Source organism: Streptomyces sp. NPDC058685 (assembly GCF_042714725.1).
Lineage (GTDB): Bacteria > Actinomycetota > Actinomycetes > Streptomycetales > Streptomycetaceae > Streptomyces.
The window spans coordinates 1-45,232 of record NZ_JBHXSL010000058.1; the positions used below are offsets into that span (position 1 = coordinate 1).

Annotated in this window: 36 protein-coding genes and 1 pseudogene; 16 read left to right on the forward strand and 21 right to left on the reverse strand. The window is 71.6% G+C overall.

Going from position 1 to position 45,232, the window contains the following annotated elements; translation table 11 throughout:
* Nucleotides 1-40: 40 nt before the first annotated feature.
* From ACFWU3_RS31150 to ACFWU3_RS31195, 10 genes are all read right to left on the reverse strand, one after another.
* Nucleotides 41-1,843 carry an IucA/IucC family protein gene (locus ACFWU3_RS31150; protein WP_384444405.1) on the reverse strand — a complete coding sequence of 601 codons (1,803 nt, stop codon included), beginning with the start codon at nt 1,841-1,843 and terminating at the stop codon, nt 41-43.
* A complete protein-coding gene (locus ACFWU3_RS31155; RefSeq protein WP_384444406.1) occupies nt 1,840-2,370 on the reverse strand; it encodes a GNAT family N-acetyltransferase in 531 nt (176 codons plus the stop codon). Before ACFWU3_RS31155 ends, ACFWU3_RS31150 begins: the two co-directional genes overlap by 4 nt.
* Nucleotides 2,367-3,644, reverse strand: coding sequence for a lysine N(6)-hydroxylase/L-ornithine N(5)-oxygenase family protein (locus ACFWU3_RS31160; RefSeq protein WP_384444437.1), 1,278 nt, complete (start codon nt 3,642-3,644; stop codon nt 2,367-2,369). Before ACFWU3_RS31160 ends, ACFWU3_RS31155 begins: the two co-directional genes overlap by 4 nt.
* Nucleotides 3,634-5,076, reverse strand: a complete 1,443-nt coding sequence (locus ACFWU3_RS31165) for a pyridoxal phosphate-dependent decarboxylase family protein (protein ID WP_384444407.1) — start codon at nt 5,074-5,076, stop codon at nt 3,634-3,636. The genes ACFWU3_RS31160 and ACFWU3_RS31165 overlap by 11 nt, the downstream gene beginning before the upstream one ends.
* 148 nt (nt 5,077-5,224) lie before the next feature.
* A complete protein-coding gene (locus ACFWU3_RS31170) occupies nt 5,225-6,082 on the reverse strand; it encodes a siderophore-interacting protein (protein ID WP_384444408.1) in 858 nt (285 codons plus the stop codon).
* Nucleotides 6,083-6,084: 2 nt separating this feature from the next.
* Nucleotides 6,085-7,110, reverse strand: a complete 1,026-nt coding sequence (locus ACFWU3_RS31175) for an ABC transporter substrate-binding protein (protein ID WP_384444409.1) — start codon at nt 7,108-7,110, stop codon at nt 6,085-6,087.
* Between the two features lie 193 nt (nt 7,111-7,303).
* The gene (locus ACFWU3_RS31180) at nt 7,304-8,464 is read right to left on the reverse strand and encodes an acyl-CoA dehydrogenase family protein (RefSeq protein WP_384444410.1); all 1,161 of its coding nucleotides are present in this window, start codon (nt 8,462-8,464) and stop codon (nt 7,304-7,306) included.
* Between the two features lie 5 nt (nt 8,465-8,469).
* Entirely contained in the window at nt 8,470-9,414 is a 945-nt protein-coding gene (locus tag ACFWU3_RS31185) for a hydroxymethylglutaryl-CoA lyase (RefSeq protein ID WP_384444411.1), read from the reverse strand.
* Nucleotides 9,407-11,440 (reverse strand): acetyl-CoA carboxylase biotin carboxylase subunit, encoded by a 2,034-nt coding sequence (locus ACFWU3_RS31190; RefSeq protein WP_384444412.1) that lies wholly within the window; start codon nt 11,438-11,440, stop codon nt 9,407-9,409. The genes ACFWU3_RS31185 and ACFWU3_RS31190 overlap by 8 nt, the downstream gene beginning before the upstream one ends.
* Nucleotides 11,441-11,454: 14 nt before the next feature.
* Nucleotides 11,455-13,086 carry a carboxyl transferase domain-containing protein gene (locus ACFWU3_RS31195; protein WP_384444413.1) on the reverse strand — a complete coding sequence of 544 codons (1,632 nt, stop codon included), beginning with the start codon at nt 13,084-13,086 and terminating at the stop codon, nt 11,455-11,457.
* Nucleotides 13,087-13,185: 99 nt separating this feature from the next.
* Between ACFWU3_RS31195 and ACFWU3_RS31200 the strand changes: the two genes are divergently transcribed.
* A complete protein-coding gene (locus ACFWU3_RS31200) occupies nt 13,186-13,779 on the forward strand; it encodes a TetR/AcrR family transcriptional regulator (RefSeq protein WP_384444414.1) in 594 nt (197 codons plus the stop codon).
* Nucleotides 13,780-13,854: 75 nt separating this feature from the next.
* The gene (locus tag ACFWU3_RS31205) at nt 13,855-14,640 is read left to right on the forward strand and encodes a phosphatase (RefSeq protein WP_384444415.1); all 786 of its coding nucleotides are present in this window, start codon (nt 13,855-13,857) and stop codon (nt 14,638-14,640) included.
* 31 nt (nt 14,641-14,671) lie between these two features.
* Here the strand turns inward: ACFWU3_RS31205 and ACFWU3_RS31210 are convergent, their stop codons facing one another.
* Entirely contained in the window at nt 14,672-15,280 is a 609-nt protein-coding gene (locus ACFWU3_RS31210; protein ID WP_384444416.1) for an O-methyltransferase, read from the reverse strand.
* 101 nt (nt 15,281-15,381) lie between these two features.
* Between ACFWU3_RS31210 and ACFWU3_RS31215 the strand changes: the two genes are divergently transcribed.
* Nucleotides 15,382-15,849 carry a MerR family transcriptional regulator gene (locus ACFWU3_RS31215; protein WP_384444417.1) on the forward strand — a complete coding sequence of 156 codons (468 nt, stop codon included), beginning with the start codon at nt 15,382-15,384 and terminating at the stop codon, nt 15,847-15,849.
* Here ACFWU3_RS31215 and tesB read toward each other — a convergent pair.
* The 3 genes from tesB to ACFWU3_RS31230 form a co-directional block, all read right to left on the reverse strand.
* Nucleotides 15,815-16,687 carry an acyl-CoA thioesterase II gene (gene tesB / locus ACFWU3_RS31220; RefSeq protein ID WP_340473210.1) on the reverse strand — a complete coding sequence of 291 codons (873 nt, stop codon included), beginning with the start codon at nt 16,685-16,687 and terminating at the stop codon, nt 15,815-15,817. The genes ACFWU3_RS31215 and tesB overlap by 35 nt on opposite strands.
* Before the next feature lie 19 nt (nt 16,688-16,706).
* Complete coding sequence (locus ACFWU3_RS31225) at nt 16,707-17,864, reverse strand: acyl-CoA dehydrogenase family protein (protein WP_384444418.1); 1,158 nt, start codon at nt 17,862-17,864, stop codon at nt 16,707-16,709.
* A gap of 127 nt (nt 17,865-17,991) precedes the next feature.
* Nucleotides 17,992-19,464 carry a PucR family transcriptional regulator ligand-binding domain-containing protein gene (locus ACFWU3_RS31230; protein WP_384444419.1) on the reverse strand — a complete coding sequence of 491 codons (1,473 nt, stop codon included), beginning with the start codon at nt 19,462-19,464 and terminating at the stop codon, nt 17,992-17,994.
* A 126-nt stretch (nt 19,465-19,590) separates the two neighbouring features.
* Here ACFWU3_RS31230 and ACFWU3_RS31235 point away from each other — a divergent pair, with 126 nt between their 5' ends.
* The 3 genes from ACFWU3_RS31235 to ACFWU3_RS31245 all read left to right on the forward strand — a co-directional run bounded on the left by ACFWU3_RS31235 (nt 19,591) and on the right by ACFWU3_RS31245 (nt 23,846).
* Complete coding sequence (locus tag ACFWU3_RS31235) at nt 19,591-21,066, forward strand: sodium:solute symporter (protein WP_384444420.1); 1,476 nt, start codon at nt 19,591-19,593, stop codon at nt 21,064-21,066.
* Nucleotides 21,067-21,186: 120 nt separating this feature from the next.
* Nucleotides 21,187-22,167: an agmatinase gene (gene speB / locus ACFWU3_RS31240; protein ID WP_313946212.1), complete on the forward strand. Its 981-nt coding sequence runs from the start codon at nt 21,187-21,189 to the stop codon at nt 22,165-22,167.
* Nucleotides 22,164-23,846, forward strand: a complete 1,683-nt coding sequence (locus tag ACFWU3_RS31245) for a thiamine pyrophosphate-binding protein (protein ID WP_384444421.1) — start codon at nt 22,164-22,166, stop codon at nt 23,844-23,846. Before speB ends, ACFWU3_RS31245 begins: the two co-directional genes overlap by 4 nt.
* Before the next feature lie 106 nt (nt 23,847-23,952).
* On the opposite strand, the gene ACFWU3_RS31250 is transcribed toward ACFWU3_RS31245, so the two are convergent.
* Both ACFWU3_RS31250 and ACFWU3_RS31255 read right to left on the reverse strand, forming a co-directional pair.
* Nucleotides 23,953-24,603 carry a response regulator gene (locus tag ACFWU3_RS31250; protein WP_384444422.1) on the reverse strand — a complete coding sequence of 217 codons (651 nt, stop codon included), beginning with the start codon at nt 24,601-24,603 and terminating at the stop codon, nt 23,953-23,955.
* Nucleotides 24,604-24,607: 4 nt separating this feature from the next.
* Nucleotides 24,608-25,783, reverse strand: coding sequence for a sensor histidine kinase (locus tag ACFWU3_RS31255; RefSeq protein WP_384444423.1), 1,176 nt, complete (start codon nt 25,781-25,783; stop codon nt 24,608-24,610).
* A 107-nt stretch (nt 25,784-25,890) separates the two neighbouring features.
* Between ACFWU3_RS31255 and ACFWU3_RS31260 the strand changes: the two genes are divergently transcribed.
* Both ACFWU3_RS31260 and ACFWU3_RS31265 read left to right on the forward strand, forming a co-directional pair.
* Nucleotides 25,891-26,826, forward strand: a complete 936-nt coding sequence (locus tag ACFWU3_RS31260) for an ABC transporter ATP-binding protein (protein ID WP_384444424.1) — start codon at nt 25,891-25,893, stop codon at nt 26,824-26,826.
* Nucleotides 26,823-27,566: an ABC transporter permease gene (locus tag ACFWU3_RS31265; RefSeq protein WP_384444425.1), complete on the forward strand. Its 744-nt coding sequence runs from the start codon at nt 26,823-26,825 to the stop codon at nt 27,564-27,566. Before ACFWU3_RS31260 ends, ACFWU3_RS31265 begins: the two co-directional genes overlap by 4 nt.
* A gap of 18 nt (nt 27,567-27,584) precedes the next feature.
* On the opposite strand, the gene ACFWU3_RS31270 is transcribed toward ACFWU3_RS31265, so the two are convergent.
* Together ACFWU3_RS31270 and ACFWU3_RS31275 are read right to left on the reverse strand one after the other, a co-directional pair.
* Nucleotides 27,585-27,926, reverse strand: a complete 342-nt coding sequence (locus ACFWU3_RS31270) for a hypothetical protein (RefSeq protein WP_384444426.1) — start codon at nt 27,924-27,926, stop codon at nt 27,585-27,587.
* 272 nt (nt 27,927-28,198) lie between these two features.
* Nucleotides 28,199-30,268 (reverse strand): TerD family protein, encoded by a 2,070-nt coding sequence (locus ACFWU3_RS31275; protein ID WP_384444427.1) that lies wholly within the window; start codon nt 30,266-30,268, stop codon nt 28,199-28,201.
* Between the two features lie 195 nt (nt 30,269-30,463).
* Here ACFWU3_RS31275 and ACFWU3_RS31280 point away from each other — a divergent pair, with 195 nt between their 5' ends.
* From ACFWU3_RS31280 to ACFWU3_RS31300, 5 genes are all read left to right on the forward strand, one after another.
* Complete coding sequence (locus tag ACFWU3_RS31280; protein ID WP_384444428.1) at nt 30,464-31,501, forward strand: esterase-like activity of phytase family protein; 1,038 nt, start codon at nt 30,464-30,466, stop codon at nt 31,499-31,501.
* A gap of 111 nt (nt 31,502-31,612) precedes the next feature.
* Nucleotides 31,613-32,590: a serine hydrolase gene (locus tag ACFWU3_RS31285; protein ID WP_384444429.1), complete on the forward strand. Its 978-nt coding sequence runs from the start codon at nt 31,613-31,615 to the stop codon at nt 32,588-32,590.
* Between the two features lie 119 nt (nt 32,591-32,709).
* Nucleotides 32,710-36,426 carry an ABC transporter ATP-binding protein gene (locus ACFWU3_RS31290; protein ID WP_384444430.1) on the forward strand — a complete coding sequence of 1,239 codons (3,717 nt, stop codon included), beginning with the start codon at nt 32,710-32,712 and terminating at the stop codon, nt 36,424-36,426.
* Between the two features lie 118 nt (nt 36,427-36,544).
* Nucleotides 36,545-36,916: a hypothetical protein gene (locus ACFWU3_RS31295; protein WP_384444438.1), complete on the forward strand. Its 372-nt coding sequence runs from the start codon at nt 36,545-36,547 to the stop codon at nt 36,914-36,916.
* A 131-nt stretch (nt 36,917-37,047) separates the two neighbouring features.
* Nucleotides 37,048-38,481: a S28 family serine protease gene (locus ACFWU3_RS31300; RefSeq protein WP_384444431.1), complete on the forward strand. Its 1,434-nt coding sequence runs from the start codon at nt 37,048-37,050 to the stop codon at nt 38,479-38,481.
* 32 nt (nt 38,482-38,513) lie between these two features.
* Here the strand turns inward: ACFWU3_RS31300 and ACFWU3_RS31305 are convergent, their stop codons facing one another.
* Nucleotides 38,514-39,143: a hypothetical protein gene (locus ACFWU3_RS31305; protein ID WP_384444432.1), complete on the reverse strand. Its 630-nt coding sequence runs from the start codon at nt 39,141-39,143 to the stop codon at nt 38,514-38,516.
* 134 nt (nt 39,144-39,277) lie between these two features.
* Nucleotides 39,278-41,101, reverse strand: coding sequence for a glycoside hydrolase family 3 protein (locus ACFWU3_RS31310; RefSeq protein ID WP_384444433.1), 1,824 nt, complete (start codon nt 41,099-41,101; stop codon nt 39,278-39,280).
* A gap of 468 nt (nt 41,102-41,569) precedes the next feature.
* Between ACFWU3_RS31310 and ACFWU3_RS31315 the strand changes: the two genes are divergently transcribed.
* Both ACFWU3_RS31315 and ACFWU3_RS31320 read left to right on the forward strand, forming a co-directional pair.
* Nucleotides 41,570-42,505: a GNAT family N-acetyltransferase gene (locus ACFWU3_RS31315; protein ID WP_384444434.1), complete on the forward strand. Its 936-nt coding sequence runs from the start codon at nt 41,570-41,572 to the stop codon at nt 42,503-42,505.
* A pseudogene (locus ACFWU3_RS31320) lies at nt 42,502-43,275 on the forward strand (sugar phosphate isomerase/epimerase family protein); the annotation flags it as partial. The gene ACFWU3_RS31315 and the pseudogene ACFWU3_RS31320, both read left to right, overlap by 4 nt.
* On the opposite strand, the gene ACFWU3_RS31325 reads toward ACFWU3_RS31320, so the two are convergent.
* The gene (locus tag ACFWU3_RS31325) at nt 43,166-44,122 is read right to left on the reverse strand and encodes an EamA family transporter (protein WP_384444435.1); all 957 of its coding nucleotides are present in this window, start codon (nt 44,120-44,122) and stop codon (nt 43,166-43,168) included. The pseudogene ACFWU3_RS31320 and the gene ACFWU3_RS31325 overlap by 110 nt on opposite strands.
* 89 nt (nt 44,123-44,211) lie before the next feature.
* Between ACFWU3_RS31325 and ACFWU3_RS31330 the strand changes: the two genes are divergently transcribed.
* The gene (locus ACFWU3_RS31330) at nt 44,212-45,102 is read left to right on the forward strand and encodes a LysR family transcriptional regulator (protein ID WP_384444436.1); all 891 of its coding nucleotides are present in this window, start codon (nt 44,212-44,214) and stop codon (nt 45,100-45,102) included.
* Nucleotides 45,103-45,232: the final 130 nt, after the last annotated feature.

Here is a 45,232-nt window from a genome sequence, read left to right on the forward strand (position 1 = left end):
GTCCCCGGGGGGACCCCCCCCACACCGGCGCCCGCCCGGTTCAGCGGGAGAAGCGCGCGATCGGGTTCTCCAGGGTGCCGATCAGCTGGAGCGCCCCCGCCGGGTCGGCGAGGTCGACCATCTCCTTGTTGTTGCGCAGCTGGAGGCGGTTGAGGCAGGAGAGCGCGAACTCGTCGGTGAACATGTCGTACTCGCGGAACTTGTCCGCGAGGTGCGGCACCGACTCCTGGTAGGCGCGCACACAGTCCGCGACCGCCCGCCAGAACGTCTCCTCGTCCAGCCGCCCCTCCGACACCAGCGCCGGCGCCAGGAAGCGCAGGAAGCAGTCGAAGACGTCCGTGAAGATGGAGAGCAGCTTCATGTCGTCCGGGACGTCCGCGCGGATGCGCTCGACCGCCGGCGGCAGCACCGCGTCCGGGTCCATCACCGCGATCTCCTCGGCGATGTCCTTGAAGACCGCGCGCTGCACGGCGCCCTTCTCGTCGAGGACGAGGATGACGTTCTCGCCGTGCGGCATGTAGACCAGGTCGTAGGCGTAGAAGCTGTGCAGCACGGGCGTGAGGTACGCGTGCAGATAGCCGCGCAGCCACTCCGCGGGCGCGAGGCCCGACTCGTCCATCAGCGTGCCCGCGAAGCTCGCGCCGTCGTGGTCGACATGGAGCAGGGAGGCCATGGTGGCCACCCGCTCGCCGTCCCGCAGCGTCGGCACCGGGCTCTCGCGCCACAGCGCGGCGAGCATCTTGCGGTACGGGGAGTACCGGTTCGTCGCCCGCTCGTACTGGCGGTGGTGGTACCCGATCGCCGCCCGCTCCCTGATGATCGAGAAGCGCGCCGCCTTGAGGACGTCGTCGCTGTCGACCAGGTGCGCGAGCCAGTCGTTGATCGCCGGGGTCGCCTCCATGTACGCCGCCGAAAGGCCGCGCATGAAGCCCATGTTGAGCACGGAGAGCGAGGTTTTCACATAGTGCTTGGCCGGCGAGGTCACGTTGAAGAACGTGCGGATCGACTGCTGGGCCAGATACGCGTCGTCGCCGTTGCCGAGGCACACCAGCCGCTGCTGGGCGATCTCGGCGGCGAAGGTGACGGAGAGCTTGTTCCACCACTGCCACGGGTGCACGGGCAGCAGGAGGTAGTCGGCCATGTCGAGACCGAGGGAGTCCAGCCGCGCGGCGAAACGGGCGAGCTGGGCCTCACCGAGTTCGTCGCGCACCAGGGTCTCGTAGTCGAGCCCGGCGCCGGCCGTGAAGGTGGCGTGGTCGCGGCGGGCCGCGAGCCAGACCAGACGGACCTCGCTCGCGGTCTCCGGGGCGTACGAGAGGTACTCGTGCACACCGAAGCCGAGCCGGCCGTTGTTGGCCACGAAGCAGGGGTGGCCCTCGGTCATGCCCGTCTCGATCGCCTGGAACCCGGCGCCCGTCAGCTCGGCGGAGGTCATCGGCTTCTTGGCGAGCTTGTACGCGGTCCCGGAGAGCGTGGAGGAGATCTCCTCCAGATACACCGGGAGGATCTCGTCGCTGAGCCCCAGCGAGGCGCGCAGCTCGATGAAGAACTCCAGCGCGTCCAGCGGCTGTTCGGTCCCGTCGCGGTGGCGGGTGATCGAGTCGGCGCGGACCTGCCAGTGGTCGAGGGCGAACCGGCGTGCGGCGAAGCGGTACTCGGTCGCGGAGTCGTCGCTCAGGACCCGGTAGCGGCGCTCGCCCGCGCCCTCGGCCCCGCCGTCGAGCGCCTCGGGCGTCAGCAGCCGCTCGTGCGAGAACTCCGCGAGCGCCTTGCGGACGAGCTGCCGGTTCGCCTCTTCCCACAGTTCGGGCGTCAGATGTGCCACGGCGTCGGACAGGGTCATACCGTCACTCCTCGTGCAGCCAGGAACTGGTCGCGGGTGCAGAAACTCAGCAGCGCGTCCTTCTCCGGCTTCTTGATCTCTCGTACGGGTACGAAACCGACGGCTTCGTTGAGCGCGTGCACGGCCGTGTTGCGCACGTCCGGTTCGACGACCACGCGCCGGGTCGACGGGTCCGCGAACAGCGTCTCCATCACCGCGGTGATCACGGCGCGGGTGAAGCCGTGCACCGGTGTGTCGGTCGGCGCGACCAGGAAGTGCATGCCCACATCGCCCGGCTCGGCCTCGTACAGGCCCTGGAGCTCCACGTACCGCGGGTCGTAGCGCTCCATCAGGAAGACGGGTTCGCCGTCGCTCAGCCCGATGAAGGCGTCGTGGTGCTCATGGGCGGCTATCGCCATGTACTCGCGCTCGACGTCCTGAAGTCTGGCGTCCTGCATCATCCAGTAGGCGGCCTTGGGATGGGTCACCCAGCCGTGCACCAGTTCGGCGTCGGCGAAAGGATCGAGCGGGCGGACGGTGAACGTCATACGGAGAACTCCTGGAACGCGATGGACTTTTCGACGGGGTAGTACTCGGACCCGAGCATCTCGCCGATGATGTAGGCGTTGCGGTACGCGCCCATGCCCAGGTCGGGCGAGGTGATCGAGTGCGTGTGCACGGCGGCGTTCTGGAGGAAGATCTCGCGGCCGGCGGTGTCGACCGAGTAGTTGCGGGCCACGTCGAAGCGGCCCTGCCCGTCCCTGCGGATGCGGTCGGAGACCGGGCCGAGGAACGCGGGCTGGACGTACTGGTAGCCCGTGGCCAGGACCAGGCCCTCGGTGTGCAGGTCGTAGTCCTTGCCCTGCTCCTCCTGACGCAGTCCCAGGGTGTAGACGCCGTTCTCGTAGGAGGCACGGTGCAGGGCCGAGTTGGTCAGCAGTCGCGTCTGGACCGGGCCCGCCAGGTTCTTCTGGTAGAGCAGGTCGAAGATCGCGTCGATCAGCTCGCCGTCGATGCCCTTGAACAGCCCCTTCTGCTGGGACTCCAGGCGGTAGCGGGTGGCCTCGGGCAGCGCGTGGAAGTAGTCGATGTACTCCGGGGAGGTCATCTCCAGCGTCAGCTTGGTGTACTCCAGCGGGAAGAACCGCGGGGAGCGCGTGACCCAGTTGAGCCGGTAGCCGTGCACGTCGATCTCGGAGAGCAGGTCGTAGTAGATCTCCGCGGCGCTCTGGCCGCTGCCGACCAGCGTGATCGACTCCTTGCGCTGGAGCGCTTCCTTGTGGTCGAGATAGCGCGAGTTGTGCAGCAGGTCGCCGTCCAGGCCCTGGCAGGGCTCGGGGATGTACGGCGGGGTGCCGGTGCCCAGCACGATGCGGCGGGTGTACAGCCGCTCACCGGCGTCGGTGTGGACGACGTACAGCCCGTCCTCGTGCTCCACACGGGTCACGGTGGTGCTGAAGCGGATGCTGCTCAGCTGGGCCGCGGCCCAGCGGCAGTAGTCGTTGTACTCGGTGCGCAGCGGATAGAAGTTCTCGCGGATGTAGAAGGAGTACAGCCGTCCCTTGTCCTTCAGGTAGTTCAGGAAGGAGTAGCGGGAGGTCGGGTCCGCGAGGGTCACCAGGTCCGACATGAACGGCGTCTGGAGGTGGGCGCCTTCGAGGAACATCCCCGAGTGCCACTCGAAGTCCGGCTTGGACTCCAGGAACAGGCCGTTGAGCTCGTCGATCGGCTCGGTCAGGCAGGCGAGGCCGAGGTTGAAGGGCCCGAGCCCGATGCCGATGAAATCGTGGGGCTCACGGGACTCATGGGGCTCACGAGACACGGACAAGGTTTTCTCCCAGGTACTGCTCGGCGTGGCCGGCGATCAGGTCGAGTACGGCGGCGATGTCGTCGGCCGTCGTCTCGGGGTTGAGCAGGGTGAACTTGAGGTACTGGCGGCCGTTGACCTTCGTGCCCGCGACCACGGCCTCGCCGGAGGCGAACAGCGCCTTGCGGGCGTAGAGGTTGGCGCGGTCGATCTCGGTGGGGCTGGTGACGGCCTCGGGGATGTAGCGGTAGACCAGGGTCGAGAGCTGCGGCTGGACGACGACGTCGTAGCGCGGGTCGGCGGCGAGGATCTCCCAGCCGGTCGCGGCGAGGTCGCAGACCTCGTCGAAGAGCGAGCCCACGCCGTCGGCGCCCATCACGCGCAGGGTCATCCACAGCTTGAGCGCGTCGAAACGGCGCGTGGTCTGGAGGGACTTGTCGACCTGGTTCGGGATCCTCTCCTCGACGGTGCGCCGGGGGTTGAGGTAGTCCGCGTGGTACGTGGCGTGGCTGAGCGTGGCCGCGTCCCGGACCAGCACCGCGGACGAACTCACGGGCTGGAAGAAGGACTTGTGGTAGTCGACGGTGACGGAGTCGGCGTGCTCGATGCCGTCCAGCAGGTGGCGCCGGGTGGGGGAGGCCAGCAGGCCGCAGCCGTACGCCGCGTCCACATGCATCCAGGTGCTGTACTGCTGGGCCAGCTCGGCGATCTCGGGCAGCGGGTCGATGGAGCCGAAGTCGGTGGTGCCGGCGGTGGCGACGATCGCCATGGGGACCAGTCCCTCGCGGGCGCAGCGCTCCAGTTCGGCGGCGAGGAAGAACGTCTGCATGCGCTTGTCGCGGTCGACGGGGACCGAGACGACGGCCTCGGGGCCGAGCCCGAGGAGCGTCGCGGACTTCTGCACGCTGAAGTGGCTGCACTCGGAGGCGAAGATGCGCAGCCGCTCCAGGTCCGTGGTCTTGGCCTCCTGGCGGGCGAGCAGCAGTGCCTGGAGGTTGGACTGGGTACCGCCGCTGGTGAAGACGCCGTCGGCGGCCTCACCGAGGCCTATGCGCTGGGCGGTCCAGTCGATGAGACGGCGCTCGATCAGCGTGCCGCCCGCGCTCTGGTCCCAGGTGTCCAGCGAGGAGTTGACGGCCGAGAGCACGGCCTCGCCGAGGACGGCCGGGATGACGACGGGGCAGTTGAGGTGTCCGAGGTAGCGCGGGTGGTGGAAGTACACCGCGTCCCGCAGGTAGACCTGCTCCAGCTCGTCCAGGGCCGCGGAGGTGTCGCCGAGCGGCCGGTCGAGGTCGACGGCCGCGATCACCGGGGCGAGTTCGTCGGGTGAGACTCCGCTGAACGGCTGCCGGGTTCTTGCCAGTCGGCTCGCAACCCGGTCGACTCCTTCGGTGACCGAGAGCCGGTAGCTCTCGGCTGTCGCGTCGTTGAGCAGGTGCGAGCGCATGCAATGTCCTTCTGGATGCGGGGACTTGGTCACCCCTCGGAACGGGCGAGGGGGGCGAGTGGGCGACGTCGAAGTAAGGTTAGCCTAACCTAACTTCAGACACCAACCGACCCGCCCCCCTCAGGGGCCCCGCCCGTTATGGCGTTGCTCACGCCTCGTCGGCTGCCTCGGCGGGCTCCTCGCGCAGCCCGTCCTCGCTCACGCCGCGGCGCCAGTAGCCGACGAACGTCACCCGGCGGCGGTCCATCCCGCGCTCGCCCACCAGGTGGCGGCGCAGCGCCTTGACGCTGCCCGACTCCCCGGCGATCCATGCGTAGCCGGCGCCGTCGGGGAGTTCGGCCGCGCGGACCGCCTCCACGGCGGTCGGAGCGTTCTCCTCCCGCACCAGCCAGGTGATCTCGGCGTCCGCCGCGGTGGTGAGGTCCAAGCGGTCGCCCGCGTGCGGAACCTCCAGCCAGACGTGCGCCCGGGTGCCGGCAGGCAGCCATTCGAGGATCGCCGCCGCGGCCGGCAGGGCCGTCTCGTCGCCCCAGATCAGCACCCAGTCGGTGTCCTGCGGCGGACGGCAGCGCACCGAGGTGTTGTCGGCGACCGCCGGGCCCAGCACCATCACCTTCTGTCCGGGCGTGGCCTGTTCGGCCCACCGGCAGGCCGGGCCGCCGTCCTCGTGGACGGCGAAGTCGATGTCGACCTCGCTGCTGCCGTCGCCCGCCCGGCGCTGCTCGCGCACCGTGTACGAGCGCATCACCGCGCGCACGTCGTCCGGCAGGGCGCGCCAGGCCGCGAACACCGCACTGCCGTCCCCCGCGTCGACCGGTACGACCGGGGCGTCCTGCCCCGGGTGCGGAAGGAAGAGGGACAGCGACTGGTCGCGGCCCCCGGCGGCGAAGTCCCTGAGTTCCTCGCCGCCGAAGGTGACGCGGACCAGGGACGGGCCGAGCCGCCTCGTTCCGGTCACCTCCATCGGGAAGAAGCGGAACGGGGCGGTCTCGGCCGTCGTCGTCATGGTCAGGCGACCTTCTTCGCGTTCTCGATGGCCTTGGCGAGTTCTTCCAGGACCGGCGCGCACTTGTCGTAGGAGTAGATCGGCTCCGTGACGCGCGGGATCACCTGGTTCGCCTTGACGGCGGGCAGCTTGGCCCAGGTCGGCTTCGCGGCGAGCGCGGCCGGCTGGAGGGCGGAGGAACGGTTGTCCAGCATGATGATGTCGGCGCCGTACTTGTCGGCGTTCTCCCAGCTGAGCTCCTCGAAGAAGCCCTGGGCGTTCGCCTTGGGCTCGATGAACTTCACGCCCAGCTCCTGGAAGTACAGGGTGTCCGCGCTCGTCTTCGGGACCGAGACGTAGAACAGCTCGGCGCTGCCGGAGCCGATCAGGACCTTGATGCCGGGCTTCGACTTGGCGGCGGCGCGCAGCCGGGCCGCGGCCTTCTCGAAGCGGGTCTTGGCGGCGGCGGCCTTCGGGCCGGTGGTGTCACCGCCGAGGGACTTCGCGAGCTCCGCGTGCCGCTCCAGCGCCTTCTGCATGGTGGTCTCGGCCGCCCACAGCAGCACGCTGGGGGCCACCTTCATGATCTTGTCCTTGGACTGCGGCGGCACGTACCACGGGTCGTCCTTGGCCCACATGTTGGTGATGAGCACCTCGGGCGCGAGGGCCGCGTACTGCTCGATGTTGAACTCGCCGTAGACGTTGCCGATGACCTTGACCTTGTTCACATCGAGGTCGCCGGCCTGGACGTCGGCCTTGCCGTCCTTGGTCTTCGTCGGGCCGAACACGCCCTTGACCTCGACGCCGTAGTCGTGGAGCGCGGCGGCGGTGCCGGTGAAGGCGACGATGTTCTTCGGAACGGCCTTCAGCTCCACCTTGGTGCCGCGGTCGTCCGTGAAGGTCCAGGGGCCGGACTTCTCGGCGGCCTTGCCCGACGCGTCCGACGAGTCGTCGCCGCCACAGGCGACGAGCGCGGCGCCGAGCCCGATGGCGCCACCCGCGGCGAGGACTCCACGACGGGAGAGGTGAGAAGCTCGGGCGTTGGGCATGATGGTGTCGCTTTCGTATGTGCCGATCCGGCCTTGGTCAGTTCGAGGGTAGGTTAGCCTAACCTCACAAGCTGTCCAGAGGCGGGTCCGGCCGACGACGGCGAACAGCCCTGCGGCGGGCCGACTCCTCGGCCCGGGCATGGAGCGGCCTCCTCGCCCCGGAGGAACGGGGGAGGAGGCCGGAGTCCGTGCGTCAGCCCGTCAGGCCCAACTCCCGTGCGATCAGCATCCGCTGGACCTCGCTCGTGCCCTCGCCGATCTCCAGGATCTTCGAGTCACGCCACATCCTGGCCACCGGGTACTCGTTCATGAAGCCGTAGCCGCCGTGGATCTGCGTCGCCTCGCGGGCGTTGTCCACCGCGACCGTCGAGGAGTACAGCTTCGCCAGCGCCGCCTCCTTCTTGAACGGCTCGCCCAGCACCAGCCGGGAGGCCGCGTCGCGCCAGCCGACGCGGGCCATGTGCGCCCGCATCTCCATGTCGGCGATCTTGAACTGGATCGCCTGGTTGGCGCCGATCGGGCGGCCGAAGGCGTGCCGCTCCCTGGCGTACTTCACCGACTCGTCCACACAGCCCTGGGCAAGGCCCGTCGCCAGCGCGGAGATGGCGATGCGGCCCTCGTCGAGGATGCGCAGGAACTGCGCGTAGCCGCGGCCCTCCTCGCCCAACAGGTTCGCCAGCGGCACCCGGACGTTGTCGAAGGACAGCTCGCGGGTGTCCGAGGCGTTCCAGCCGACCTTGGAGTAGGCCGGGGCGACCGTGAAGCCGGGTGTGCCGGACGGGACGATGATCGAGGAGATCTGCGGCTTGCCCTCCGGGCTGCGGCCGGTGACCGCGGTGACGGTGACCAGACCCGTGATGTCCGTACCGGAGTTGGTGATGAAGCACTTGGAGCCGTTGATCACCCACTCGTCGCCCTCGCGGACGGCCGTCGTGCGGGTGCCGCCCGCGTCCGAGCCGGCGCCGGGCTCGGTCAGACCGAACGCGCCGAGCATCTCGCCCGCGCACAGACGCGGCAGCCACTCCTGCTTCTGCTCCTCGGTGCCGAAGCGGTAGACGGGCATCGCGCCGAGCGACACCCCCGCCTCCAGGGTGATCGCGACGGAGGAGTCGACGCGGGCCAGCTCCTCCAGGGCGATGCCGAGGGCGAGATAGTCGCCGCCCATGCCGCCGTACTCCTCGGGGAAGGGCAGCCCGAACAGGCCCATACGGCCCATCTCGCGGACGATCTCGTACGGGAACTCGTGGCGCTCGTAGAAGTCGCCGATCTTGGGCGCGATCACGTCGTGCGCGAACTGCTCGACGGTACGGCGGAGTTCCTCGTGCTCGGCGGTGAGCCGGTGGTCCAGGGACATGGGTGTCACTCCTTGTGGGAGAGGGCGCGAACGGTGCGGGACGGACTGGGACGGCCCAGCCGTTCGGCCATCCACACGCTCGTGGCGGTGAGCAGGCCGAGATCGACCCCGGTTTCGATGCCGAGGCCGTGAAGCATCCATACGAGGTCTTCGGTGGCGAGGTTTCCGGTGGCGCTCTTCGCGTAGGGGCAGCCGCCGAGGCCGCCCGCGGACGCGTCGACGGTGGTCACGCCGTGCTGGAGCGCGGCGAGGGTGTTGGCCAGCGCCTGGCCGTAGGTGTCGTGGAAGTGCACGCCGATCGCGGAGGTGGGCACACCCTCCTCGTTGAGCTGGGCGAGCAGGGCCTGCACATGGCCCGGGGTCGCGACGCCGATGGTGTCGCCGAGGGACAACTCGTCGCAGCCCAGGTCCATCAGCGCCTTCGCCACCCGCACGACCTGGTGGACGGGGACCGGCCCCTCCCAGGGGTCGCCGAAGCACATGGAGAGATAGCCGCGGACATGGACCTTGTCGTCCTTGGCGCGGGCGACGACCGGCTCGAACATGGCGAGCGACTCGTCGACAGTGCGGTTGAGGTTCCTGCGCGCGAAGGTCTCCGTCGCCGAGCCGAACACGGCGATACGACGGGCGCCGAGGGCGACGGCCCGGTCGAGACCGCGTTCGTTGGGGACGAGGACGGGCAGCGCGACGCCCGCGCTCCGGACGTCCTCAAGCTGCGGGAACAGCTGCTCCGCGTCGGCGAGTTGGGGGACCCACTTCGGGTGGACGAAGCTCGTCGCCTCGATCGTGGTGAGGCCGGCGGCGGCGAGACGGTGGACGAACTCCGCCTTCACCTCGGTCGGCACGACCGTCTTCTCGTTCTGCAGTCCGTCGCGCGCGCCCACCTCGTGGATGCGCACCCGCGGCGGCAGATCCTGCGCGGGGACCTCCATGGGCAGTCCGTCAGCCATGGACGGCCTCCTCTCCGGCCTGCTCGGCGTCCTCGTGCGGGGCGACCACGGCCAGCAACTGGTCCATGGCCACGGTGGTCCCGGGGGTGACGTCCAGTTCGGTGACGATGCCCGCGTGCGGGGCGGAGATGACGTGCTCCATCTTCATGGCCTCGACGACGAGCAGACTCTGGCCCGCGGCGACCTCGTCCCCGACGGCCACCTTCACCACCGTGACCGTCCCCGGCATGGGGGCGGCGAGGGTGTCGGCGCCCGCGTGCGCGGCGCCGCTGAGGGAGGCCGCGACGGGGTCGTGGTCCTGGACGTGCCAGGAGTCGCCGTCCCGCCCGAGCCAGACACCGTCCGGCGTTACGGCGAAGCCGAAGGTGTGGGTGACGCCGTCCAGTTCCACCGTGACGCGGTCCGGCGCACGGGACACGATCCGGGCGGACCGTCCGGCCGGCTCGTCGTCCAGCGCGATCTCCGTGCCCGTGCCGGACCCGCGGGTGCGGATGCGGACCGGCTCGTGGCCCGGGAGACGGAAGTGGTGGACGGTCCAGGCGGGTACACCGCCCAGACGCCAGCCGTCGGGGACACCGAACGGATCCACCCAGCCCGCCGCGGTCGGCGCCGGTCCGGGGGCCGCCGACAGCAGTGCCGCGGCCGCGCAGACCTCGTCCGGCACGCCCTCGGGAAGCAGCGTGGCGAGATCGCGCTCCACCAGGCCCGTGTCCAGGTCGCCGGAGACCACCGAGGGGTGGGCCAGCAGCCGGCGCAGGAAACCGGTGTTGGTGGGGACGCCGAGGATGACCGTGTCCGCGAGGGCACGGCGCAGCCGCGCGAGGGCCTCGGCCCGGTCGCGGCCGTGCACGATCACCTTCGACAGCATCGGGTCGTACGTGCTGCCCACGTCCGTCCCGGCGGTCAGACCGGAGTCGGTGCGCACACCGTCGCCGTGCGGTTCCTCCAGCGCCACCACGGTGCCGCCGGAGGGGAGGAAGCCGCGCGAGGGGTCCTCGGCGCAGATCCGCGCCTCCAGGGCGTGCCCGGTGAGGGTGATGTCCTTCTGCTCGTACGGCAGGTGTTCGCCGGCCGCGACCCGCAGCTGCCACTCCACCAGGTCCAGCCCGGTGATGAGCTCGGTGACCGGGTGCTCGACCTGGAGACGGGTGTTCATCTCCATGAAGTAGTACGAGGACGGGTCGTTGCCCGGGACGATGAACTCGACCGTGCCCGCGCCCCGGTAGCCGCACGAGCGGGCCGCCTGGACGGCCGCCTCTCCCATGGCCGAGCGGGTCTCCTCGTCGAGCAGGACGCTCGGCGCCTCCTCGATGATCTTCTGGTGGCGCCGTTGCAGGGAGCACTCCCGCTCGCCCAGGTGGATCACCCGGCCGTGGCCGTCCGCGAGGACCTGGATCTCGATGTGGCGGGGCCGGTCGATCCACCGCTCCACCAGGAGCGTGTCGTCGCCGAAGGAGGAGCGGGCCTCCCGCCGGGCCGCCGCGATCTCCTCGGCCAGCTGTGCCGCGTCGCGCACCAGCCGCATGCCCTTGCCGCCGCCGCCCGCGGAGGGCTTCAGCAGGACGGGCATACCGATCTCGCGTGCCGCGTCGGCCAGTTGATCATCCGTCAGACCGGACCCGGACGAGCCGGGCACGACGGGGACACCCGCCGTCCGTACCGTCTCCTTGGCCCGGATCTTGTCTCCCATCAGGGAGATGGCCGAGGCCGGCGGACCGATGAAGACGAGGCCCGCGTCCTCGCACGCCTGGGCGAAGCCCGCGTTCTCGGCGAGGAAGCCGTACCCCGGGTGGACCGCCTGCGCACCGGTGCGCGCGGCGGCCTCCAGCAGTCGCTCCACGGACAGATAGCTCTCGGCGGCGGCCGCCGGGCCGATACGGACCGCCGTGTCCGCCTCCCGCACATGGCGGGCGTCCGCGTCCGCGTCGCTGAAGACGGCGACCGAGCGCACGCCCATGGCGCGCAGGGTGCGGATGACCCGGACCGCGATCTCGCCCCGGTTGGCCACAAGGACTGTGTCGAACATCGTGTGGGGTCCCCTCACATCCGGAAGACGCCGAAGCCGGACTGGGTGCCGTCGTTGCGGTCCAGCGGGGCGTTGGCACAGGCGGTCAGGGCGAGTCCGAGCACCTGACGGGTCTCGAGCGGGTCGATCACGCCGTCGTCCCACAGCCGGGCCGTCGCGTAGTAGGCGTTGCCCTGCTGGTCGTACTGGGCGCGGATCGGGTCCTTGAACGCTTCCTCGTCCTCGGCCGGCCACTGTTCGCCGCGGCCCTCCAACTGGTCGCGCTTGACGGTCGCGAGGACCGACGCGGCCTGCTCGCCGCCCATGACCGAGATCTTGGCGTTGGGCCACATCCACAGGAAACGGGGGGAGTAGGCGCGGCCGCACATCGAGTAGTTGCCCGCTCCGTACGAACCGCCGACGACGACCGTCAGCTTCGGCACCCGGGTGCAGGCGACGGCCATCACCATCTTGGCGCCGTGCTTGGCGATGCCGCCCGCCTCGTACTCGCGGCCGACCATGAAGCCGGAGATGTTCTGGAGGAACACCAGCGGGATGCCGCGCTGGTCGCACAGCTCGATGAAGTGCGCGCCCTTCTGGGCGGACTCGGAGAAGAGGATGCCGTTGTTGGCGATGATGCCGACCGGGTGACCGTGGATCCGTGCGAAGCCGGTGACCAGCGTCTGCCCGAACTCGGCCTTGAACTCCTGGAACCGGGAGCCGTCCACGAGCCGGGCGATGATCTCGCGCGCGTCGTAGGGAGTGCGGGAGTCGACCGGCACCGCGCCGTACAGCCCGGCCGGGTCGGCCTTCGGCTCCTCGGCCGGTTCGACCGACCAGGGCAGCGGGCCGCGCTCGGGGAGGGTGGCCACGATGTTCCGCACGATCCGCAGCGCGTGCGCGTCGTCCTCGGCGAGATGGTCGGTGACTCCGGAGACGCGGGAGTGCACCTCGCCGCCGCCGAGCTCCTCGGCCGTGACGACCTCGCCGGTCGCGGCCTTCACCAGCGGCGGGCCGCCGAGGAAGATCGTCCCCTGGTTGCGGACGATCACGGCTTCGTCGCTCATCGCCGGGACGTACGCGCCGCCGGCCGTGCAGGAGCCGAGGACGGCGGCGATCTGCGGGATGCCGGCGCCGGACAGGCGGGCCTGGTTGTAGAAGATCCGCCCGAAGTGCTCGCGGTCGGGGAAGACCTCGTCCTGCATGGGCAGGAAGGCGCCTCCGGAGTCCACGAGGTAGACGCAGGGCAGACGGTTCTCCAGCGCCACTTCCTGCGCGCGGAGGTGCTTCTTGACCGTCATCGGGTAGTAGGTGCCGCCCTTGACGGTGGCGTCGTTGGCGACGATCACCACCTCGCGGCCGCTGACGCGGCCGATACCGGCGATGACACCGGCGGCCGGTGCCTGCCCGTCGTACATCCCGTCGGCGGCGAGCGGAGCGATCTCCAGGAAGGGCGAACCCGGGTCGAGGAGGGTGTCCACGCGGTCCCGCGGCAACAGCTTGCCGCGGGCGGTGTGCCGGGCGCGGGCCTTCTCCCCGCCGCCGAGGCGGGCCGCGGCCAGCTTGGCGCGCAGGGCGTCGGCGAGCTCCTGATGTGCGACCTCATTGGCCTGCCAGGCCGGTGATGCGGGGTCTGCCGTGCTGGTCAGCACGGGTGCCTGCTGCATCGTGTCGAGCCCCCTTGCCCGTACGACTTTCGGTTAATGAGCGTTAACGCGTTTCCCTCAGGTTAACGAGCGCTAACTGTGTTGTCTAGAATCGGCTGCATGAGCACCAGGACGGATGCGCCGACCCGCCGCGAGCAGATCCTCAAAGAGGCCGCTCGCCTCTTCGCCGAGCGCGGGTTCCACGGCGTGGGGGTCGACGAGATAGGGGCGGCGGTCGGCATCAGCGGCCCCGGCCTGTACCGCCACTTCCCGGGCAAGGACGCCATGCTCGCCGAGCTCCTGGTGGGCATCAGCGAGCGGCTGCTGAGCGGGGGACGGCTACGGGTCGAGGAGTCGCCGGCGGACCCCGAGGTGCTGCTGGCCGCGCTGATCGACGGCCATATCGACTTCGCACTGGACGACCGCCCGCTGATCACCCTCCACGACCGCGAACTGGACCGGCTGCGCGACAGCGACCGCAAGCTGGTGCGGCAGTTGCAGCGGCAGTACGTGGAGCTGTGGGTGACGGCCGTGCGCGAACTGCACCCGGAGGTGGCCGAGTCGGAGGCGCGCGCCGCGGTCCACGCGGTCTTCGGCCTGCTCAACTCGACGCCGCACCTCGGGTCGTACGGCAGCGGTCTGCCGGGCCGGGCCGCGACCGAGACCCTGCTGCGGCGCCTCGCGCACGGAGCCTTCGCCTCGCTCACGGCCTGACGCGCGGGGCGCCCCGGCCGTCCGGGGTACGGGACGGCCCGCGCGGCGACGGCGGCTGACGGCACAATGGGAGGTATGCCGATACCCAGCCGTGCCGCCCTTGTCGACCATCTCGTCCGCACCCGTATCGCCGGAGACGTCGCCACACCGCGCGACAACAACCTCTCCCACTACCGCAAGCTCGCCAACGGCGACCGTCACTACTGGCTGGGTCTCGAGCTCGGCGACCGCTGGACGGACGAGCAGGACGTGCTGGCCGTCATGGCCGAGCGGTGCGGTGTCAACGACGATCCGCAGTACCGGGTCGGGCAGGACACCATCGACCCGGAGCTGACCGTCGACGCCCTGGACCGGATGGCCGGGCGGCTGCGCAAGGCCGTCGCCGGGCAGGAGCGCGTCCTGTTCGCGACCGGGCACCCGGGCGGGCTGCTCGATGTGCACCGGAGAACCGCGGACGCACTGCGGGCGGCCGGCTGCGAGATCGTCCGGATTCCGGGCGGGCTCACCGCGGACGAGGGCATGGTCTTCCAGTTCGCCGACGTCGCCATGCTGGAGCGCGGGGCCACGCTGTGGCACACCCACTCCCCGGCGCCGATGGCCGCCATCCTCGACGGCCTGGAGCGCGAGGGCAGCCCGCAGCCCGACCTCGTCGTCGCCGACCACGGCTGGGCCGGCTGCGCGGGCCAGCGGGGGCTCGACTCCGTCGGGTACGCGGACTGCAACGACCCCGCGCTGTTCATCGGGGAGGCCGAGGGCACCCTCCAGGTGACCGTCCCGCTGGACGACCACGTCACGGACCCGCGGTTCTACGACCCGATGACCGAGTACCTGCTGGACGCCGCGGGGCTGGCGGGCCGGTAGGCACCGCGCCGCCGCCCTGCTCGGCCCCGCCTCACCCGCGCTTCACGCACAGCGCCGTCTCGCCGAGGGAATGGGTCCGCCAGCGGGCCGGATCGCCCAGGTGACGGCCCACCGCGGGCGACGGTCCGAGGATCAGATTGCCCGCGAGCAGCGTGCCGCCGGGGCGCAGCAGCCGGTGCAGCTGCCCGACGACCTCCACGGTCGGGGTGAACCCGTCGAAGAAGGCCAGGTCGTAGCCGTCGGACGGGAGACCGGGCAGCAGGCTCTCGGCGGTGCCGTGCAGGACGTCGACGCGGTCGGCGCACCCGCGGCCGGCGATCTGGTCCCGGGCGAGGCGGACGTGTTCCGCGTCGCTCTCGATGGTCTCCACCCGCGCGTGCGGTGCCGCGTGCGCCATGGCCAGGGCGGTGTACCCGAGCGCGGTGCCCACCTCCACGATCCGGCGGGCGCCGACCGCCGCCGCGACCGTCGCCGGCAGCGATCCCTCGCCGTACGCGTACGCGCCGCAGCGGTGCGCGCGCCGGTGCCGCCGGGTCGCCTCCTGGACGTCGGCGAACTCGTCGGCCACGTCCAGCGGGTGCCGCAGGGCGGCGATCGCCGCGACGGCCACGCCGCGCATCCGGTTCGTCCGTGTCGTCATCATCCGCTCCCTCGGCCCGGGGCCCGCGAGTTACGCCCCGGTGCCGCCCGTCCGCGTACCGTGGCACCTGAAGCTCACTTCAAGTCAACCGGGAGAGGGCGGTGCGCACACCGATGGACGGGCGGCGGGGCGGGGACGGGCCCGAGGAGGGCGGACTTCTCGACATCGCCGAGGTGGCACGGGCCACGGGCGTGGCGCCGTCCGCCCTGCGCTACTACGAGCGGCTCGGCCTGGTCGAGCCGGCCGGGCGCCACGGCCTGCGCCGGACGTACCGGCCCGAGGTCCTCGACCGGGTGGCGCTGATCGTGGGCGCCCGGGCCACCGGCTTCTCGCTGGCCGAGCTCTCCGAGCTGCTGGCCGGGCCGCCGGTGGAGGTCCGGGTGCGCCTCGCGGGGAAGGTCGACGAGATCGACCGGCGCATCGAGGAGATGCGCACGGCGCGGGCGCGCATCGGCCACGCCCTGACCTGCCGGCACCCCACCCTGCTGGACTGCCCGACCTTCCGGGCCGGTCTGCGGGAGCTGCTGCCCGAGGTCAGCGGGGGACCCGCACCACGCCTTCCTGGATGACGGAGATGGCCAGCTGCCCGTCCTGGGTGTAGATCCGGGCCTGGCCGAGGCCCCGGCCGCCGGATGCCGACGGGGACTCCTGGTCGTACAGGAGCCATTCGTCGGCGCGGAAGGGCCGGTGGAACCACATCGCGTGGTCCAGCGAGGCGCCGACCACGTCGCCGACCGCCCAGCCGCCGCGGCCGTGCGCCAGCAGCACCGAGTCGAGCAGCGTCATGTCGGAGACGTAGGTCGCGAGGCAGACGTGCAGCAGAGGGTCGTCGGCCAGCTTGCCGTTGGCACGGAACCACACCTGGGAACGGGGCTTCCTCGGCTTGCCCACGCTGCCGTACGGCGGCGCGTCGACATAGCGCAGATCGACCGCGGCCCGTGCCTCCAGCATCCGCTCGACGATGCCGGGGTCGACGAAGTGCTCCGCGTACGCGGGCATGATCTCGGCTGCCGTCGGCAGCGTCTCGGGCGCGGGCGCGTCCGGCATCTCCGACTGGTGGTCGAGGCCCTCCTCGTACGTCTGGAAGGAGGCCGACAGATGGAAGATCGGCTGGCCGTGCTGGACGGCCACGACCCGGCGCGTGGTGAAGGAACGGCCGTCACGGATGCGGTCGACCGTGTAGACGATCGGTGCGCCGGGGTCGCCCATCCGCAGGAAGTACGCGTGCAGGGAGTGCGCGGTGCGGTCGTCGGGGACGGTGCGGCCCGCGGCGACGAGCGCCTGGGCCGCGACCTGTCCGCCGAAGACCCGGGGCACGACCGCGGAACGGGACCGGCCCCGGAAGATGTCCTGCTCGATCTGCTCCAGGTCGAGCAGATCGAGCAGGTCGTCGAGTGCTGTGCTCATGGAAGGAAGGTAACTGCCCTTACAGACCCATGGACTTCGCGATGATCGACTTCATGACCTCGCTGGTGCCGCCGTAGATGCGGTTGACGCGGTTGTCGGCGTACAGGCGCGCGATCGGGTACTCGTTCATGTAGCCGTAGCCGCCGTGCAACTGGAGGCAGCGGTCGATCACACGGTGCGCGACCTCGGTGCAGAACAGCTTCGCGGACGCGGCCTCGGCGGGGGACAGCTCGCCCGCGTCGAGGGCCTCGAGGGCGCGGTCGGCGACCGCCTCGGCGGCGTCCACCTCGGCCTGGCAGGCGGCCAGCTCGAACTTGGTGTTCTGGAAGGAGGCGACCGGCTTGCCGAAGACCGTGCGGTCCTGGACGTACTGCTGGGCGAACCGCACGGCGGCCTTGGCCTGCGCGTACGCACCGAAGGCGATGCCCCAGCGCTCGGACGGCAGGTTCTGGCCGAGGTAGTAGAAGCCCTTGTTCTCCTCGCCGAGGAGGTCCTCGACCGGGACCTTGACGTCGACGAAGGCCAGCTCGGCGGTGTCGGAGACCTTCAGGCCGAGCTTGTCGAGCTTGCGGCCAACCGAGTAGCCCGCGGACTTGGCGTCCACCGCGAACAGGGAGATGCCGAAGCGGCGGTCGTCCTCGCGGGGCGCGGACGTACGGGCGCAGACGATCACGCGGTCGGCGTGCACACCGCCGGTGATGAAGGTCTTGGCGCCGTTGAGGACGTAGTGGCTGCCGTCCTCGGAGAGCTTGGCGGTGGTCTTCATGCCCGCGACGTCGGAGCCGGTGCCCGGCTCGGTCATCGCCAGCGCCCACATCTCCTCGCCGGTGGCGAACTTCGGCAGGAAGCGCTTCTTCTGCTCATCGGACGCGAGCAACTTGATGTACGGAAGGCCGAGCAGCACGTGCACACCGGAGCCGCCGAACGAGACGCCCGCGCGGGCGGTCTCCTCGTACATCACGGCCTCGTACTTGTGCGACTCGATGCCGGCGCCGCCGTGCTCCTCGTCCACGCGGATGCCGAAGACGCCCAGCTCACCGAGCTTGTGGTAGAAGTCGCGCGGTGCCTGACCAGCGGCGAACCACTCGTCGTAGACCGGAACGACCTCGGCTTCGATGAAGGCCCGGATGGTCTCCCGGAACGCCTCGTGGTCCTCGTTGAAAACGGTGCGGCGCACGGGACGCCCTCCTTCGTCGATGTCTAAGCGCTTGCTCAGGCCAAGTTACCGGGCGGTTGTCAAGCCTGTCCAGGGCGGTCCCGCGGTGGTCGCGCACATCACACACCGGGGGACCGCCCGACGCGCCTCAGAGCCAGCGCAGCGCGAACCACAGCTCCATCCGTACGTCCGCGTCGTCCAGGTCCTCGTCCAGCAGCGCCGCGCAGCGGCTGATGCGCTGGCGCACCGTGTTGCGGTGGACCTCCATCGCGGCCGCCGTACGGTCCCAGCTGCCGTGCAGCGAGAGCCAGGTGCGCAGGGTCTCCACCAGCGCGGGGGAGTCCGCGAGCGGGGCGAGGCGCAGCCGGGCGTGGGTCGCAGCCTCCTCGGGCGAGAGCAGTGCGGCGAGCGAGGTGCCGCGATGGCGCACCAGCTCGCCGCGGGTGGCCATGGCCCGGTGCAGCGCCCGTGCCGCGCGGGTGTCGGCGGCGCCGAGATCCTCCGGTGCCACGGGGTCGCTCACGCCGAGGACCCAGCCCGGGTGGGCGGTCACCTCGCGGTCGGCCGGCACCAGGATCCGTACCGTGCCGTCGCCCGCCGGGTCCACGAGTGCGCTGCCGAGCGCGGCTCCCAGCGCGGAGGCGTCGAAGGGTGTGCCGCGCCCGCCGCGCGCGTGCACCACGGTCCACCGCTCGGCACCCAGCAGCGACGCGGCCTCCGCGGGTCCGGCCCCCAGCAGCAGCCGTACGAGGGCCGCGCTGCGGCCCGTCGCGTCGACGCCTTGGTGGGGCGCGGTGAGCAGGGACAGCAGGACGACGGCCACCCCGGCGACGGTGTGGTCACCCGGCTCCCGCCCGGGCGCGCAGAGTCCGAGGACGAGACCCTGACTGCCGCCGAGGGCGTACGCGGCGAGATGGGTGCCGTCGACGGTGTCGCTGGCGGAACTCGGCGCGGGACGGGCACTGCCCTCCCCGGCGTCCGGTACGGGCGGGCTGCCCGGCCCCACCACCCCCGCGAGCCGAGCCAGGGCCCGGCGGACCTCCGGGGACGGGGCGCGGCCGGCGGCCGACAGCTCCGTACCGTCCGCGGCCAGCAGCACGGCCTGGCCGCCGACCCGGGACGCCAGCTGGGTGAGGACCGCCGGGACCGGGTCGGGACGGGCCGCCGCCGCGGCCAGGCCCTGCTGTGCCTGTGTCACCCTCCGCAGCTCGCGGTGGCGTGCCTCCGCCATCAACCGCCACACCGCCCGGGCCACGGCCGTGAAGGTGGTCGGCGGCGGCACCTCCAGCAGCGGCAGACCGTGCCGGTCGCACGCCTCGACCAGCTCGGCGGGCACCGTGTCGTACACCGGCGTGACGCCGAAACCGAGCGCCGCCGCCCCCGCCGCGACGATGCGCGAGACATAGCGGTCGGGATCCTCCAGCAGTACGCCCGCGCTCAGGAGCAGCTCTCCGCCGAGCAGATACGGGTAGGGATCCGCCATCTCGGAGGTGTGCACCATGTGGATGACCGCACCGGGCTCCCGCGGCCCGGCGATCTGGCGCAGGCCGAGATCCTCACGGGCCAGCAGTGCGGTCAGGGGGACCGGTGGGGTGGGAGGTGCCGCTGCGGTCTCCGGCATGGACAGTCCATCCATAGACGAGGTCGACAATGGATGAAACGTACACTTCAGCGTTTCTTTCCGGCCACCTAGCGTCAGCTGTCGACAAGACCTGAGGACCCGGGGGACGAGACGGAGGGAAAGCCGATGGCTGTCGACTACGCAGTGATCGTCGTCTATCTGGCCGGCATGCTCGGCATGGGCTGGTGGGGCATGCGCCGCGCCAAGTCCAAGAGTGAGTTCCTGGTCGCGGGCCGCCGCCTCGGCCCCACGATGTACTCGGGCACCATGGCCGCCATCGTCCTCGGCGGCGCCTCGACCATCGGCGGCGTCGGCCTCGGCTACAAGTACGGCCTCTCCGGCGCGTGGATGGTCTTCACCATCGGCCTCGGCCTGCTCGCGCTCTCGGTGTTCTTCTCGGCGCGGATCGCCCGGCTGAAGGTCTACACCGTCTCCGAGATGCTCGACCTGCGCTACGGCGGCCGGGCCGGTCTCATCTCCGGTGTCGTGATGTGGGCGTACACCCTGATGCTGGCGGTCACCTCGACCATCGCCTACGCGACGATCTTCGACGTCCTCTTCGACATCAACCGCACCGCGTCGATCATCCTCGGCGGCGCGATCGTCGTCGCGTACTCCACGCTCGGCGGCATGTGGTCGATCACCCTCACCGACATGGTGCAGTTCGTCGTCAAGACGATCGGTGTGCTCCTGCTCCTGCTGCCCATCGCGGTGGTCAAGGCCGGCGGCTTCAGCGAGATGAAGGCCAAGCTGCCCACCGAGTACTTCGACCCGCTGGGCATCGGCGGCGAGACGATCTTCACGTACGTCCTGATCTACACCTTCGGCATGCTGATCGGCCAGGACATCTGGCAGCGGGTGTTCACCGCGCGCAGCGACAAGGTCGCCCGCTACGGCGGCACCGTCGCCGGTACCTACTGCCTGGTCTACGCCCTCGCCGGCGCCGTGATCGGTACCGCGGCCAAGGTCCTCTACCCGAAGCTGCCCAACGCCGACGACGCGTTCGCGACCATCGTCAAGGACGAACTGCCCATGGGTGTGCGCGGTCTGGTGCTCGCCGCCGCCCTCGCCGCTGTCATGTCGACGTCGTCCGGCGCGCTCATCGCCTGCGCCACCGTCGCCAACAACGACATCTGGTCGCGGCTGCGCGGGCTCACCTCACGCGGCGCCAAGGACCACGGCGAGGCCGACGAGGTCAAGGACAACCGCATGTTCATCCTGGCCATGGGCATCGCGGTCATCTGTATCGCCATCGCCCTGAACAACGTCGTCGAGGCCCTCACCGTCGCCTACAACCTGCTCGTCGGCGGGCTGCTGGTGCCGATCCTCGGCGGGCTGCTGTGGAAGCGCGGTACCGTCGCCGGCGCGCTGGCCGCGGTGATCGTCGGCGGTCTCTCGGTCATCGGTCTGATGGCGACGTACGGCATCCTCGCCAACGAGCCCATCTACTACGGGCTGCTCGCCTCGCTCGCGGTCTACGTCGTCGTGAGCCTCGTGACCCCGCCGACCGACGAGGCGACGCTCGCGAACTGGCGCGAGCGGCTGGCCGGCCGCGGCGGCGAGGAAGAGACGCCGGCCGAGGCCGCTCCGGTCCCCAGCTAGGTCCTTCGTTCGGATCAGGCCGGGTCAGCGTGCGTGCCAGGGCACGCGAGCCCGGCACGATCCGAACGGCAAGCCTTACAGTCGTAACCGCAACGAAGCGTAGGAAAGAAGGCATTTCACATGAGCAGCAACGAGCAGCCGCGCGGCCCGATCGACTCGTCCCGCATCCCGCGGTACGCCGGACCCGCCACGTTCGCCCGGCTGCCACGGCTCGACGAGGTCGGCACCACCGACGTCGCCGTCGTCGGTGTGCCCTTCGACGCCGGGGTCTCCTACCGTCCCGGCGCGCGCTTCGGCGGCAACGCCATCCGTGAGGCGTCGAGGCTCCTGCGCCCCTACAACCCGGCGCAGGACGCCTCGCCTTTCGCGCTCGCCCAGGTCGCCGACGCCGGCGACATCGCGGCGAACCCGTTCAACATCAACGAGGCCGTCGAGACCATCGAGGCCGCCGCCGACGACCTGCTCGGCACCGGCGCCCGGATGATGACCCTCGGCGGCGACCACACCATCGCGCTGCCGCTGCTGCGCGCCGTCTCCAAGAAGCACGGCCCGGTCGCGCTGCTGCACTTCGACGCGCACCTCGACACCTGGGACACGTACTTCGGCGCCGAGTACACGCACGGCACCCCGTTCCGCCGCGCCGTCGAGGAGGGCATCCTCGACACCGAGGCGCTCTCCCATGTCGGCATCCGCGGGCCGCTCTACGGCAAGCAGGACCTCACCGACGACGAGAAGCTCGGCTTCGGCATCGTCACCTCCGCGGACGTCTACCGCCGGGGCGCCGACGAGGTCGCCGACCAGCTGCGCGCCCGCATCGGCGACCGCCCGCTGTACATCTCGATCGACATCGACTGCCTCGACCCGGCGCACGCTCCCGGCACCGGCACCCCCGAGGCCGGCGGCATGACCTCCCGCGAGCTGCTGGAGATCCTGCGCGGCCTGTCCTCCTGCAACCTCGTCTCCGCCGATGTCGTCGAGGTCGCCCCCGCGTACGACCACGCCGAGATCACCTCCGTCGCCGCCTCCCACACGGCGTACGAGCTGACCACGATCATGTCCCGGCAGATCGCCGCCGCTCGCGAGACGGGCGGGGCGAAGTGACGCACGACCACGACATCGTCCTGCGGCCCACACCGCAGCAGACGCAGGCCGCGCTCAACCCGCCGGCCGGGCGCAACGGCGGTGACCTCGTCGTCGAGACGCTCCAGGGCCTCGGCGCCACCACCGTCTTCGGGCTGCCGGGCCAGCACGCGCTCGGCATGTTCGACGCCCTGCGCCGCTCGTCGCTCTCCTACGTCGGGCTGCGCGTGGAGAACAACGCCGGCTTCGCCGCCGACGCCTACGGCCGGATCACCGGAGAGGTGGCCCCGCTGCTGCTGTCCACCGGACCCGGCGCGCTGATGTCGCTGGCGGCGCTCCAGGAGGCGGCCGCCGCCTCCGCGCCGGTGCTCGCTGTCGGCAGCCAGGTGCCGAGCGCCGGACTCGGCGGCGGACGCCACGGCTATCTGCACGAACTGCGCGACCAGCAGGCGTCGTTCCGGGACGTGGTGAAGTCGGTCCACACGGCCCGTACCCAGTCCCAGATCCCCTCGGCGATCGCCGCCGCCTGGGAGTCGGCGCTCACCGCGCCGCACGGGCCGGTCTGGGTCGAGATCCCGCAGGACGTCCTGCTCGCACAGACGGAACTGCCGGTCGTCACCGCCATGGACGCCACCCCCGACGAGGTCGTGCCGAGGCCCGAACTGACCGCCGTGGCGGCCCATCTGCTGGCGAACGCCCGGCGTCCGGCGATCATCGCGGGCGGCGGTGCCGTGCGCTCCGACGCCTGCGGCAAGCTGCTCGCGCTCGCCGAGCGGATCAACGCCCCGGTCGTCACGACCTTCGGCGGCAAGGGCGCTTTCCCCTGGGAGCACCCGCTCTCGCTCCAGTCCTGGCTGGAGGACCGGCACACCACCGACTTCCTGGAGGACGCCGACGTCCTGCTGGTCGTCGGCTCCGGTCTCGGTGAACTGTCCTCGAACTACCACACGTTCGCCCCGCGCGGCCGGGTGATCCAGATCGAGGCGGACGCCGGCAAGCTCGGCTCCAACCACGACTGCCTCGGCATCCACGCGGACGCGCGGCTCGCGCTGTCGGCCCTGCTGGAGACGGTGGAGCCCCGTCAGGACGAGACCGCGCCCGAGCGGGTGCGCACGGTCCTTGCGGCCGTGCGCGAACGCATCGACGCCCAGGAACTCACCCTGGAACAGCGGCTGCTGGCCTCCGTCAGGGAAGCCCTGCCGGACACCTCGCCCAGCTTCTGGGACATGACGATCCTGGCGTACTGGGCCTGGTCGGCGTTCGACGCCCGCCACCCGAACACGATGCACTCGGCTCAGGGCGCCGGCGGCCTCGGCTACGGCTTCCCCGCCGCCCTCGGCGCGGCGGCCGCCGACCCGACCCGGCCGGTCCTCGCGGTCTCCGGCGACGGCGGGGCGATGTACTCGATCGCCGAACTGGCCACCGCCCGGCAGTACGAACTCCCCGTCACCTGGCTGATCGTGGACGACGGTGGTTACGGCATCCTGCGCGAGTACATGACCGATGCCTTCGGCGAGGCGACGGCCACCGAGCTCGCCCGTCCGGACTTCGTGGCTCTCGCCGAGTCCTTCGGTGTGCCGGCCGTCCGTACGACGCCCGAATCGCTGACGGAGGACCTCGCCAAGTCCTTCGCGGAGCCCGGCCCGTCGGTGGTCGTCCTCCCGGCGGTCCTGAGGATGTTCGCGCCGACCCACCTCTGAGGGCCGGTCTTTGAGGGCCGGTCGTCCGGACCGGCCCGTACCGAACCCCTGCGCCCCGCCGCTCACTCCCCCGAGAGCGGCGGGGCGCAGGTCTGTTCGCGGCCGCTCAGGCGGGTGTCACGAACCCCGACTCGTACGCGGCGATGACCGCCTGGGTGCGGTCCCGTGCCCCCAACTTGCCCAGCACGGCGCTGACATGGGTCTTCACCGTCTCCGTGCCGACGAGCAACTGCGTGGCGATCTCCGCGTTCGTCAGACCGCGTGCCATCAGCCGCAGCACCGCCGCCTCGCGCTCGGTCAGCGCTGCGCGCTCCATCGCCACGCGGGCGGTGCCGCTCCCGTACTCCGCGGCCAGAGAGCGCACCGCGGCAGGGAAGAGCAGCGACTCGCCCTCCGCGACGAGCCGGACCGCGTGCACGATCTCGGTGGGGCGGGCCCGCTTGAGGAGAAAGCCCGCGGCGCCGGCGCGCAGGGCCTCGTAGACGTACTCGTCGTTCTCGAAGGTCGTGATGACCAGGATCTTCGGCGGGTCGGCCACCGTCCGCAGCACGGCCCGCGTCGCCTCGATGCCGTCGAGCAGGGGCATCCGGACGTCCATCGCCACCACATCGGGGCGCAGTTGGCGCACCAGCGGTATCACCGCCGCGCCGTCGGCCGCCTCACCGGTCACCTCGATGTCCGGCTGCGCCTCCAGGACGGCCCGCAGCCCGGCCCGGACCAGGGGTTCGTCGTCGACGAGGAGTACGGAGATCGGCACCCGGTCAGCGTAGGCCGTCCAGCGGCAGGCCGACCCGCACCCTCCACCGGCCCTCGTGCGGACCGGCCGTGGCGTGGCCGCCGAGCAGCGCGGCCCGCTCCCGCATACCGCGCAGCCCGCTGCCGCGGCCGCTTGAAGTCGCGGGCTCCACCAGGGAGTTGTTCACCTCCAGTTCCAGCCGGCCGGCGGCGACCTCGATCCGCACCTGCGTCGGCACCGGGCCCGCATGCCGCAGGACGTTGGTCAGCGCCTCCTGCACGATGCGGTACCCCTCCCGGGAGACCGGCCCGGGGACCAGCGCCAGCGGCCCGCTCACCTCCGCCACCACCTCCGCGCCGGACGCGCGCGCGGACTCCAGCAGCCGGTCCGCGTCGGCCAGCGTCGGGCGGCTGCCCACCGGCTGGCCGGACTCCCGCAGCACCAGCAGGACCCGCTCCAGGTCCTCCAGCGCCGCCCGCCCGGTCTCCTCGATGGCACCGAGCGCGCGGTCCGTGAACTCCGCGTTCCCCGCGGCCCTGGCCGCCCCCGCCTGCACCACCGCCACCGTCAGCGCGTGCCCGATCGAGTCGTGCAGCTCGCCCGCGATGCGGTTGCGCTCCAGCAACTGCTCGGTGCGCTCCTCCAGTGCGGCCAGCCGTTCCGCCGCGGAGGGGCCGAGCAGCCGCCGGGCGATCGCCGTGACCAGCTCCCCGGCGCCCACCACGAAGGCCGCGAGCGCGGCGAGCGGCAGGGGTACCAGTAGCGCGTACCACCAGTGGCCGCCCGGCAGTCGGAGCGTCAGGACCCGTGCCGGGCCGGGTCCGGACACCGCCGAGACCAGGTCCACCACCGCCCCCAGCAACTGGACCGTGACCAGACCGCAGAGCAGTCCCAGCCCGAGCCGGATCTCCAGCCACAGCGCCGTGCGCCCCCGGTCGGCCCAGGTGGCGGACGACGCGGCGGCGATGCCCGAGGACGCGTCCTTGTAGCCGTGCGGCGACAGCAGCAGCCGCGCCTGGAGGCCTTCGGCGAGCCGTACCGCCGGCACGAGCCCCACCAGTCCCAGCAGTACGAAGGGGATGTACAGCCGGTGTTCGTCCACGAACAGGTACATGCCGAAGAAGACGGTGCCGATGATCAGATGCAGCCAGCGGGTGTAGGTGACCGGGCGGGCCAGCGGACGCAGGAGGCCGAGGAACATCCCGTCATCGTGCCAGCGGCCGGGCCGGGGCGGCTCCCCCGTGCGGGGGAGCCTCTTTCCACCGGCGGGGGAGGCCACGGGCCGTGGCCGGCGGCCACGCTGGTCCCATGACCAGCATCGACGTCACCAACCTCACCAAGCGGTACGGGGCGACCCGGGCCGTGGACGGGCTCACGTTCGCCGTCCACCCCGGCCGGGTCACCGGCTTCCTCGGGCCGAACGGCGCCGGCAAGTCGACCACCATGCGGCTGATCCTCGGCCTGGACCGCCCCACGTCCGGCACCGCCACCATCGGCGGACGGGCCTACGCGGCGATCGGTGAACCACTGCGCCACGTCGGCGCGCTGCTCGACGCCCAGGCCGCGCAGGGCTCCCGTACCGCCCGCGACCATCTGCGCATCCTCGCCGCGGCGGGCAGGATCGGACCCCGGCGCATCGACGAGGTGCTGGAGCAGTCGGGGATCGCCTCCGCCGCGCACCGCCGGATCAGGACGTTCTCGCTCGGCATGCGCCAGCGCCTCGGCATCGCCGCGGCCCTGCTCGGCGACCCGGCGGTCCTGATGCTGGACGAGCCCTCGAACGGCCTCGACCCCGAGGGCATCATCTGGATCCGCGAGCTGATGCGGCAGCTGGCCGCGGAGGGCCGGGCCGTGCTCGTCTCCAGCCATCTGATGGGCGAGACGGCCTCGTTCGCGGACCACCTCGTCGTCCTCGGCCGGGGACGGCTGCTCGCCGACACCGGCATGCGGGACTTCATCGACACCTGGACCACGCCACGGGTACGACTGCGCACCACCGACGACGAGCGGCTGCGGACCGTGCTCACAGGCAAGGGCTACACCGCCGTCGCAGGCGAGGACGGCACCTGGACGGTCGACGGCGCACGGGTGACGGACATCGGCCCGCTGGCCGCGCAGGAAGGCATCCCGATCCTCGAACTCGCCGGAGAGCACGCCACGTTGGAACAGGCGTATCTCGCCCTCACCGCGGACCGGACCGAGTTCGCCGTCACCCGCCCGGTCGGCCAGGAGGTACGACCGTGAACCTGAAGCCCGTTCTGCACGCCGAGTGGCTGAAGATCCGCTCGGTGCGGTCCCTGTGCGCCACGCTCGCCGCCGTCTTCGTGGCCACGGTCGCCTTCTCGGTCCTGGCATGCGCCACCCTCGACCCGCAGGAGTCCGCGCGGCCGGACTTCGACCCGCTGCGCACGTCCTTCTTCGGGCTCGACTTCGGCCAGATCGCGGCCATCAGCTTCGGAGCCCTGGCCGTCGCGGGGGAGTACCGCAGCGGCGCGATCCGCCTCTCCCTGACCGCGATGCCGCGCAGAGGGCTGTTCTGGCTGTCGAAACTCGCGGTCGTCGGAGCGCTTTCCCTGGGGGTCGGCCTTCTCACCAGCCTGACCTGCTTCCTCGCCGGTCAGTCCTTCCTCGGAGACCGCGGCCTCACCCTCACCGACCCCGGAACTCTGCGCGGGGTGGTCGGCTGCGGGATCTTCCTGTGCCTCATCACCCTGTTCTCGGCCGGCCTCGCGGCCGTCCTCCGCAGCGCGCCCGCGGTGATGGGCCTCCTCATCCCCTTCCTGCTGATGCTGTCCTTCGTCATCGGTGACCTCTCCGAGGACGGAGGCGCGGTGGAGTTCCTCCCCGACCGCGCGGGCCGGCAGATCCTGCTCCAGGACGCGACGGGCACGCTGGGCCCGTGGAGCGGTCTCGGCGTGCTGGCGCTGTGGGTGGGCGCGGCGCTGTGGGCGGGGGGCCGGTCCCTCGCCCGGCGGGACGCCTGAGAGGGACGACGGCCGGGCTCAGTGGACGATGGTGTAGCTCTGCCAGGGGCGGGCGCCGGGCGCGATGATGTCCGACACCGTCGTGGGCAGATAGATCGTGTCCTCGCCCGTGCAGTCCTGGGTCGGGTACAGCACGAGGTCCACCAGCGTGTTGTTGGTGACCGAGACGGCTCCCGGCGCGTCGAGCCGGTGGCAGCCCGTCACCAGGGGGTTCGACACGCTCACATGCCGCTTGTCGGCGGTCTCGTAGGCGAGGGTGCCCGCGGCGTTGCGGCCGAGGCCGGAGCACCCCGCGACGGCGACGACCAGGAACGCCGCCCCGGCGGCACCGGCGAGACGCCGGGAGTGGGTCACGGACATGGATGATCCTCGTCTGTGCGGGAAGTTCCTGCCGAGCCCACCCTGCCGCGTCCCCGCGATCCCGGCATCAGGTGAGGGTCTGGTCGGGGGACGGGGCGGCGGTGCCGGGCGCTGCGGCAGGGCCGCGTTCCGCCGGCCACGCAGGCTTCAGGGCCCCGGGCCGGCAGGCGCCTGCGCCCGAGGGCCTGGGGGCCCGTCCGCCGGCCGCCCCGGCCCGCAGTCCCGTGCCGGCGCCGATCCCAGGGTCTGCCGGCGGCCCCCGCCCCGTCCTCCTACGCCCCGGCCCCCGCGACGGCCGGTTCCGCGGGCTGCGACCGGGCCGCCGGACGGCGCTCGAAGGGGCCCAGCTGGGCGACCACCTGGGCGTAGAACCGGTCCACCACGTCGTCGACGCTGCGGATGAATCCCGTTTCGGCACTGCCACGCGTGACGCCCATGCCCTTGAACAGCGACAGCCGGAAACCCGTCGCCCGGGTGCCGTCCTTCGGCAGCATGTCGGCCGGCTCCGGGCGCAGGCGCTCCAGCGTGCCGCGCGGTCCGTGGCCCCCCTCCACCAGGGTCTCCACATGCAGATCCGCCGGTGCCTCGGCCAGCATGCGCAGCAGTCGTTTCGCCGAGGTGAGGGGATAGCTGCCCTCGGGGGCCCGGACCTCCATGGAGGTCCGCAGCTTGCCGGTCCGCAGATCGGCCACGATCGTGAGAACACCCGGTGTGCTGTCGATGCGCAGTTCGGCGGTCAGCCGGCCGTCCTCGCAGAGCCCGTCGGCGAGTGCGGCGCGGCGTGTCCGCGGATCGACGCCCCGCGTGGCGCGCTGCACCGGCAGGACCTTCTGGCCGAGCTCGCCCCCGAGGCGCAGACAGACCTGGCGGATGAGCTGCTCCCAGCTCTCCACCACCTCGATGGCGCGCCGGTCGCCCTGGCAGAGGGTCTCCGTGTCGATGCCGTTGCGCACGGGCACCCAGGCGGGCCCCATGTTCTGGAATCCGTGGCAGCCGGAGTTCTCGTGCTGGAGGTAGGACAGCAGCTCCTGGAGAAGCCACGCGTGTGCGGCGTTGCCGACGCCTTCGTGGCGGATCAGCATCTGCGCCTGGTGCGCCACTTCGGCCCACGAGAGATGCCAGAGGGCCACCTTGTGCTTGCGCCGTCCGTCGGTCTTGGCCGCCACCGGGGGACACCCTTCGAGGGCGACGTCGTTGGACAGCGTGATCACGGCCTCGTAGCCCCGCCGTGCGGCGATGTCCATGTAGTCCTGGACCTGCTCGGGCCGCAGCGGGTTCCCGTTGGTCTTCGTCTCGACCAGACCCGTCCACAGTTTCCCGGCCCGCTCCACGCGGATCACCCCGTCGGGACGCCTGGGCGTCTCTCCGTGGGGCAGCGTGACCTCGGTGAACGTCTGCATGCGACCGGCAGGCGCGCCGAAAGGCGCCGTCAGCCGCCGCCCGAACTCCGGCACTTCGGCCATCACCGAGAGCAGGACGGACGTCGCCCGCAACTCACGCTCCTTGTCGCTCTTGAGCGTCGGTGCGGGGAACAGCCGTGCCGGCCGCCACGCCTCGTTCTCCGCGAGGGACTTCTTCGCCACCTTGGGCAGCGTGACCTTCTTCTTGGCGGTCCGTGGCCCAGGGGCGCGCTGGGGTGTCGTCCCCGCGCCGGGCTGATCCCCGCGTGCGTCCTGCGCGGGGAGCGTCGCGCGCGGCACGGCTGCCGCCGAGGGCGGTGCCTGTGGCGCCGGCTCCTGCTCCACCGCGGCCGGCCCGGATCCGGGGTCGCCCTCGGCGGCTTCCTCGTCGGCGCTGTCGTCGACGATGTCGATGCCGAAATCGGTCGCGAGACCGGCCAGTCCGGACTCGTACCCCTGGCCGATCGCCCGGAACTTCCACTCCTCGCCCCGCCGGTACAACTCGCCGAAGAGGAAGGCGCTCTCCACACCGGCGTCGTCGATGGAGAAACCGAGCAGCGTCTCGCCGCCGCGGTCGGCAACGGTCACCCGCAGGTCGTCCAGCTCACCGAAGCAGGCCCCGCCGTACTGACTGGCCGCCACCACGATGCGCTCCACGTCCGTCGGCACCGCCGTCAGATCGAGGCTGATCCGGTCCTCGCTGCCCCCGTCGGTGGGCGCCTTGCCCAGCAACTGCACGCTGCCGTCGGGCGCGGCGGGGTGGTTGTAGAAGAAGAAGTCCGTGTCGCCGCGTACCTTCCCGTCGCCGTTGAGCAGCATCACCGAGACGTCGGCGTCCCCGTCTCCGGTGGCGCTGCTCCAGCGCAGGCTCACGATCACCGATCCGGTGTCGTCACTCAGGTCCGCCAGGCCCACGTTCGCGCCCTTGGCCATCTCGCGCATGCTGTCCCCCCAGGACGTGCAGCTGTTTTCACGCAGGCGGAGCTGCCGGACGACGTCGATCTGTGACGTACGTCGCACTCCCTGCTACGTGATGAACCGTAGCGCCGAGGAGGGGTGCATGAGGAGATGATGTGAAGACCGGAGTTCACGTCGAGTCCCCCCGGCCTCCATCCCCGCCCCCCTACCGTGTCCCCCATGCGTCTGCGCCCGCTCCTCGCCTCCGTCACCGCCGCCGTGGCCGTCGCCGGTTGTCTCGCCGCCGCCGCGCCCGCCCTCGCCCGCCCTGCCGACCGGGGGTGTTCGCCGCGGGTCGGGATCGACAGCTACTCCGACGCCCTCGACAAGACCCGCTTCCAGGACACCTTCGTCGGCAACTTCTCCGCCCTCGCCGTCGACCGTGACGGCCAGATCGCCGCGCTCTCCGACCGGTCCGAGCTGTTCCGGCTGCGCGGGACAGGGCTGCGGCCGAGTGGTGTCGTGCGGCTCGCGGACGAGAGCGGGGCGCCGCTGGACTCCGAAGGGCTCGTCGTCGAGCGGGATGGCGGCCGGCTGGTCGCCAGTGAGACCGAGCCCTCGGTACGCCGGTACAGTCGGCACGGGAAGATCCTCGGCCGGCTGTCCGTGCCGGACGCCCTCCAGGTCGCACCCGCCGGGCGGGCCACCCGGAACGCCACCTTCGAAGGGCTGACCCTGGACAGCGGCGGCCGGCGGCTCGTCGCCGCGATGGAGGGGGCGATCAGTGGCGACGCCCCCGGGATCGTCCGGCTCCAGAGCTGGCACCGGGACAGCCCGCGGCACGCCTTCCGGCTCGCCGCCCAGTACGGCTACCGCACCGACACCGCCCTCGGCGTCAGCGAGATCACGGCCACCGGCGACGGCCGGCTCCTCGTGCTGGAGCGCGGCTTCACCGCGGGCGTCGGCAACACCGTCCGGCTGTATCTGGCCGACACCGCCCGGGCCCGCGATGTGAGCGGTGTCGAGAACCTGACCGGCCGGCCGGACGTCCGCCTCGCGGACAAGACGCTCCTCGCCGACCTCGCCGACTGCCCCTCGCTCGGAGCGCCCGCCAAGCAGCCCCAGCCCAATCCGCTGCTCGACAACATCGAGGCCCTTGCCGTCACCGGGCACACCCGCGACGGGCGGCTGCGGCTGCTGCTGGCGAGCGACGACAACGAGAACGCCACCCAGATCACCCGCTTCTACCGGCTGACCGTGCGGCTGCCCCGCCGCTGACCTGCTCACTGTGCGATAACGGCGTACAACTTTTCCGCCCGCCGTGAGTCAAGTGCTGCGGGGGCGTCGGGGAGACGCCCCGCACAGGCATTCAGGGGACGGGGAATCTTCATGACTCACCACCGAATATCCGGCCGCGCCACCGGCCGTCCGTCGCGTCGCGCGAGAAGCGCTGCCGGGGTCGTCGCCGTCGCGACACTCGTGCCGCTCGCCGCCGCCACGGCGCCTGCTGCCGCCGCGCCGCCGCAGGTCGCGTGCACCTCCCAGCAGGCCGGTCTCGCCGCCAAGCTGACCGCCGACATCACCGCCGCCCTCAAGGGCCGGAAGTCGACGACGGCTGTGCTGCTCAACGACCGGATCACCAAGACCAGTTGCACCCTGCGGCCGGACCAGCAGTACGACTCGGCCAGCGTCGTCAAGGTGACCGTGCTCGCCGCCCTCCTCCAGGAGGTGCAGTTCCAGAAGCGCGGCTTCACGAAGCGCGAGTTCACCCTCGCCAGCGACATGATCACCAAGTCGGACAACGCGGCCACCAGTGCTCTGTGGAAGCAGCTCGGTCTCACCAAGATCAAGCGTTTCCTCACCGCGGCCGGTATGACGAAGACCGTGCCGGGCGCCGACGGCTACTGGGGCCTCACCCAGATCAACGCCCGCGACGAGCAGAAGCTGCTCGGCATGCTGACGGCGAAGAACACCGTGATCAGCGAGCCCAACCGGACCTACGCCCTCAAGCTGATGCAGAACGTCGTCGCCTCGCAGCGCTGGGGCACCCCCGCCGGGGCGCCCGCCACCGCCACCGTCCAGGTGAAGAACGGCTGGCTCCAGCGGGCCACGCACGGCTGGCGCGTGCACAGCATCGGCGCCTTCACGGGCCCCGGTCACAACTACCAGATCACCGTTCTCACCCACGACAACGCGACGATGAACGACGGTGTGAACACCATCCAGGCCGTCGCCCGGGCGATCCACAAGGACCTCAACCCGACAGCGCCCGCGCGCAGCGCGTTCGTACCCCCGGCCGTTCCGCACGAGGCCGTCCCGGCCACGCCGGAGCGCGCGGCGAAGGAAGCGATTCCGGCTCCCCACTGACCGGCCTCACCGGCTCCCGCCGACCCGCGGGAGCCGTATCCGTTTGTTGCGGCGGGATGAAATCCGCTGCTCGGCGCGTTGGTGCCTTCCGGTGGATCAATTTCAACGGGAGGCACTACGTGGCGGCGAATGAGGGGTGGGCCCGGCGCCTGGCCGGTTACGCCTGGCGGTACCGGCGCAATGTGCTGCTCGCGCTCGGTTCGTCCCTGGGCGGCATGGCCGTCATGGCGCTCGTTCCGCTGATCACCAAGATCGTCATCGACGATGTGATCGGGGACCACTCCCGCTCCCTCGCCGTGTGGACCGGTGTGCTCATCGCCGCGGCCGTCGTCGTCTACGTCCTCACCTACGTCCGCCGCTTCTACGGCGGACGCCTCGCCCTCGACGTCCAGCACGACCTGCGGACCGAGATGTACGCGACGATCACCCGGCTCGACGGGCGGCGTCAGGACGAGCTCTCCACCGGCCAGGTCGTCGGCCGGGCGACCAGCGACCTCCAGCTCATCCAGGGCCTGCTCTTCATGCTCCCGATGACCATCGGGAACATCCTGCTCTTCCTGATCTCCCTCGCGATCATGGCGTGGCTGTCGCTGCCCCTGACCCTGATCGCCGTCGCCGTGGCCCCGGCCATCTGGTTCATCGCCAAGCGCAGCCGGGTCCGGCTCCACCCCGCCACCTGGTACGCGCAGAGCCAGGCCGCCTCCGTCGCGGGTGTCGTGGACGGCGCCGTCTCCGGCGTACGCGTGGTCAAGGGCTTCGGCCAGGAGGACCAGGAGACGGGCAAGCTGCGCGAGGCGAGCCGCAAGCTGTTCGCCGGCCGGCTGCGCACCATCAGGCTGAACGCCCGCTACACCCCCGCGCTCCAGGCGGTCCCCGCCCTCGGGCAGGTCGCCATGCTGGCCGTCGGCGGCTGGCTGGCCACCCGCGGCCAGATCACGCTGGGCACCTTCGTCGCCTTCTCCGCCTATCTCGCCCAGCTCGTCGGCCCGGTCCGGATGCTCGCCGTGGTGCTGACCGTCGGCCAGCAGGCGCGCGCCGGTGTCGACCGCGTACTGGAGCTGATCGACACCGAGCCGACGCTGACGGAGGGCACCAAGGTGCTCCCGGCGGACGCCCCCGCCACCGTCGAGTTCGACGACGTGACCTTCGGATACGACCAGGGGCGCCCGGTCCTCGACGGCTTCTCGCTGGAGATCCGTCCCGGGGAGACCGTGGCCGTCGTCGGGTCGTCCGGCAGCGGCAAGTCGACCGTCTCGCTCCTGCTGCCCCGCTTCTACGACGTGACGCACGGCGCGGTCCTCGTCGGCGGCCACGACGTCCGCGAGCTGACGTACGACTCGCTGCGGGCGGCGATCGGCATGGTGCCGGAGGACAGCTTCCTGTTCTCGGACACGGTCCGCGCCAACATCGCGTACGGGAAGCCCGGCGCGACGCAGGAGGAGATCGAGACCGCCGCCCGCGCCGCCCAGGCCGACGGCTTCATCGGCGAGCTGCCCGACGGCTACGACACCACGGTGGGCGAGCACGGTCTGACCCTCTCCGGCGGCCAGCGCCAGCGTGTCGCGCTCGCCCGGGCGATCCTCACCGACCCCCGGCTGCTGCTGCTCGACGACGCCACCTCGGCCGTGGACGCCCGCGTCGAGCACGAGATCCACGAGGCGCTGCGTTCCGTGATGACGGGGCGCACCACGTTGCTGATAGCCCACCGCCGCTCCACCCTCCAGCTCGCCGACCGCATCGCGGTCCTGGACGGGGGACGGCTCGCGGACATCGGCACCCATGAGGAGCTGACCAGGCGCTCGGCCCTGTACCGCCGGCTGCTGACCGACCCGGACGAGCTCGGCGGCGTATCGCCGGGGCACGCTCCCGCGCTGGAGGCCGACCCGGGCAGCGACAGCACCGTACGGGACGAGCTGGACGCGGAGTTCGACGCGGAGCGCGGCATCACGCCCCGGCTGTGGGTGCGCGAGGAGACCGCCCAGGAGTCCGCCGCGCCGGGAGCCACCCCCGAGCTGCTCGCCCAGGTGGAGGCACTGCCGCCGGCCGACGACACACCAGACATCGACGAGGCCCGCCCCGTCCGCGTCGAACACACCGAGGGCGAGGGCCAGGGCCTGCGGCTGCTGCTGCGCGGCTTCGGACTCCCGCTGCTCGTCAGCCTGCTGCTGGTGGCTGTCGACGCCGGTATGGGCCTGCTGCTCCCGGTCCTGATCCGGCACGGCATCGACCAGGGTGTCGAACAGGTCGCCCTCGGCGCGGTGTGGGCGGCCTCCGGCCTCGCGCTGCTGAGCGTGCTGGTGCAGTGGTGCGCGCAGATCGGCGAGACCCGGATGACGGGTCGCACCGGCGAGCGGGTCCTCTACTCGGTACGTCTGAAGATCTTCGCCCAGCTCCAGCGGCTGGGGCTCGACTACTACGAGCGCGAGCTGACCGGCCGGATCATGACCCGGATGACGACGGACGTGGACGCCCTGTCGACGTTCCTCCAGACCGGTCTGGTCACCGCGTTCGTCTCGGTGGTCACCTTCTTCGGCATCATGGTCGCCCTGCTGGTCATCGACCTCCAGCTCGCGCTCGTCGTCTTCGCGACCCTGCCGGTGCTGATCGTCGGCACCTTCTTCTTCCGCCGCAAGAGCGTGCAGGCGTACGAGCTGGCGCGCGAGCGCATCAGCGTCGTCAACGCCGACCTCCAGGAGTCCGTGTCCGGGCTGCGGATCGTGCAGGCGTTCCGCCGCGAGCGCTCCGGCAACGACCGCTTCGTGGCCCGCAGCGAGCACTACCGCGAGGCCCGCGTCCGCGGCCAGTGGCTGATCTCGGTGTACTTCCCCTTCGTACAGCTGCTCTCCTCGGTGGCCGCCGCGGCCGTCCTGATCGTCGGCGGGCACCGGGTCGACGCGGGCACGCTGAGCACCGGCGCCCTGGTCGCCTACCTCCTCTACATCGACCTCTTCTTCGCCCCCGTGCAGCAGCTGTCCCAGGTCTTCGACGGCTACCAGCAGGCATCGGTGTCGCTCCGGCGCATCCAGGAACTGCTGGACGAACCGACGTCGACGGCGAGCGCGAAGAAGCCCGTGGACGTCGCGTCGCTGCGCGGCGAGATCGCCTTCGAGGGCGTCGACTTCCGCTACGGCGACGAGGAGGAGGCCCTCACGGGCATCGATCTGCGCATTCCGGCGGGCCAGACGGTGGCCTTCGTCGGCGAGACCGGCGCGGGCAAGTCCACGCTGGTCAAGCTGGTCGCGCGGTTCTACGACCCGACGAGCGGCCGGGTGACCGCCGACGGACAGGATCTGCGCGAGCTCGACCTCACCGCCTACCGGCACCGGCTCGGTGTCGTCCCGCAGGAGGCGTACCTCTTCGAGGGCACGGTCCGCGACGCCATCGCCTACGGACGCCCCGGCGCGAGTGACGCCGATGTGGAGGCGGCGGCCCGCGCGGTCGGCGCGCACGACATGATCGCCACCCTGGACGGCGGCTATCTGCACGAGGTCTCCGAGCGCGGGCGCAATCTCTCGGCGGGCCAGCGCCAGCTGATCGCCCTGGCCAGGGCCGAGCTGGTCGACCCCGATGTGCTGCTCCTCGACGAGGCGACGGCCGCCCTTGACCTGGCCACCGAGGCCCAGGTCAACCAGGCCACCGACCGGCTGACCGGCCGCCGCACCACCCTGGTCGTCGCACACCGGCTGACGACCGCCGCGCGCGCCGACCGCGTCGTGGTGATGGACGGCGGCAGGGTGGTCGAGGACGGGACCCACGACGAGCTCCTCGCTCTGGAGGGCCGTTACACCACGCTGTGGCGGACCTTCATAGGAGAGGACGAACCGGCCGCGGTGTGACCATGTCGTGGGGTCGGCAACCGTTCCGCCCCCGGCTGCGTCGTACGCATGTACGGGGCTGTGACGAGGGGGCGCAAAGGTGTTCGGTGGGACGGAGACGACCAGGCCGGTGAGGAGACTGCTGGCGCAGTTCCTCGCGGTGCTGATGGCCGCGGGGGCGCTGTCCCTCGCCGGGCCCGGTACGCAGAGCGCGGAGGCCGTCGCCTCGGGCTGCTCGGGGCGGGCGCAGAAGACCGTGCGGTTCCCGGGCGGCGAACTGCGCGTCTACAAGAACCGGAACTACGCGTGCGCCATGACGGTCGCGAGGAACCCCGGAGCCCGGCGGGCGATGTCCGTCTCGCTCCAGGCCCGCGGCGGCCGCGCCGCCGTCGACCGCGGCACCTTCACCCGCCAGGCGGGACCGGTCACCGTGCACGCGCTCAACCGCTGTGTCCGGGCCACCGGCGCCATCGCCGGGGTCGCCCGCTCCACCGGCTGGATCCTGTGCTGACCCGTCGTCGCCCCGCATCCCCTGACGCCCCCTGACCTGCCGTCGGTTACCCGGCAGTCAACTGGGGGTGGCCAGCCGGGCATTGCCCCCGCTAGGTTCACCGCGTCACAGGTGAACCAAGGGGAGGGTGAATGAGCAAGGCGCTCAGATGGCTGCTGTCGCTCGTGGTGCTCATAGGCACGATGAGCGCGGCCGGCGCGACGGCGGGTGCGGCTACCGCCGCGGAGCCTGCGCCCGGCACGGACATCAAGGACCGGATCCTCGCGATTCCGGGCATGAGTCTCATCGAGGAGAAGCCGTACACCGGGTACCGGTTCTTCGTCCTCAACTACACACAGCCGGTCGACCACCGGCACCCGGGCAAGGGGACCTTCAAGCAGCGGATCACCCTGCTGCACAAGGACACCAACCGGCCCACGGTCATGTTCACCTCCGGCTACAACGTGAACACCACACCGCGCCGCAGCGAGCCGACGGCCATCATCGACGGCAACCAGGTCTCCGTGGAGTACCGCTTCTTCACGCCGTCCCGTCCCGAACCGGCCGACTGGTCGAAGCTGGACATCTGGCAGGCCGCCAGCGACCAGCACCGCCTTTTCACCGCGTTGAAGAAGGTGTACGCCAAGAAGTGGCTCACCACCGGCGGCTCCAAGGGCGGTATGACGGCCACGTACTACGAGCGCTTCTACCCGCGCGACATGGACGGCGTCGTCGCCTACGTGGCCCCCAACGACGTGCAGAACAACGAGGACTCGGCCTACGACCGCTTCCTCGCGGGCGTCGGCACCGCCGAATGCCGCACCAAGCTCAACAACGTGCAGCGTGAGGCGCTGATCCGGCGCAAGCAGCTGGCGGCGATCTACACCCAGTACGCCGCCGACAACGGCTACACCTTCACGACGGTCGGCTCGCAGGACAAGGCGTTCGAGGCTGTCGTCCTCGACTACACCTGGGCGTTCTGGCAGTACAGCCTGCTGGCGGACTGCGAAGCGATCCCGGTCGCCAAGACGGCGACGGACCAGCAGATCTGGGACAGCATCGACGCGATCTCCGGGTTCTCGTTCTACACGGACCAGGGCCTCGCGCCGTACACGCCGTACTACTACCAGGCCGGCACCGAGCTGGGCTCGCCCGACATCAAGCAGCCGCACCTCAAGGGCCTGAGCCGGTACGGCTACCAGCCGCCGCGGAACTTCGTGCCGCGCGACATCCCGATGCGCTTCAAGCCGTTCGTCATGGACGACGTCGACCACTGGGTGCGCGACAACGCCCAGCGGATGATGTTCGTCTACGGTCAGAACGACCCGTGGGGCGCCGAGAAGTTCCGCGTGGGCAAGGGTGCCCGTGACAGCTATGTGTACGTCGCCCCCGGCGCCAACCACGGTGCCAGCGTGGGTGCTCTGGTCGCCGACCAGAAGGCCGCCGCCACCGCCTCCATCCTGAAGTGGGCGGGCGTCGCCCCGGCCACCGTCCAGCAGGACGAGGCCAAGGCGAAGCGTCTGACGGCGTACGACGCGAAGCTCGACAAGCGTGACATCGAGCGGGAGCCGTCCCTGCGGCCGTGACGCCGCCGCGTGGGCTGTGCCCGCCGTGTCACTCACACACGGCGGGCGCAGCCCACCGCCTTGTTCCCGCCCAGATGCACGTACAGGGCCGTCGACTTCGGGCACTGGGCCTTCTCGGCACGGGCGGATGCCACCGTGAACTCGGGCCGGTGCTCACCCGATCCGTCGCAGGCCGTCTCCTTCACCTGCCCCTCGGCCGCGGTGTAGACGCAGTCGCCCACCAGCGTGTGCGGGCCGCCGCCCCCGCCCGGGTCGCCCGGGTGCGGCGGCAGCAGATTGCGCATACAGGCGTAGCCCTGGCCCACATCGCCGTCCCCGTCCTCGTCGGCCGACGGGCGCCCCTCGGAGATGTGCAGAACGAAGTCGGTGGGCACGGGACAGGCCGGCCCGGTCGAGGACCGGCCGCCGTACCGCGCGAGGACCCGGGCCGCGGCCCGCTCACTGGCGCACGGCACCTCCCCGAACTCCCGGGCGCGCGAGGCGCAGTCGCCCCGGCCCAGGAAGACCGCCCCGTGGTCCGGTGAGGGGGACGCGGCGGCGGAACCGGACGGTGTCCCGGCCGCGGCCGGCCCGCCCGCCGTCTGCACACAGCCGGCCGTCAGTGCGACCAGCACGAGTACCAGGGCGCTCACCGCGCCCGCGGACCGCCGAATTCCTGCCATACGGACCCCCCGGGCATCCGGCCGTACGGCCGGTGCGTCCAGGGTGGCCCGCCGAAGCGGGCCACGCCAGCCGCACGGAAGGCCGCAGGACGATTGCCGGTGGTGCGCCGGTGGCGGTGGCCGGATGAGATACGTCAGTCGTACGACAAACCGTGTCCCACGGGATACAGCACCCGGCCCGGGTCGTCCGCGCGCGGGACGGGTACGGGCAGCCGGCCCTCGGGGTCCGTGCGGCCCGCGACGACCCGCGCCGCCGCCCGCAGTTCGACATCGGTCCAGCAGTACGTGGCGAGCGCCGCCGGCACACCGCCGAGGTGGGCGATGTCGTACGGGTTGCGGATGGCCAGCGCCACCACCGGCACACCGGTCGCCACCAGCCGGGCCACCAGCGTGCGCTGGGTGCTGGTGGCGGTGACGTTGTAGGTGGCGACGACGATCGCGTCCTTGCCGCTCGCCGCCGCCACCGCCTCGTCGATCTTCGCGGCGGCCGGAGCGGTGCCGGTGGACAGGGCGGTGGCGGTGAAGCCCAGTTCGGTGAAGGCCTTCGCCAGTACCGCGGTCGGCGGCCCGGTCGTCCCGGTCGGGGAGGCGGGATCCGCGCCGACGACGAGCAGCCGGGGCTCCCTGCGGCGGCTGAGCGGCAGCAGCCCGCGCTCGTTGACGAGCAGGGTCGTCGTGCCGTCGGCGATCCGGTCCGCGGCGGCCAGATGGGCGCGCGTGCCGACCTTGCGCTCCACACTCCCTTCCGAGACGAACGGCCGGCGGAACAGCCCCAGACGCTCCTTGAGGCGGAGGATCCGCAGGATCGATTCGTCGAGGCGTTCGACGGTCAGCTCGCCGCCCTTGACGGCGTTCAGTACCGCGCTCCAGGCGACGGCCAGGTCCGGCGGGTTGAGCAACTGGTCCACGCCCGCCTTCAGCGCCAGCACCGGCACCCGGTGGTCCCCGTACTTGTCGCGCACGCCCTGCATGTTGAGCGCGTCGGTCACCACCACGCCGTCGTAGCCGAGTTCCTCGCGCAGGATGCCGGTGAGGATGGGACGGGAGAGGGTGGCGGGGTCGTTGCTCGGATCCAGGGCGGGGAACTGGATGTGCGCCGTCATGATCGAGTCGATCCCGGCGTCGATCGCCGCGCGGAACGGCGGGGCGTCGATCTCCTCCCACTCCTGGCGGGTGTGGGTGATGACCGGGATGCCGGTGTGGCTGTCGACGGTCGTGTCACCGTGGCCGGGGAAGTGCTTCGACGTCGCTGCCACCCCGGCGCTGCGGTAGCCGCGGACCTGGGCGGCGACCATCCGGGCGACGGCCGCGGGGTCGGAGCCGAAGGAGCGCACCCCGATGACAGGGTTGGCCGGGTTGACGTTGACGTCCGCGACCGGGGCGTAGTTCTGGAGGATGCCCATGGCGGCCAGTTCGGCCCCGGCGATCTCCGCCGCGCCGCGGGCGTCGGACCGCGAGCCGCCGGCCCCCAGGGCCATCGCTCCGGGCAGCAGGGTGGCGGGCCTGCCCACCCGCGCGACGATGCCGTGCTCCTGGTCCGTGGAGATCAGCAGCGGCAGGGGGGTGGGCTGGCCGAGGCCCGCGCGCTGGATACCGTTGGACAGCCCGGCGATCTGCCGGGGATCGCGGGTGTTGTGGGCCCAGGCGAAGTAGATGATGCCGCCGACGTGGTACCGGGCGATCAGCTCGGCGGCCGTGCGGACGCCCATCTCCTTGAGGTTCAGGTCGATGTCCGCCTGGTCGGGCGCGGTCGCGGAGTGCCCGTACACCCGCATGACGAAGAGCTGGCCGACCTTCTCCTCGAGGCTCATCCGGGAGATCAGGCGTTTCAGCCGGTCTCGGTGGTCATGGGACACGGATCCGGCGGCGTACGCGGGGACCGCGGCGGCACTCGCCGCCACGGCGGTGGCGGCGGTCGCGCTGAGAAGGGTGCGCCTGGAGAGGCTCCGGTCGTGCATGGGTGCTCCTTCCGGCCTTGCTCGACAAGGGAGTTGAAGGAAACTTCCAAAGCACACGGATAGCCCGAAAATTACTGCCAGGTCAAGGGTGCGGCAAGGAAAAGCGCGCGCGCCGCGCGAAAGGTCACCGGTACGGAGGCCGCCACCGGCGCTTCGGAGGGGGCGCACCGGTGGCGGCGGGGCCGCCGGCCGCATGCGGCGGGAGAGGGAGGGATCGGCGCTCGCGGGTGGAGCAGCGAGAGCCGACACCGCACTGCGGGTCGCATCCGACGGAGTGGCGGGTTAGACGGAAATGCGGGAGGGCGGGTTGCCTCGCGGGCCGGAACCGGTGCGGTTGGGGGAGATGAGGTTCCTGTGGCGCTAGCCCTCGGTCCGCGGCCCCGGGACGCCGGGACCGCCCCGCCCTTGCCCCGACGGCCACCCGGGCCTAGCGTTGACTCAGTCAAGGAAAAAGCTGGGAGCCCACTCATGCCGATCCAGGAGATCCGCGCCTTCAACCGCTTCTACACCAACCTCATCGGCGCGCTCGACTACAGCAAGCACCTCTACACCCCCTACACCCTCACCGAGTCCCGCGTCCTCTACGAACTCGCCCACAGCCCCCGGACCGACGCCGCCGACCTGCGCGCCGAGCTGTCCCTCGACGCCGGGTACCTGAGCCGGCTCCTCGCCAAGTTCGAGCGGGACGGGCTCGTGGCCCGGGCGCCGTCCGAGAGGGACCCGCGGCGGCAGCGCATCACCCTCACCGCCCAGGGCCGCGAAGCCGCCGCCCTGCTGGACGAGCGCTCGCGCGAGGCCGTGGGGACGCTGCTCGGCGGGGTCACCGCGGAGGACCGGACCCGGCTGGTCGCGTCGATGCGGACCGTGCGCGAGATCCTCACCCCCGACCGGCCCGCCCACCGCGAGGGCCCGGTGCTGCGCGACCCGCGCCCCGGCGACCTCGGCTGGGTCGTCCAGCGGCACGGCGCCGTGTACGCGGCGGAGTACGGGTGGAACGCCGACTTCGAGGGCCTCGTCGCCCGTATCGTCGCCGACTTCGCCCAGGACCACGATCCCCATCTGGAACGGGTGTGGATCGCCGAGCTGGACGGACGACCGGTGGGCTCGGTGATGTGCGTAAGGGACGACGCCCCCGCCACCGCGCGGCTGCGGCTGCTCCTGGTGGAACCCGAGGCGCGCGGGCACGGTCTGGGCGACCGACTCGTGCGCTCGGTGGTGGATTTCGCCCGCGAAGTGGGGTACCGGGAACTGGTGCTGTGGACCAACGACGTACTGACCGGAGCCCGCCGGATCTACCAGCGGGCCGGGTTCACCCTCGTCGCCGAGAAGCCGCACCGCTCGTACGGAGTGGATCTGGTCGGCCAGGACTGGCGGCTGCCCCTGCAGGAAGGAACGGTCAAGTGAAGTTCGCCTTCTCGACGCTCGGAGTGCCGGGCATGCCCATCCGGGACGTGGTCCAGCTGGCCGCCGACACCGGGTACCAGGGGGTGGAGCTGCGGGCCGACCGCGAGGAGCCGGTGCACCCGGGGCTCGGGGCCGCCGAACGGGCCGCCGTCGCGGACGAGTTCTCCCGGGCCGGTGTCGAGATCCTCGCGGTCTGCGGGTACACCGGCCTCGCGGCCCCCGGCGAGGACGCGGCCGTGATCCAGGAGGTCGAGGAGCTGCTGCGGCTCGCCAAGGACGTCGGCGCGCCGCATGTGCGCGTCTTCCCCGGCGGGGAGGGCCAGGACCCGGCGAAGGCGGAGGCCGTCGCCGCCCGCCGGCTCGGCGCGGCCGCCGAGACCGCGGCCGGGCTCGGCGTTCGGATTCTCGTCGAGACCCACGACTCCCACCGGACCGGCGCCGGGGTCTCCCGCATCCTCGGACCGGTCGGCCATCTGTACGCGGGCGCGATCTGGGACGTGGTGCACCCCTGGCTGGAGGGCGAGGAACCGGCGGTCGCCCATGCCGCGCTCTCCCCGTTCCTCGGCTACGTCCAGGTGAAGGACGTGGCCTCGGCCGACGACCTCGCCCCGCTGCCGCTCGGCACCGGTGTGCTGCCGCTCGCCGAGTGCCTGGCCCAGCTCACCGACGAGACGTGGCTGAGCTGGGAGTACGAGAAGCGCTGGCATCCGGAGGCAGCGGACCTGCCGGCACTGCTGGCGCCGGGACGGATGCATCTGGAGCAGCTGCTCGCGACAGCGAGGTGAGCGCGACACCACCGACGAGGAGCACCGCGGCGCCCCAGCGCAGCGGGCTCACCGACTCGTCCAGCAGCAGCGCGGCGGACGTCATGCCGAAGACGGGCACGAGCAGCGAGAAGGGCGCGACGGCGGAGGCGGGGTAGCGGCGCAGCAGGAACCCCCAGGCCCCGAAGCCGAACACCGTCGCGCCCCAGGCGACGTAGACGATGGTCCCGGCGCCGCTCCAGTCGAGGGAGCGCAGGGCGTGCAGATCCGCCGAGGGGCCCTCGAACAGCAACGAGAGCGCGAGGAGCGGCAGTACGGGGACCACGGACACCCAGACCATGAAGTTCAGGGCGTCCGGCGGGGACGCCTTGCGGGTCAGCACATTGGACACACCCCAGCAGGCGGCGGCCGCGACGACGAGCACAAAGCCCAGCAGCGGTCCCGACGTCCCCTCGTCGACGGCGGCCAGGGCGATGCCGCCCAATGCCACAGCCATGCCCAGGACCCGTGCCCTGCCCGGCCGTTCGGCGAGCACGACCGCCGCGAGGACAGCGGTGAACACCGCCTGGATCTGGAGCACGAGCGACGACAGCCCGGCCGGCATGCCCCGGTCCATGCCGATGAACAGCAGCCCGAACTTCGCGACCCCGAGCGCCAGCCCGACCCCGATCAGCCACTTCCAGGCGACCTTGGGGCGACCCACGAAGAAGACGGCGGGCAGCGCGGCCACCAGGAAGCGCAGCGCGGAGAACGGCAGCGGCGGGAAGTGCCCGAGGCCGAGTTCGATGACGACGAAGTTGACTCCCCAGACCGCGGCGACGGTCACGGCGAGTGCCATGTGTACGGGACGCATGGGTCGAGGATCACGGGCCCGGACCATGTAGCACCAGCGCGGGTTTCTTCATGGTGGAATTGAGCGTTACTTACGAATGGGGGTGGGTCGTGCTCGATCTGGGACGCCTGCGGGCGCTGCACGCGGTCGCGGTGCACGGTTCGGTGGCCGCCGCGGCGACCGCGCTCGGGTACACCCCGTCCGCGGTGTCGCAGCAGATCACCAAGCTGGAGCGGGAGACGCGGACGACGCTGCTGGAGCGGCGGGGACGGGGGGTCGCGCTCACCGACGAGGCGAAGCACCTCGCCGGGACGGCCGAGGAACTGCTCGCGATCGTGGAACGCGCCGAGACCACGCTGGAGGAACGGCGCGGACAGCCCACAGGCCGCCTGACGATCGCCGCGTTCCCGTCCGCCGCGCGCGGACTGATGCCGGGTGTCCTCGCCGAACTGGCCCGGCACCCCGCCCTGGACGCCCGCCTCACCGAGGTCGACCCGCATCTGTCCGTCGACCTCGTGGCCCGCGGGATGACCGACCTCGCGGTCGCCCACGACTGGGACATCGCCCCACTGCCCGCGCCGGACGGCGTCGAACAGGAATACCTCGGCGACGACCTGTGCGATCTGCTGGTGCCGGAGGGGCACCCGCTGGCGTCCCTGGCATCCGTACGGCGCGAGGACCTCGCCGGTCAGCGCTGGATCTGCCAGCCGCCGGGCACGGTCTGCCACGACTGGCTGATACGGACGCTCCGGGCGACGGGGAACGAGCCCGACCTCGTCCACCAGGCGGAGGAGAACCACACCCAACTGGCGCTGGTGGCGGCGGGGCTGGGGATCGCGGTGATGCCGCGCCTGGGGCGGGGGGCGCTGCCGGAGGGGGTACGGGAGGTGCCCCTGACGCCGGTGCCGAGGCGGCGGCTGTACGCGCTGTGGCGGGAGGGGGCGGCGAGACGCCCGTCGATCGCGGCGACGGTGGGGGCGTTGCGGGGTGCGTGCGGCTGAGCCACGGGTGCGGGCTCTTGTGGTGCGGGTCTTGTGGTGCGGGTTCTTGTCCGGTGCGGGTTCTTGTGGTGCGGGTGCGCCCGGTTGGTGGGTGGGTGCGGGGTTCGGGTTCTCCGGAGGGGGGTGTCCG

What these genes read in the sequence shown, in the direction of transcription:
- ACFWU3_RS31285 (WP_384444429.1), top strand. Translation starts at nt 31,613, where the DNA reads ATGACTCACCACCGAATATCCGGCCGCGCCACCGGCCGTCCGTCGCGT.
- ACFWU3_RS31190 (WP_384444412.1), bottom strand. Translation starts at nt 11,440, where the DNA reads ATGTTCGACACAGTCCTTGTGGCCAACCGGGGCGAGATCGCGGTCCGG.
- ACFWU3_RS31230 (WP_384444419.1), bottom strand. Translation starts at nt 19,464, where the DNA reads ATGCCGGAGACCGCAGCGGCACCTCCCACCCCACCGGTCCCCCTGACC.
- ACFWU3_RS31180 (WP_384444410.1), bottom strand. Translation starts at nt 8,464, where the DNA reads ATGTCCCTGGACCACCGGCTCACCGCCGAGCACGAGGAACTCCGCCGT.
- ACFWU3_RS31260 (WP_384444424.1), top strand. Translation starts at nt 25,891, where the DNA reads ATGACCAGCATCGACGTCACCAACCTCACCAAGCGGTACGGGGCGACC.
- ACFWU3_RS31155 (WP_384444406.1), bottom strand. Translation starts at nt 2,370, where the DNA reads ATGACGTTCACCGTCCGCCCGCTCGATCCTTTCGCCGACGCCGAACTG.
- ACFWU3_RS31255 (WP_384444423.1), bottom strand. Translation starts at nt 25,783, where the DNA reads ATGTTCCTCGGCCTCCTGCGTCCGCTGGCCCGCCCGGTCACCTACACC.
- ACFWU3_RS31280 (WP_384444428.1), top strand. Translation starts at nt 30,464, where the DNA reads ATGCGTCTGCGCCCGCTCCTCGCCTCCGTCACCGCCGCCGTGGCCGTC.
- ACFWU3_RS31170 (WP_384444408.1), bottom strand. Translation starts at nt 6,082, where the DNA reads ATGACGACGACGGCCGAGACCGCCCCGTTCCGCTTCTTCCCGATGGAG.
- ACFWU3_RS31300 (WP_384444431.1), top strand. Translation starts at nt 37,048, where the DNA reads ATGAGCAAGGCGCTCAGATGGCTGCTGTCGCTCGTGGTGCTCATAGGC.
- ACFWU3_RS31205 (WP_384444415.1), top strand. Translation starts at nt 13,855, where the DNA reads ATGCCGATACCCAGCCGTGCCGCCCTTGTCGACCATCTCGTCCGCACC.
- ACFWU3_RS31185 (WP_384444411.1), bottom strand. Translation starts at nt 9,414, where the DNA reads ATGGCTGACGGACTGCCCATGGAGGTCCCCGCGCAGGATCTGCCGCCG.
- ACFWU3_RS31270 (WP_384444426.1), bottom strand. Translation starts at nt 27,926, where the DNA reads ATGTCCGTGACCCACTCCCGGCGTCTCGCCGGTGCCGCCGGGGCGGCG.
- ACFWU3_RS31315 (WP_384444434.1), top strand. Translation starts at nt 41,570, where the DNA reads ATGCCGATCCAGGAGATCCGCGCCTTCAACCGCTTCTACACCAACCTC.
- ACFWU3_RS31235 (WP_384444420.1), top strand. Translation starts at nt 19,591, where the DNA reads ATGGCTGTCGACTACGCAGTGATCGTCGTCTATCTGGCCGGCATGCTC.
- ACFWU3_RS31195 (WP_384444413.1), bottom strand. Translation starts at nt 13,086, where the DNA reads ATGCAGCAGGCACCCGTGCTGACCAGCACGGCAGACCCCGCATCACCG.
- ACFWU3_RS31210 (WP_384444416.1), bottom strand. Translation starts at nt 15,280, where the DNA reads ATGACGACACGGACGAACCGGATGCGCGGCGTGGCCGTCGCGGCGATC.
- ACFWU3_RS31325 (WP_384444435.1), bottom strand. Translation starts at nt 44,122, where the DNA reads ATGCGTCCCGTACACATGGCACTCGCCGTGACCGTCGCCGCGGTCTGG.
- ACFWU3_RS31200 (WP_384444414.1), top strand. Translation starts at nt 13,186, where the DNA reads ATGAGCACCAGGACGGATGCGCCGACCCGCCGCGAGCAGATCCTCAAA.
- ACFWU3_RS31150 (WP_384444405.1), bottom strand. Translation starts at nt 1,843, where the DNA reads ATGACCCTGTCCGACGCCGTGGCACATCTGACGCCCGAACTGTGGGAA.
- ACFWU3_RS31275 (WP_384444427.1), bottom strand. Translation starts at nt 30,268, where the DNA reads ATGCGCGAGATGGCCAAGGGCGCGAACGTGGGCCTGGCGGACCTGAGT.
- tesB (WP_340473210.1), bottom strand. Translation starts at nt 16,687, where the DNA reads ATGAGCACAGCACTCGACGACCTGCTCGATCTGCTCGACCTGGAGCAG.
- ACFWU3_RS31165 (WP_384444407.1), bottom strand. Translation starts at nt 5,076, where the DNA reads ATGCGCTCGCACCTGCTCAACGACGCGACAGCCGAGAGCTACCGGCTC.
- ACFWU3_RS31305 (WP_384444432.1), bottom strand. Translation starts at nt 39,143, where the DNA reads ATGGCAGGAATTCGGCGGTCCGCGGGCGCGGTGAGCGCCCTGGTACTC.
- ACFWU3_RS31310 (WP_384444433.1), bottom strand. Translation starts at nt 41,101, where the DNA reads ATGCACGACCGGAGCCTCTCCAGGCGCACCCTTCTCAGCGCGACCGCC.
- ACFWU3_RS31175 (WP_384444409.1), bottom strand. Translation starts at nt 7,110, where the DNA reads ATGCCCAACGCCCGAGCTTCTCACCTCTCCCGTCGTGGAGTCCTCGCC.
- speB (WP_313946212.1), top strand. Translation starts at nt 21,187, where the DNA reads ATGAGCAGCAACGAGCAGCCGCGCGGCCCGATCGACTCGTCCCGCATC.